This window comes from Polaromonas sp. P3_B1 (genome assembly GCF_056402935.1).
Genome location: NZ_JBFUGK010000004.1, coordinates 56,130 through 111,158, shown reverse-complemented (window position 1 = coordinate 111,158; position 55,029 = coordinate 56,130). Strand labels below are relative to the sequence as shown.

The 55,029-nt window shown below is 64.6% G+C and carries 56 protein-coding genes (2 of these 56 running past the window's edge); 23 read left to right on the top strand and 33 right to left on the bottom strand.

Annotated features, from left to right (window positions below; all coding sequences use genetic code 11):
* On the bottom strand, positions 1–1,277 hold the 5' portion of the coding sequence (locus AC1DXS_RS03845) for a UvrD-helicase domain-containing protein (protein ID WP_477736254.1). The gene continues 1,156 nt to the left of window position 1, outside the view; 1,277 of the gene's 2,433 nt are visible here — the first part of the coding sequence; the start codon lies at positions 1,275–1,277; its stop codon lies off the left edge, out of view.
* A gap of 21 nt (positions 1,278–1,298) precedes the next feature.
* Between AC1DXS_RS03845 and AC1DXS_RS03840 the strand changes: the two genes are divergently transcribed.
* The 3 genes from AC1DXS_RS03840 to AC1DXS_RS03830 all read left to right on the top strand — a co-directional run bounded on the left by AC1DXS_RS03840 (position 1,299) and on the right by AC1DXS_RS03830 (position 6,359).
* Positions 1,299–2,024 (top strand): hypothetical protein, encoded by a 726-nt coding sequence (locus AC1DXS_RS03840; protein WP_477736253.1) that lies wholly within the window; start codon positions 1,299–1,301, stop codon positions 2,022–2,024.
* Positions 2,025–2,100: 76 nt separating this feature from the next.
* Positions 2,101–5,100, top strand: coding sequence for a VIT domain-containing protein (locus AC1DXS_RS03835; protein WP_477736252.1), 3,000 nt, complete (start codon positions 2,101–2,103; stop codon positions 5,098–5,100).
* Between the two features lie 281 nt (positions 5,101–5,381).
* On the top strand, positions 5,382–6,359 hold the full coding sequence (locus AC1DXS_RS03830; RefSeq protein WP_477736251.1) for a GMP reductase: 978 nt from the start codon (positions 5,382–5,384) through the stop codon (positions 6,357–6,359).
* 118 nt (positions 6,360–6,477) lie between these two features.
* On the opposite strand, the gene AC1DXS_RS03825 is transcribed toward AC1DXS_RS03830, so the two are convergent.
* Positions 6,478–7,371 carry an alpha/beta hydrolase gene (locus tag AC1DXS_RS03825; RefSeq protein ID WP_477736250.1) on the bottom strand — a complete coding sequence of 298 codons (894 nt, stop codon included), beginning with the start codon at positions 7,369–7,371 and terminating at the stop codon, positions 6,478–6,480.
* A 135-nt stretch (positions 7,372–7,506) separates the two neighbouring features.
* On the opposite strand from AC1DXS_RS03825, the gene AC1DXS_RS03820 reads away from it, so the two are divergent.
* The 4 genes from AC1DXS_RS03820 to AC1DXS_RS03805 all read left to right on the top strand — a co-directional run bounded on the left by AC1DXS_RS03820 (position 7,507) and on the right by AC1DXS_RS03805 (position 11,543).
* Entirely contained in the window at positions 7,507–8,193 is a 687-nt protein-coding gene (locus tag AC1DXS_RS03820; protein ID WP_477736249.1) for a GntR family transcriptional regulator, read from the top strand.
* Between the two features lie 32 nt (positions 8,194–8,225).
* A complete protein-coding gene (locus AC1DXS_RS03815; RefSeq protein ID WP_477736248.1) occupies positions 8,226–9,107 on the top strand; it encodes a phytanoyl-CoA dioxygenase family protein in 882 nt (293 codons plus the stop codon).
* 87 nt (positions 9,108–9,194) lie between these two features.
* Positions 9,195–10,553: an NAD(P)H-dependent oxidoreductase gene (locus tag AC1DXS_RS03810; protein WP_477736247.1), complete on the top strand. Its 1,359-nt coding sequence runs from the start codon at positions 9,195–9,197 to the stop codon at positions 10,551–10,553.
* Between the two features lie 93 nt (positions 10,554–10,646).
* The gene (locus AC1DXS_RS03805; RefSeq protein WP_477736246.1) at positions 10,647–11,543 is read left to right on the top strand and encodes an NAD(P)-dependent oxidoreductase; all 897 of its coding nucleotides are present in this window, start codon (positions 10,647–10,649) and stop codon (positions 11,541–11,543) included.
* A gap of 5 nt (positions 11,544–11,548) precedes the next feature.
* Here the strand turns inward: AC1DXS_RS03805 and AC1DXS_RS03800 are convergent, their stop codons facing one another.
* From AC1DXS_RS03800 to orn, 4 genes are all read right to left on the bottom strand, one after another.
* Positions 11,549–12,460, bottom strand: coding sequence for a proline dehydrogenase family protein (locus tag AC1DXS_RS03800; RefSeq protein WP_477736245.1), 912 nt, complete (start codon positions 12,458–12,460; stop codon positions 11,549–11,551).
* Between the two features lie 381 nt (positions 12,461–12,841).
* Positions 12,842–14,728, bottom strand: coding sequence for a DEAD/DEAH box helicase (locus tag AC1DXS_RS03795; RefSeq protein WP_477736244.1), 1,887 nt, complete (start codon positions 14,726–14,728; stop codon positions 12,842–12,844).
* 15 nt (positions 14,729–14,743) lie between these two features.
* On the bottom strand, positions 14,744–14,908 hold the full coding sequence (locus AC1DXS_RS03790) for a hypothetical protein (protein WP_477736243.1): 165 nt from the start codon (positions 14,906–14,908) through the stop codon (positions 14,744–14,746).
* A gap of 175 nt (positions 14,909–15,083) precedes the next feature.
* Positions 15,084–15,647, bottom strand: coding sequence for an oligoribonuclease (orn, locus tag AC1DXS_RS03785; RefSeq protein ID WP_477736242.1), 564 nt, complete (start codon positions 15,645–15,647; stop codon positions 15,084–15,086).
* A gap of 35 nt (positions 15,648–15,682) precedes the next feature.
* Between orn and AC1DXS_RS03780 the strand changes: the two genes are divergently transcribed.
* The 3 genes from AC1DXS_RS03780 to rsgA are packed head-to-tail and all read left to right on the top strand — an operon-like array spanning position 15,683 to position 18,245.
* Positions 15,683–16,972, top strand: coding sequence for a M48 family metallopeptidase (locus AC1DXS_RS03780; RefSeq protein ID WP_477736241.1), 1,290 nt, complete (start codon positions 15,683–15,685; stop codon positions 16,970–16,972).
* Positions 16,969–17,289, top strand: coding sequence for a 4a-hydroxytetrahydrobiopterin dehydratase (locus tag AC1DXS_RS03775; RefSeq protein WP_477736240.1), 321 nt, complete (start codon positions 16,969–16,971; stop codon positions 17,287–17,289). The genes AC1DXS_RS03780 and AC1DXS_RS03775 overlap by 4 nt, the downstream gene beginning before the upstream one ends.
* Entirely contained in the window at positions 17,286–18,245 is a 960-nt protein-coding gene (rsgA, locus tag AC1DXS_RS03770; RefSeq protein ID WP_477736239.1) for a ribosome small subunit-dependent GTPase A, read from the top strand. Before AC1DXS_RS03775 ends, rsgA begins: the two co-directional genes overlap by 4 nt.
* Positions 18,246–18,250: 5 nt before the next feature.
* Here rsgA and AC1DXS_RS03765 read toward each other — a convergent pair whose 3' ends face one another.
* The 6 genes from AC1DXS_RS03765 to rpsP all read right to left on the bottom strand — a co-directional run bounded on the left by AC1DXS_RS03765 (position 18,251) and on the right by rpsP (position 22,600).
* A complete protein-coding gene (locus tag AC1DXS_RS03765) occupies positions 18,251–19,279 on the bottom strand; it encodes a CobD/CbiB family protein (protein ID WP_477736238.1) in 1,029 nt (342 codons plus the stop codon).
* Positions 19,280–19,518: 239 nt separating this feature from the next.
* Positions 19,519–20,226 (bottom strand): CoA pyrophosphatase, encoded by a 708-nt coding sequence (locus AC1DXS_RS03760; RefSeq protein ID WP_477736237.1) that lies wholly within the window; start codon positions 20,224–20,226, stop codon positions 19,519–19,521.
* Between the two features lie 127 nt (positions 20,227–20,353).
* Complete coding sequence (gene rplS / locus AC1DXS_RS03755; protein WP_007865865.1) at positions 20,354–20,710, bottom strand: 50S ribosomal protein L19; 357 nt, start codon at positions 20,708–20,710, stop codon at positions 20,354–20,356.
* Between the two features lie 142 nt (positions 20,711–20,852).
* Entirely contained in the window at positions 20,853–21,632 is a 780-nt protein-coding gene (trmD, locus tag AC1DXS_RS03750) for a tRNA (guanosine(37)-N1)-methyltransferase TrmD (RefSeq protein WP_477736236.1), read from the bottom strand.
* An 84-nt stretch (positions 21,633–21,716) separates the two neighbouring features.
* Positions 21,717–22,325, bottom strand: a complete 609-nt coding sequence (gene rimM, locus AC1DXS_RS03745; RefSeq protein WP_477736235.1) for a ribosome maturation factor RimM — start codon at positions 22,323–22,325, stop codon at positions 21,717–21,719.
* Between the two features lie 14 nt (positions 22,326–22,339).
* Positions 22,340–22,600, bottom strand: a complete 261-nt coding sequence (gene rpsP, locus AC1DXS_RS03740) for a 30S ribosomal protein S16 (RefSeq protein ID WP_477736234.1) — start codon at positions 22,598–22,600, stop codon at positions 22,340–22,342.
* 187 nt (positions 22,601–22,787) lie between these two features.
* Here rpsP and AC1DXS_RS03735 point away from each other — a divergent pair, with 187 nt between their 5' ends.
* Entirely contained in the window at positions 22,788–23,324 is a 537-nt protein-coding gene (locus tag AC1DXS_RS03735; RefSeq protein ID WP_477736233.1) for an N-acetyltransferase family protein, read from the top strand.
* 7 nt (positions 23,325–23,331) lie between these two features.
* Entirely contained in the window at positions 23,332–23,808 is a 477-nt protein-coding gene (locus AC1DXS_RS03730) for a hypothetical protein (RefSeq protein WP_477736232.1), read from the top strand.
* Positions 23,809–23,943: 135 nt separating this feature from the next.
* On the opposite strand, the gene AC1DXS_RS03725 is transcribed toward AC1DXS_RS03730, so the two are convergent.
* The 13 genes from AC1DXS_RS03725 to AC1DXS_RS03665 form a co-directional block, all read right to left on the bottom strand.
* Entirely contained in the window at positions 23,944–24,981 is a 1,038-nt protein-coding gene (locus AC1DXS_RS03725) for an inorganic phosphate transporter (protein WP_477736231.1), read from the bottom strand.
* A gap of 17 nt (positions 24,982–24,998) precedes the next feature.
* Positions 24,999–25,646 (bottom strand): DUF47 domain-containing protein, encoded by a 648-nt coding sequence (locus tag AC1DXS_RS03720; protein ID WP_413327724.1) that lies wholly within the window; start codon positions 25,644–25,646, stop codon positions 24,999–25,001.
* A 155-nt stretch (positions 25,647–25,801) separates the two neighbouring features.
* Positions 25,802–26,164 (bottom strand): DMT family protein, encoded by a 363-nt coding sequence (locus tag AC1DXS_RS03715; RefSeq protein ID WP_457279960.1) that lies wholly within the window; start codon positions 26,162–26,164, stop codon positions 25,802–25,804.
* 21 nt (positions 26,165–26,185) lie between these two features.
* Positions 26,186–27,148, bottom strand: a complete 963-nt coding sequence (locus tag AC1DXS_RS03710; protein WP_477736230.1) for an AEC family transporter — start codon at positions 27,146–27,148, stop codon at positions 26,186–26,188.
* Between the two features lie 49 nt (positions 27,149–27,197).
* Complete coding sequence (locus AC1DXS_RS03705; protein ID WP_477736229.1) at positions 27,198–29,294, bottom strand: TonB-dependent receptor; 2,097 nt, start codon at positions 29,292–29,294, stop codon at positions 27,198–27,200.
* A gap of 81 nt (positions 29,295–29,375) precedes the next feature.
* Positions 29,376–29,801 (bottom strand): hypothetical protein, encoded by a 426-nt coding sequence (locus tag AC1DXS_RS03700; protein ID WP_477736228.1) that lies wholly within the window; start codon positions 29,799–29,801, stop codon positions 29,376–29,378.
* Positions 29,782–30,351 carry a DUF3299 domain-containing protein gene (locus tag AC1DXS_RS03695; protein ID WP_477736227.1) on the bottom strand — a complete coding sequence of 190 codons (570 nt, stop codon included), beginning with the start codon at positions 30,349–30,351 and terminating at the stop codon, positions 29,782–29,784. Before AC1DXS_RS03695 ends, AC1DXS_RS03700 begins: the two co-directional genes overlap by 20 nt.
* A gap of 47 nt (positions 30,352–30,398) precedes the next feature.
* Positions 30,399–30,683, bottom strand: coding sequence for a hypothetical protein (locus tag AC1DXS_RS03690; protein WP_477736226.1), 285 nt, complete (start codon positions 30,681–30,683; stop codon positions 30,399–30,401).
* Between the two features lie 6 nt (positions 30,684–30,689).
* On the bottom strand, positions 30,690–31,892 hold the full coding sequence (locus AC1DXS_RS03685) for an ABC transporter permease (protein ID WP_477736225.1): 1,203 nt from the start codon (positions 31,890–31,892) through the stop codon (positions 30,690–30,692).
* Positions 31,889–32,545: an ABC transporter ATP-binding protein gene (locus tag AC1DXS_RS03680; RefSeq protein WP_477736224.1), complete on the bottom strand. Its 657-nt coding sequence runs from the start codon at positions 32,543–32,545 to the stop codon at positions 31,889–31,891. Before AC1DXS_RS03680 ends, AC1DXS_RS03685 begins: the two co-directional genes overlap by 4 nt.
* Positions 32,542–33,057 carry a Fur family transcriptional regulator gene (locus AC1DXS_RS03675; protein WP_477736223.1) on the bottom strand — a complete coding sequence of 172 codons (516 nt, stop codon included), beginning with the start codon at positions 33,055–33,057 and terminating at the stop codon, positions 32,542–32,544. Before AC1DXS_RS03675 ends, AC1DXS_RS03680 begins: the two co-directional genes overlap by 4 nt.
* Positions 33,058–33,184: 127 nt before the next feature.
* The gene (locus tag AC1DXS_RS03670; protein WP_413327735.1) at positions 33,185–33,454 is read right to left on the bottom strand and encodes a hypothetical protein; all 270 of its coding nucleotides are present in this window, start codon (positions 33,452–33,454) and stop codon (positions 33,185–33,187) included.
* A gap of 85 nt (positions 33,455–33,539) precedes the next feature.
* The gene (locus AC1DXS_RS03665) at positions 33,540–34,721 is read right to left on the bottom strand and encodes an FAD-dependent monooxygenase (RefSeq protein ID WP_477736222.1); all 1,182 of its coding nucleotides are present in this window, start codon (positions 34,719–34,721) and stop codon (positions 33,540–33,542) included.
* Between the two features lie 99 nt (positions 34,722–34,820).
* Between AC1DXS_RS03665 and AC1DXS_RS03660 the strand changes: the two genes are divergently transcribed.
* Positions 34,821–35,411 (top strand): TetR/AcrR family transcriptional regulator, encoded by a 591-nt coding sequence (locus AC1DXS_RS03660; protein WP_477736221.1) that lies wholly within the window; start codon positions 34,821–34,823, stop codon positions 35,409–35,411.
* Positions 35,412–35,460: 49 nt separating this feature from the next.
* On the opposite strand, the gene AC1DXS_RS03655 is transcribed toward AC1DXS_RS03660, so the two are convergent.
* Positions 35,461–35,844 carry a hypothetical protein gene (locus AC1DXS_RS03655; RefSeq protein ID WP_477736220.1) on the bottom strand — a complete coding sequence of 128 codons (384 nt, stop codon included), beginning with the start codon at positions 35,842–35,844 and terminating at the stop codon, positions 35,461–35,463.
* A 191-nt stretch (positions 35,845–36,035) separates the two neighbouring features.
* Between AC1DXS_RS03655 and AC1DXS_RS03650 the strand changes: the two genes are divergently transcribed.
* Positions 36,036–37,007 carry a M14 family metallopeptidase gene (locus AC1DXS_RS03650; protein ID WP_477736219.1) on the top strand — a complete coding sequence of 324 codons (972 nt, stop codon included), beginning with the start codon at positions 36,036–36,038 and terminating at the stop codon, positions 37,005–37,007.
* 41 nt (positions 37,008–37,048) lie between these two features.
* On the opposite strand, the gene msrA is transcribed toward AC1DXS_RS03650, so the two are convergent.
* The 3 genes from msrA to AC1DXS_RS03635 form a co-directional block, all read right to left on the bottom strand.
* Positions 37,049–37,591, bottom strand: a complete 543-nt coding sequence (gene msrA, locus AC1DXS_RS03645; protein ID WP_007865929.1) for a peptide-methionine (S)-S-oxide reductase MsrA — start codon at positions 37,589–37,591, stop codon at positions 37,049–37,051.
* Positions 37,592–37,699: 108 nt separating this feature from the next.
* Entirely contained in the window at positions 37,700–37,981 is a 282-nt protein-coding gene (locus tag AC1DXS_RS03640; protein WP_477736218.1) for a hypothetical protein, read from the bottom strand.
* Positions 37,982–38,100: 119 nt separating this feature from the next.
* Complete coding sequence (locus AC1DXS_RS03635; protein ID WP_477736217.1) at positions 38,101–38,994, bottom strand: LysR family transcriptional regulator; 894 nt, start codon at positions 38,992–38,994, stop codon at positions 38,101–38,103.
* Positions 38,995–39,136: 142 nt separating this feature from the next.
* Between AC1DXS_RS03635 and AC1DXS_RS03630 the strand changes: the two genes are divergently transcribed.
* On the top strand, positions 39,137–40,333 hold the full coding sequence (locus AC1DXS_RS03630; protein WP_477736216.1) for an acyl-CoA dehydrogenase: 1,197 nt from the start codon (positions 39,137–39,139) through the stop codon (positions 40,331–40,333).
* A gap of 24 nt (positions 40,334–40,357) precedes the next feature.
* Entirely contained in the window at positions 40,358–41,137 is a 780-nt protein-coding gene (locus tag AC1DXS_RS03625) for a YdcF family protein (RefSeq protein ID WP_477736215.1), read from the top strand.
* Positions 41,138–41,215: 78 nt separating this feature from the next.
* Here AC1DXS_RS03625 and AC1DXS_RS03620 read toward each other — a convergent pair whose 3' ends face one another.
* Positions 41,216–42,013 carry a hypothetical protein gene (locus tag AC1DXS_RS03620; RefSeq protein ID WP_477736214.1) on the bottom strand — a complete coding sequence of 266 codons (798 nt, stop codon included), beginning with the start codon at positions 42,011–42,013 and terminating at the stop codon, positions 41,216–41,218.
* 395 nt (positions 42,014–42,408) lie between these two features.
* On the opposite strand from AC1DXS_RS03620, the gene AC1DXS_RS03615 reads away from it, so the two are divergent.
* From AC1DXS_RS03615 to AC1DXS_RS03585, 7 genes are all read left to right on the top strand, one after another.
* A complete protein-coding gene (locus tag AC1DXS_RS03615) occupies positions 42,409–43,107 on the top strand; it encodes a TetR/AcrR family transcriptional regulator (protein WP_477736213.1) in 699 nt (232 codons plus the stop codon).
* A complete protein-coding gene (locus AC1DXS_RS03610; protein WP_477736212.1) occupies positions 43,104–44,309 on the top strand; it encodes an efflux RND transporter periplasmic adaptor subunit in 1,206 nt (401 codons plus the stop codon). Before AC1DXS_RS03615 ends, AC1DXS_RS03610 begins: the two co-directional genes overlap by 4 nt.
* A 12-nt stretch (positions 44,310–44,321) precedes the next feature.
* On the top strand, positions 44,322–47,609 hold the full coding sequence (locus tag AC1DXS_RS03605; protein ID WP_477736211.1) for an efflux RND transporter permease subunit: 3,288 nt from the start codon (positions 44,322–44,324) through the stop codon (positions 47,607–47,609).
* A 74-nt stretch (positions 47,610–47,683) separates the two neighbouring features.
* Positions 47,684–48,373 carry a protein-L-isoaspartate O-methyltransferase family protein gene (locus AC1DXS_RS03600; RefSeq protein ID WP_477736210.1) on the top strand — a complete coding sequence of 230 codons (690 nt, stop codon included), beginning with the start codon at positions 47,684–47,686 and terminating at the stop codon, positions 48,371–48,373.
* Between the two features lie 19 nt (positions 48,374–48,392).
* Positions 48,393–48,749: a rhodanese-like domain-containing protein gene (locus tag AC1DXS_RS03595; RefSeq protein ID WP_477736209.1), complete on the top strand. Its 357-nt coding sequence runs from the start codon at positions 48,393–48,395 to the stop codon at positions 48,747–48,749.
* Positions 48,750–48,792: 43 nt separating this feature from the next.
* Entirely contained in the window at positions 48,793–50,151 is a 1,359-nt protein-coding gene (locus tag AC1DXS_RS03590) for a TolC family outer membrane protein (RefSeq protein ID WP_477736208.1), read from the top strand.
* 31 nt (positions 50,152–50,182) lie between these two features.
* Positions 50,183–51,223, top strand: coding sequence for a cupin-like domain-containing protein (locus AC1DXS_RS03585; RefSeq protein WP_477736207.1), 1,041 nt, complete (start codon positions 50,183–50,185; stop codon positions 51,221–51,223).
* A 242-nt stretch (positions 51,224–51,465) separates the two neighbouring features.
* Here the strand turns inward: AC1DXS_RS03585 and AC1DXS_RS03580 are convergent, their stop codons facing one another.
* From AC1DXS_RS03580 to AC1DXS_RS03570, 3 genes are all read right to left on the bottom strand, one after another.
* Positions 51,466–52,803, bottom strand: coding sequence for a 3-deoxy-D-manno-octulosonic acid transferase (locus AC1DXS_RS03580; protein ID WP_477736206.1), 1,338 nt, complete (start codon positions 52,801–52,803; stop codon positions 51,466–51,468).
* A complete protein-coding gene (gene waaC / locus AC1DXS_RS03575) occupies positions 52,800–53,807 on the bottom strand; it encodes a lipopolysaccharide heptosyltransferase I (protein WP_477736205.1) in 1,008 nt (335 codons plus the stop codon). The genes AC1DXS_RS03580 and waaC overlap by 4 nt, the downstream gene beginning before the upstream one ends.
* A gap of 84 nt (positions 53,808–53,891) precedes the next feature.
* Positions 53,892–55,029, bottom strand: the 3' portion of a protein-coding gene (locus tag AC1DXS_RS03570; protein WP_477736204.1) for a phosphomannomutase/phosphoglucomutase. Its footprint extends 248 nt past the window's final position; the window shows 1,138 of its 1,386 coding nt (coding positions 249–1,386); its start codon lies off the right edge, out of view — the gene reads right to left on this strand; its stop codon occupies positions 53,892–53,894.

The window sequence follows — 55,029 nt, the reverse complement described above, 5'->3', positions numbered from 1 at the left end:
ACGCGCATAAAGCTGGTGTCGTCGCGCGGGTTCTCCAGCAGGCGCAGGTAAGCGAGCGCATGCTTGATTTCGGCGCGCTCGAAAAAGCGCAGGCCGCCGTAAACGCGGTAGGGCACGCCGGCATTAAAAAGCGCGGTTTCCATCACCCGGCTTTGCGCATTGCTGCGGTAGAGCAGCGCGATCTCCTTGCGCTCCACGCCGTCGCGCACCAATTGCTTGACCTCGTCGACAAACCACTGCGCCTCTGCGAAATCGGTGGCCGACTCGTAAACGCGCACTGGCTCGCCGGGGCCGGCCTCGGTGCGCAGGTTTTTGCCCAGGCGCTTGCTGTTGTGGCTGATCAGCTCGTTGGCCGAGTCGAGGATGTTGCCGAAGCTGCGGTAGTTGCGCTCCAGCTTGATCTGGTGCCGGACCTCGAACTCGCGCACAAAGTCGGCCATGTTGCCGACGCGCGCGCCGCGAAAGGCGTAAATGCTCTGGTCGTCGTCGCCCACCGCGATCACCGAGCCGCCGGGCATGGCCTCGCCGCCCTGGCTCGCATCCGGCCCCTGCCCCGCCAGCATCTTGATCCAGGCGTACTGCAGCTTGTTGGTATCCTGAAACTCGTCGATCAGGATGTGGCGAAAACGCCGCTGGTAATGCTCGCGCACGGGCGCGTTGTCGCGCAGCAGCTCGTAGCTACGCAGCATCAGCTCGCCGAAATCGACCACGCCTTCGCGCTGGCACTGCTCTTCATACAGCGCATAGATCTCGACCTTTTTGCGGCCTTCTTCGTCGCGCACCTGCACGTCCTTGGCGCGCAGGCCGTCTTCCTTGTTGCCGGCGATGAACCACATCAGTTCCTTGGGCGGAAAGCGCTCGTCGTCGACGTTGAACTGCTTGCACAGGCGCTTGATGGCCGAGAGCTGGTCCTGCGTGTCCAGGATCTGGAAGCTCTGCGGCAGGTTGGCCAGCTTGTAGTGGGCGCGCAAAAAGCGGTTGCACAGCCCGTGGAAGGTGCCTATCCACATGCCGCGCACATTGACCGGCAGCATGGCCGACAGGCGCGCCAGCATCTCCTTGGCGGCCTTGTTGGTGAAGGTGACGGCCAGGATGCCACCGGGAGAGACCTGCCCGGTCTGCAACAACCAGGCGATGCGCGTCGTCAAAACCCGGGTCTTGCCGGAGCCCGCCCCCGCGAGAATCAGGGCATGCGTGGGAGGCAAGGTGACCGCGGCCAGTTGCTCCGGGTTAAGATTTTGTAAGAGTGGGGAGGTTGGCGCGACTTCTGAGAACATCCCTCATTGTAGAAAGCCCCGATGAAACCATTTGCTCCCCGCCCTTCGGCCCTGCCCTTCACAGCGTTAATCACCCTCCTGGCGGCGCTGGCGGCCGGGCAGGCGCGGGCCCAGTCTTTCTGCGCCAGCGACGGGCAGTCCAAGCCCACGCAACTCCTGGAGCGCTTTATCAACGCCAATTGCGACAGCTGCTGGGCCGACCCGGCCGCGCCCAAGGCCGGCGCCGGCCAGCTCGCGCTGGACTGGGTGCTGCCCGGCGACAAGGGCGACGACGCACCGTTGTCGGCCGTGGCCGCCCGCGAGACACTGGACCGGCTGGCTGCACTGCGCCAAAGCCCGCCTGCGCAAACCCTGGCCAGCACCCTGCCGGTGCGCGGGCTGCAGGGCGCCACCCTGCGCGTGGCCCACGGCCTGCCGCTCAGCGGCTACCTGGGCACCTCGATTGAACTCAAACCCATCCCGGCCGCCGCCAAAGGCCGGCAGTGGACGGCCTGGCTGGCCCTGGTCGAAACCCTGCCGGCGGGCACAGAAGGCTCGACGGTGGAGCGCAACCTGGTCAGGAATGTGATCCAGGTCCCCTGGGACGGCCGCAAGCTGCCGGCCAAGGGCGCACCGAACCGTTTCTTCGACGCGCGCTCCATGAGCATCGCGCAAGGTGCCAATCCCGAACGCATGCGGGTGCTGGGCTGGGTGGAGGACGACAAGGGCCGGGTGCTGGCTGCGGCCCAGTCCCGTTGCGCCTCTTAAAAAAATTCTCGACGCTTAACCCCTTTCTGCTGCGAGCCCCGTTTCAGGGTGCATCGCCAACAACAAGGGGATTTCAATGCCACTCGGCTACACCGCGCGCAGCGCCATCCGTTTCCTTCAGGCTTTGGTTGCGGCCTGCCTCAGCCTCCAGGCGCTGGCCACAAGCCCRCCACCGCCGCCTCCTCCCAGCGTCAAATTCATGCCGCCGCCCGACTGGCGGCCGCCGGCCATTGCCGTCAACCAGAACATCGGCCAGCCCATACGACTGCGGGCAGCCACCGTGGAAGTCGACCTGTTCGGCGACCAGGCCCGCACCAGCGTCGAGCTGCGCCTCTTCAACCCCAACCCACGCATCCTCGAGGGTGAGCTGCAGTTCCCGCTGCAGGAAGGCCAGGTGGTCACCGGCTTCGCGCTGGACGTCAACGGCCGGCTGCGCGATGCGGTGCCCGTACCCAAGGCCAAGGGCCAGGAAATCTTTGAAGACATACGCCGCCGGCGCGTGGACCCAGGGCTGCTGGAAGCCGCGGCCGGCAACCAGTACAAGCTGCGCGTCTACCCGATCCCGGCCATGGGGGAAAGGCGCGTTGTCATTACTTTCAACGAAACCCTGCCGCGCCAACGCGATGCCGGCGTGCTCAGGGTGCCGCTGATGTTCGCATCGACCGTGGGGCAGTTGCAGCTCAGGGTGCGCGCCCACGGCGCCGCTCGCGAGGACGTGCAAGTGCTGCAGGCGCCCGCCGGCACGGAACTGGATATGAGCACCACCGGCACGGAAGTGTCCCTGCAAAAGAGCCAGTGGCAAGCACCCCAGGGCCCGGCCGGCTGGCTGCAGCTCGCGCTGCGCCGCACGGGCAAGCCCCAGATCATGGTGGGCGAGACCGGCGGCAAGACTTTTTTTGCCGGGCAACTCGACCTGCGTGATGAACCCGTGAGGCGGCCCGCCCCGTCGCACATCGCGCTAGTGTGGGACGCCTCGGCCTCGGCCGCGACGCAAGCCCGCGTGTTGCCGGTGCTGGAGGCCTACTTCCGCAAGCTCGGCAAACCCGTGAAGCTCAGCCTGCTGGTGGTGCGCAACAAGGCGGAGGCCATGCGCAGCTTCACCGTGGCGCCGGGCCGCTTTGAGGAACTGGCCGAGGTGCTGCGCGCGGAGCCTTTCGACGGCTCCAGCAATTTCGACGATCTGCCGATTCCCGCCGACGCGGACACCACCCTGATGGTGACCGACGGCCTGATGACAGACGGCAAAAAACTCATCCGCTACACCCATACGGCGCCTGTGATGGTGATCAACGGCGCGGCCTCCGCCGACATGGCACGGCTCGCCCGGCTGGCCGACCGCACCGGCGGCGCGCTGGTGGATGCCGCGCTGCTGTCCCCCGAAGACGGCGCGCAGGCCATGCTGATGCAGGGCTGGCGCATCGAGAAGCTGTCCAGCCTGTCGGCGCGGCAGCTCGTCACGCCGACGGCACGCGTGAGCCAGGGCCGCATCTCGGTGGCCGGCGAGCTGCTGGACAGCCAGGCGCGCATCGACATCACGCTCGCGCACCCGGACGGCCGCAGACGCACGCTTGCGCTGCAGGTGAACGCCAAGCCGGTCAGCGGCCACTGGCCCGGCCAGCAATGGGCCCAGTGGCGCAGCGCCGAGCTGGCAGAAAACGCCGGACTGCACAGCGCTGAACTGCAACGCATCGCAGCCACACACGGCATCGTGGGACCCAACAGCTCGCTGATCGTGCTGGAGCTGGCCTCCGACTATGCGCGCTACAGCCTGCCCGCCCCGCCAGAGCTCGCCGATGAGGTGGCGCGGCTGGGCCAGCAGCAACTCGCGCAGGCGGCGCAGACACGACAGGCCTACATCGAAACCATGGTGCGGCAGTTTGACGAAAGGCAAAGCTGGTGGGGCAGAGACTTTCCAAAAAACACCCCCAAGCGGGCCGAGCCCAAGGCCGAGATGCTGATCAGCCAGGGCGGCCTCGGCAGCCTGGCCGGTGCGGCGCGCTCACGCGAGCAGGCCCGGCCTGCGCCTGCACCGGCCCTCTCTGTCGCGCCCGCTGCGCCTGCTGCTGCGGCTCCCTCAGCCGCGCCCGCCATGGCCGCCGAGGCTCGTGCCGACACCGCCGACAAGCGCAGCGCCAAACAGGCCGCCACCGCGCCTGCCGCCACCATCGCGCTGCAGGCCTGGGCACCCGACGCGCCCTATATGAAGCGCCTGCAAAATGCCGGCAAGGACGAGCTGTACCGCGTCTACCTGGACGAGCGCGCCGCCTACCTCAGCAGCAGTTCCTTCTACATGGATGCGGCCGGCGTGTTCTTCGACCGCGGCCTGCCGGAGCTGGGGCTGCGCGTGCTCTCCAATCTGGCCGAGATGAACCTGGAAAACCGCCAGCTGCTGCGCCTTTACGCCTACCGCCTGGTGCAGGCGCGCCGCAATGACCTGGCCGTGCCCGTGTTCGAACGCATCAGCGAACTGGCGCCCAACGAGCCGCAATCGTGGCGCGACCTGGGCCTTGCGCTGGCCGAGAGCGGCCAGCCGCAGCGCGCCGTCAACGCCTTGTGGGAAGTGGTGTCGCAGCCCTGGAACGGCCGCTTCGCCGGCATCAACATGATCGCGCTGGCTGAACTCAACGCCATTGCCGCCCAGGCCAGCGCCAGCGGCCAGCCCGCGCTGGACCTCAGCCGTGTGGACACTCGCCTGCGCCGCAACCTGCCACTGGCCTTGCGTGTGGTGATGGCCTGGGATACCGACGACACCGACATCGACATGTGGGTGAGCGACCCCAACGGCGAGCGGGCCAGCTATGCCAACCGCCTCACTTACCAGGGCGGCGCCATGAGCCCCGACGCCACGGGCGGCTATGGCCCCGAGGAGTTCTCGCTCAAGACGGCCAAGCCCGGCAAGTACGGCGTGGAAGCCCAGTTTTTCGGCCATCGCCAGCAGGTGCTGTCTGCAGGCACCACGGTGATGGTGCGCGTGACCACCGGCTTCGGCACGCCGCAGGCGCGCGACGAATGGACCACCTTGCGGCTCACGCGCGGCCAGGAGACGGTTCGCGTCGCCGAGGTTGAGCTGCGCTGAAGGGTCTCCCCCTCTTGATACCGGATTATCAAGATGCCACTGTGCATATAAAGGCTATAACGCTATGCGGAGTGCTTCCTGCATGAGAGGCGCATAGAATCAATCACCGGGCCCAAGCAATTGCGCCCGGTTTTAGCTTCAGCATGACAAGCCCTGCGGGCAATTGTCAGCTTCCGCTGAAACTCTCTTGCGAGAGTTTTTTGTTGCCGTCCCGGCAGCATAAGCCGGTCCAGTCCAAGCGCCTTCTGTTCTTCAACAGTTTTCTAAGGAGCTTGGGAATCATGGAAATCTTCGACTACGACAACATCCTGCTGCTGCCGCGCAAATGCCGCGTGGAAAGCCGCTCCGAATGCGACGCCAGCGCGACGCTGGGCGGGCGCAGCTTCCGCATCCCGGTGGTGCCGGCGAACATGAAGACGGTGGTCAATGAAGACATCTGCGCCTGGATGGCGAAGAACGGCTACTTCTACGTCATGCACCGCTTTGACCTGGATAACGTCCAGTTCGTCAAGGACATGCAAGCCCGCGGCGCCTATGCGTCCATCTCGCTGGGTGTGAAGAAACCCGACTATGACACGGTGGACCGCCTGGCGGCCGAGGGCCTGGTGCCCGAGTACATCACCATAGACATCGCGCACGGCCATGCCGACACGGTGCAGAAGATGATCGCCTACCTCAAGCAGCAGCTGCCGGCCTCCTTTGTGATCGCCGGCAACGTCGGTACGCCCGAAGCCGTCATTGACCTCGAAAACTGGGGCGCCGACGCGACCAAGGTCGGCATAGGCCCGGGCAAGGTCTGCATCACCAAGATGAAAACCGGCTTCGGCACCGGCGGCTGGCAGCTCTCGGCGCTCAAGTGGTGCGCGCGCGTGGCCACCAAGCCCATCATTGCCGACGGCGGCATACGCGAGCACGGCGACATTGCGAAGTCGATCCGCTTTGGTGCGACCATGGTGATGATCGGCTCCATGCTCGCGGGCCTGGAAGAAAGCCCGGGCAAGACCGTCGAGGTCGACGGCAAGCTGTTCAAGGAGTACTACGGCAGCGCCTCGGACTTCAACAAGGGCGAGTACAAGCACGTCGAGGGCAAACGCATACTGGAGCCGGTCAAGGGCACGCTGGCCGACACGCTGCGCGAAATGGAAGAAGACATCCAGAGCTCCATCAGCTATGCCGGCGGCACCAGGCTGCTGGACATCCGCAAGGTCAACTACGTCACGCTGGGCGGCGATAACGCAGGCGAGCACCTACTGATGTAATTCCATTTCTACTTCAAAGCGATAGGTCGTTGCGCCGCCTTGCCGTGCTGTAGCACTGTCTGCGGCGGCGCGCCTACTCTCGCATTGAATTAGAAATGGAATAAGCGCCCCAATCGGTCTATTTTCGAGTCGAAGAAAGTCCCAACAAATCCAGCGCGAGGCCGTGCAGCCGGTGATCCGTCTCAGCCAATGCATCCAGCGCGCTGAAGTGGTTGCGGCGCAAATGCGATTCGCACACCGGCACGATGCGCTCGCCCCAGGCCTGCTGGATCAGCAGGTTCTGGCGCAGGAACTCGGCGCTTTCGTCAGCCCCCGCCACGCTGTAGAGCGTGCCGCGGCGCGGCGCCGGCAGCAGCGCCGGGCTGGCCTTGGCGACCTGCTCGGGCGTGAGCTTGAGCGAGTCTTTCACGAAGGGCGCGTGGCGCATGGGCTCCAGGTCGTACAGGCCTGAAATCGACAGCGCATTTTTCACCAGGTCCGCCGGCAGATCATCGGCATAAGCCTTCCAGTCGCACAGCAGCAGCATGGCCGCCAGGTGGCCGCCGGCGGAGTGCCCGGCCACCGTGATGCGGTTGGGGTCGCCGCCGTAGCGGGCGATGTGGCGCCAGGTCCAGGCCAGGGCCTTGACCATCTGCATGGTGATCTCGGGAATCGTCACCGCGGGGCACAGGGCGTAGTTGGGCACCACGACACAGGCGCCGGCCTCGGTGAAGGGCGGCACGATGAAGGAGTGGTCGGACTTGTCCAGGGCCCGCCAGTAGCCGCCGTGGATGAACACCAGCACCGGCGCGCCCTTACCCGCCTTGACGCCTTGCGTGCCGAAGCCGGCGGCCGGAAACACATCCAGCATTTCGCCCGCATGGTTGCCGTAGGGCACGTCGACCTGGCAGGGCAGGCGTTTGCGCACGGCTTGCGAATCGGCGGCCCAGCGCGCGAAGTAGGCCGGGTGCTCGGGCACCAGCGCGCGGTTGTTGTACATGCGGTCCAGCCAGGCGGGATCGAAGGGGTTCATTGTTGTTCTCCTGAAAAATGGCAAAGCAGTCAGTGGCCGCCATCTTGGCACAGCCCGGCCAGCCTATCGCCACACCTGGGTAAACCCTGCTACATCAGCCTCCATGTCAATGTATTCTGTATACAGAGTACAAATATGACTTCTCAACTGATCAAAATCGAATCCACCCCCGACCTGGTCGACCAGGTCTACCGCAACCTGCTGGACGCCATCAGCGAAGGCTCGCTGGCGCCGGGCGCGCGCATCACGCAGGAAGAGATCGCCGCGCAGCTCGCGGTTTCACGCCAGCCGGTGCTGCAGGCCTTGCGCCTGCTGAAAAAAGGCGGCTTTGTGCTGGACGCGCCCGGCCGCGGCGTGCTGGTCGCGCCGCTGGACGTGGCCTGGCTGGTGCAGATTTACCAGGTGCGCAGCGCACTCGATGCGCTGGCCGCCCGCCTGGCCGCGCAGGCACATGCCCGGCTGGACCCGCAGCTGGTCAGCCAGGGCCGGCAAGCCGCACGCGGCAGCGACGTCAAGGCCATGATGGCGGCCGATGCGCGCTTTCATGCGGCAATTTATGAAGCCTCGGGCAACCCGCTGATCGCCCAGAGCGCGCAACTGCACTGGCACCACATACGCCGCGCCATGGGCGCCGTGCTGCAGGTGTCGACCATGCGCGAATCGATCTGGGACGAGCACGAGGCCATCGCCCAAGCCATTGCCGCCGGCAACGCCGACAAGGCCGAGGCGCTGATACGCGAGCACGGCGAGGAAGCCGGCCACAACCTGGCAAGGCTGCTGTCCAGCGCCTTGGCCCAGCCCGCCGCGTCCACCGCCCCCTGAAGCACCCGAACAACTACTGAAGGAGACACGCGATGAGACTGAGCCCTGAACAACTCGCCCAATTCGACCGCGAGGGCTACCTGTTTTTCCCCGGCCTGTTCACGCCGGAAGAAACCCGCGTGCTCAACGACGCGGTACCCGAGCTTTACGAGCGGCGCGAAGGCTACAACGTCCGCGAAAAAGGCAAGGACGCGGTGCGCACCAACTTCGCGGCTCATATGTACAGCGAGCCCTTTGCTCGCCTGGCGCGGCACCCTCGCATGGTGGGGCCGGTGGAAGACCTGCTGGGCGAGCAGCTCTACATGCACCAGTTCAAGATCAACGGCAAGATGGCCTTTGAAGGCGACGTCTGGCAGTGGCACCAGGACTACGGCACCTGGCTTAACGACGACATGATGCCGACCGAGCGCGCGATGAACGTGGCCATCTTCCTGGACGAGGTGACCGAGCACAACGGCCCGCTGATGTTCATCCCTGGCAGCCACAAGAAGGGCGTGGTCGATGCGAAGCACGACCTGACCACCACCAGCTACCCACTGTGGACGGTGGACAACGAGCTGATACGCCAGCTGGTGCAGCGCGCCGGCGGCAAGCAAGGCGGCATCGTCAGCCCCAAGGGCCCGGCCGGCTCCATGATTTTGTTCCACTCCTGCCTGGTGCATGCGTCAGGCAGCAACCTCTCGCCCTTCAACCGGGTCAGCGTCTACCTGAGCCTGTGCGCGGTGAGCAACCATATCCGCCGCCACAAGCGCCCCGAATACATCGCACACCGCGACTTCACGCCCATCAGTTGCCTGCCCGACGACTGCCTGCTCAAGGACTACCCGGTGGACCTGCCCTGGAAGGACGGCGTGCCGGCCTCGGCGCTGCAAACCTCGATGGAAGAAATCGCGCCCGAGCGCAAGGCAGCTTAAGGCTCTCCCCGTTTGCCCTGACGCTGTCGAAGGGCTTTCTCAACACGCGGGCAGGCTTCGACAAGCTCAGCCCGAACGGATATTGCAATGAACCTGTTTACCAAACTCCAGCAGCGCGCCGCCGACAACAAGCCGGTGCGCATAGGCCTGATAGGCGCGGGCAAGTTCGGCTCCATGTACCTCGCGCAGATCCCGCGCACGCCGGGCGTGCACCTGGTGGCGATTGCCGACCTGTCACCCAACGCTGCGCGTACCAACCTCGCCCGCGTGGGCTGGAAACCCGAGATGGCCCAGGCCGCCTCGGCGCAGGCGGCAATCCAGGCCGGCACGACCTGGGTCACCGACGACTGGCAGGCGGTGGTCACGCACCCGCAGATCGACATCATTGTGGAATGCACGGGCAACCCGATCGCGGCGGTGGAGCATTGCCTGCAGGCTTTTGCGCATGGCAAGCATGTGGTCAACGTCACGGTGGAGGCTGACGCCTTTTGCGGCCCGCTACTGGCGCGCAAGGCGCTTGATGCCGGCGTGGTGTATTCGCTGGCCTTCGGCGACCAGCCGGCACTGATCTGCGACCTGGTGGACTGGGCGCGCACCTGCGGCTTCCCGGTGGTGGCGGCGGGCCGCGGCCACAAATGGCTGCCGCATTTTTGCGAATCCACGCCCGAAACGGTGTGGGGCAACTACGGCCTCACGCCCGAGCAGGCCGCGCGCGGCGGGCTGAACCCCAAGATGTTCAACAGTTTTCTGGACGGCTCCAAGCCTTCCATAGAATCCACCGCCGTGGCCAATGCCACGGGCCTCACCGTGCCCAGCAACGGCCTGCTCTACCCGCCGGCCAGCGTGGAAGACATTCCCTACGTGACACGACCTGTTCAAGAGGGCGGTGTACTGGAGCGCAAGGGCATGGTGGAGGTGATCTCTTCGCTGGAGGCCAACGGCCGCAAGATTCCCTACGACATCCGCATGGGCGTCTGGGTCACCGTCGAGGCCGAGACCGACTACATCAAGAACTGCTTTGAGGAATACAACGCGCACACTGACCCGAGCGGGCGCTACTTCACGCTGTACAAGCGCTGGCACCTGATAGGCCTGGAGGTCGGTGTCTCGGTCGCCAGCGTCGCGTTGCGCGGCGAACCGACCGGCGTGGCGACCTGCTGGAACGCCGACGTGGTAGCCACGGCCAAGCGAGACCTGCAACCCGGCGACATGCTGGATGGCGAAGGCGGCTACACCGTCTGGGGCAAGCTGCTACCGGCCGATACCTCCCTGAAAATGGGCGGCCTGCCCCTGGGCCTGGCGCACCAGGTCAAGGTGGTGCGCGCGGTCAAAARGGGCCAGAGCCTGAGCTGGAGCGACGTGGCCATGGATACCTCCACCCCGGCCTACGCCGTGCGCCGCGAAATGGAAGCCATGTTCGCGCCGGCCCTGAAAAAAGCCGCGTAAAAATACATTCGGAAACGCTGCCTAGAAAGCTCGCTGACAGCCTTCTCGCGCGGCGCGGCCTCATGATGGCTGAAAGCCATTTTGAGGACACGAATGACCACCGCCAGCGACACGCCCCCTCCCCGCATTGCCTTTCTGGGGATGGGCACCATGGGGCTACGCATGGCTGTTCGGCTTTGCGAAGCCGGCCATGCGCCGCAGGTGTGGAACCGCACGCCGGCCAAGGCGGGCCCGCTGGCTGCGACGGGTGCGGTGGTGCATGCGCGCGCAGCAGCCGCCGTGGCGGAGGCCGACATCGTGATCAGCATGCTGGAAAGCGGCCCGGTGGTTGAAGAGGTGCTGTTCGCGCAGGGCGTGGCCGCCGCGATGAAGCCGGGCGCGCTCTTTCTGGACATGGCCTCCATCCAGCCGCGCGAGGCCCGCGACCACGCGGCGCGCCTCGGCGCCCTGGGAATTTCACATCTCGACGCTCCCGTATCGGGCGGCCCCGGCGGCGCGGAAACCGGTACGCTGGCCATCATGGCCGGCGGCAAGGCGGAAGATTTCGCAAAAGCCCTGCCGGTGCTCAATCACTTCGGCCGTGCGACACACGTAGGCCCGCACGGCAGCGGCCAACTCACCAAACTGGCCAACCAGATGATTGTGGGCATCTCCATAGGCGCGGTAGCCGAAGCGCTGCTTTTCACCTCGCGCGGCGGGGCCGACATGGCGAAAGTCAAGGAGGCCATCACCGGCGGTTTTGCCGACAGCCGCGTGCTGCAGCTGCACGGCCAGCGCATGCTGGAGCGTGACTTCGCGCCGCGCGCGCGCATGGACATCCAGCTCAAGGACATGCGCAACGCGCTGGCGACCGCGCAGGAGATCGGCTTTGAGGCGCCGATCACCGCACTGTTTGAGCGGCTGTATGCCGATGGCGTGGAAAACGGCCTGACCGAGCTGGACCAGTCGGCACTGTTTGTCGAGCTGGCCAGCCGCAACGGCATGAGCTGACCCCGTCAGCGGGACAACAGCGCGCGCAGCAGGTAGCCGGCGATGCGGGGATTTTCCTTGATCCTTCGCATGCTGTAGGCGTACCAGTCCCTGCCGTAAGGCACGTAAATGCGGACGGCGTAGCCTTCGGCGAGCAGGTGGTCGCGCAGGCCTTCCTGCACGCCGAGCAGCATCTGGAATTCAAACGCCGTGCGGGCCATCTGCCGGTGCTGCGCCAATGCGATCACCTGGTCGACGAGCTCCTCGTCGTGGGTCGCGACACCGACAAAAGTGCCGCTGTCGAAACAAGACGCGACATGCCGCAGGAAGTGCGGATTGATCGCGCGCCGGTCCTGCCAGGCTCCTTCAACGAGATGCTCGCGATCCTCGGCATAAATTCCTTTGCAGATGCGCAGGTTTTCACCAGCGCCGAGCAGCGAAGCGATGTCCTCGCCGGTGCGCTTGAGATAGGCCTGCAGCACGAGGCCAAGATTGCCGTATCCGCGAGCTTTCAGTCGCAGCAGCAGGTCGATCTCACGCTGGGTGCAACTCGCATCCTCCATATCCATGCGCACAAAGCTTGAGTGAGCCTTGGCGGCATCGAGCAAGCACTCCAGATTGCGCTCGCAGTGCGCTTCATCGAGCAGCAGGCCGAGTGCGGTCGGTTTGACCGAGATATTTGCGCGCAATCCGTCGCGCGCGATCGCTTCCAGCACTTTGAGGTATTCGCGGGTCGTGTGGTCAGCTTGAGACAGCGATTCGGTGGTTTCGCCAAGGACATCGACCGTTGCAGAAAAGCCGGCAGCGTTGAGCGCGGCGACACGCCGGCTTGCATCGGCCACAGTGTCGCCGGCGATATAACGGCGCGAGACCTTGCGGACCAGCGCGCGCGGCGCCAGCGAGATGGACCAGGTCATCAAGGTATTGAACAGGGACATGACAGTCTCCAAAGAAAAAGAAATGAAGTGAACAACCGCAGGCACGACGTGCATCGTCGTGAGTCAAAGGGCGGTCGTGATCAGGCGCGTCCGCCGGGAGCTATCCGGCGGTCGCGGGCAGTGCTTCTGCCATGCGTCAGGGCGAAAGCCTTGACGCGCGGCGCAAGCAAGCTTTCAGTTCTTTGAAAGAGGGGGCCAGGCGGCTGCGTACATGTCGATGTTTTTTTGGAGTGGTGCCGGACTGCCGGTACCACCGACGCATCATAGCGTCCGGGCTGCGATGCGCTGCCGGTCGATAGGCAACGCAGCCAAGAAAAAGCCGCTGCGGACTGGTTGTCTGCAGCGGCTTTTGCTGTATGCCGTATCGGCGATGGCCGAGATTTAGTCGCGCGCAGGCTTGGAGAACTTGCCGGCCTTCTTGGCGGCATCGCGGGGCACAAAGACCTTGCCGGCCGGCTTGGCAAAACCAGGCTTGCGGTTGGCAAAGTCGGGGCGCGGTGCGAAACCTTCGTTGCGCGCACCGAAATTGCGGTCATCGCGCTGGGCGAAGCCGGCGTTGTGGCCGCCGCCGAAGCCGCGGTCGTCCTGGCGGCGCGGGCCACGGTCGTTGAAGCCGGAACGGTCTGCGTAGTTGCCTTGCGGCGCCGGAGGACGACCCTGGAAGGAGCCGCGGTCGTCGCGCTCTGGGCGATTGTTGCCAAAGCCGGCAAAGCCGCCATTGCTAAAGCCACCCGCCGGTTTACGGCCGGCATAGCCGCCGCGATCACCGCCACCGCCGAAGCCGCGGCCGCCGCGGTCACCGCCGAAGTTGCCACGCGGGCGCTCGGAGGTGGGAGCGAAACGCTGCTGCGGCTCCAGGCCGGCGATCACGCTGGGCTTGAGGTTCTGCTGCATGTAGTGCTCGATGTCCTGGATCTTGCGGCGATCACGGAACTCGGCGATGGTGACGGCCTTACCTTCGCGGCCAGCACGGCCGGTGCGGCCGATGCGGTGCACATAGTCTTCAGCCTTCATGGGCAGGCCGTAGTTGATCACGTGGGTGATGGTGGGCACGTCCAGGCCGCGGGCGGCCACGTCGGTCGCCACCAGCACCTGCACGCGGCCGTCGCGGAAAGCCATCAGGCGGCGGTTGCGCAGGCCCTGGCTCAGCGCGCCGTGCAGCGCCACGGCGCTGAAGCCTTCCTGGACCAGGTCGTTGGCCAGGCCGTCGCATTCAACCTGGGTGCTCGCAAACACGATGGCCTGGTTGATGGTGGTGTCGCGCAGCAGGTGGTCCAGCAGCTTGCGCTTGTGGGTCATGTTGTCGGCCCACAATAGCGATTGCGTGATGGAGGTGTGCTTTTCGTGCGGCGAATCGATCTCGACGCGCTGCGGCGTGCGCATGACGCGCGTGGCCAGCTGCATGATGCGCGGCGCAAATGTGGCGCTGAACATCATGGTCTGCTTGCGTTCTATCGTGAGCTGGTTGACTTCCGTCAAGTCGTCGGCAAAGCCGAGGTCCAGCATGCGGTCGGCTTCGTCGACGACGAGGAACTGCACCTGGTCCAGCTTGATCTGCATGCTGCGCTGCAGGTCGAGCAGGCGGCCGGGCGTGGCGACCACGAGGTTGGCGTTCTGCAGCTTGGCGATTTGCAACTGGTAAGGGATGCCGCCAACGACGTTGGCGATACGCAGGCCGCGGCAATGGCGCACCAGGTCGATCGCGTCGGCGCAGACCTGCTGGGCCAGCTCGCGCGTGGGGCACAGGATCAGCGCGCCGGGCGTGGCGGCCTTGAAGTTGCGGGGGCTGGTCGGGTCCTTGCGCTTGGGCTTTTTCAGGGGCGCTTCGCCGCGGGCGACAGCTTCAGCGCTCAGGCGTTCGAACTCGGCGCGCTCAAAGCGCTCGGCTTCTTCCTGCTGCTTGAGCAGGGTGTGCAGCACGGGCAGCAGGAAAGCGGCGGTCTTGCCGCTGCCGGTCTGGCTGGAAACCAGCAGGTCGGTGAACTTGGCGGCCTTGGGATCGGCATCCAGGGCCTGCATGGCCTTGGGGATGGTCGCCATCTGCACAGCGGTGGGCTTGGTAAAGCCCATGTCGGCGACGGCCTGCAGCAGTTCCTTGGCCAGGCCAAGCGCTACAAAGCCATTGGGTTCGGCCACGACGGCGTCGAGCGAAGTGGAGGCCTCAGGCGCATCGGAAAAATCCGGAACAGCGTTGAAAGCGGTGTCGTTGTTGTCGTTGGCAATGGCTTCAGGCAAAAAGTCGCCACGAGCCTCAAAAGAGTCAGTCATGTGTTTTCTCACTAATCACCTGTTCGCAGCGCTTTTGGCGAGGGAACAGGAAACTTCACCTTCCGCGATGCGGAAGGATTCGTTCATGGTTAATAAAACATCAACCATCAAACGAATATGCAGCCCGGGCGGCAAACTTGACGCTGTGCCCGAAGCGGTGACTCCGTTGTTGGAGTCCAAAAGTGTGAGGTAGATGTACAAATGCAGCGCACCCTGTGCAACTGCAAGCCCACGATTATAGCGTGCTTTACGGGTTTCTACCAGTCCCCTGCCTGATTAAAGGCTATCGGGCTGCAGGCGCTCTCATTTCAGGAGCGGTTTGCGCTTACCCAGCTTGACGAAACCAGTCAAAGAATCACTTCAGGAAGTGTTCCCGGTAGTGTTCCAGTTCGTCGATGGATTCGTGCACATCGGCCAGCGCCGTATGGCTTTGGCGCTTCTTGAAGGCACTGTAGACCTCGGGCCGCCAGCGCTTGGCCAGCTCCTTGAAGGTGCTGACATCCACGTTGCGGTAGTGCAAAAAGGCTTCCAGCTTGGGCATGTACTTGACCAGGAAACGCCTGTCCTGGCTGATGGTGTTGCCGCAGAGCGGCGAACTGCCCTTGGGTACGTACTGGGCCAGGAAGGCCAGTATCTGCGTTTCGGCGTCCGCCTCGGTCACAGTGCTGGCCTTGACCTTGTCGATCAGGCCGCTGCGGCCGTGGGTGCCTTTGTTCCAGGCGTCCATCTGATCCAGCAATTCGTCGCTCTGGTGGATCGCCAGGACCGGGCCCTCGATACGGGGCGTGAGCTGCGGGCCGGTCACGATCACGGCGATTTCGATGAGGCGTTCTTTTTCCGGGTCCAAGCCGGTCATTTCGCAGTCCAGCCAGACGAGGTTCTGGTCTGATTTTTTGAGTGTGGTTTCAATTTCGGGCATGCCGCGATTCTCGCTGATCGCCTAAACTGCCCGCTATGACCGACTATTCGCTTGTTTTCACCGGGGTGTTCTCGGCTTTGCTGGTGCTGGGCTTGCTGACCAGGTTCTATCTGGCGTCGCGGCAGATCCGCCATGTAGCGCGCCACCGCGACGCCGTGCCGGAGGCCTTTGCGGACACCATCTCGCTTGAAGCCCACCAGAAAGCCGCCGACTACACCATCGCCAAGGCGCGCTTCGGCATGCTGGAAATGGCCTTCGCCGCCGCCGTGCTGCTGGGCTGGACCCTGCTGGGCGGCATCGACACGCTGAACCAGGCACTGGCCGGCTCCAGCCTCTCCGCCTGGGGTGCGCTGGCGCCGCAACTGGCTTTGCTGGCCGCCTTCGGCCTCATCAGCGGTGTGCTGGACTTGCCTTTCACGCTGTACAGCACCTTCCGCATCGAGGAGCAATTTGGTTTCAACAAAATGACCTTCAAGCTCTGGCTGGCCGATCTCCTGAAATCCACACTGGTGGGGCTGGTCATAGGCCTGCCCATCGTGGCGCTGATCCTGTGGCTCATGGGCAGCGCGGGGCGCCTGTGGTGGCTCTGGGCCTGGGGCGCCTGGATGGGTTTTAACCTGCTGGTGCTGGTGCTCTACCCCACCGTGATCGCGCCGCTGTTCAACAAGTTCAAGCCGCTGGAAGATGAGGCGCTGAAGGCGCGCGTGACAGCCCTGATGCAACGTTGCGGCTTCGCGGCCAAAGGCCTGTTCGTCATGGACGGCAGCAAGCGCTCAGCCCATGCCAACGCCTACTTCACCGGCTTCGGCGCGGCCAAGCGTGTCGTGTTTTACGACACCCTGCTCAAGCAACTGAGCCCCGGCGAAGTCGATGCCGTGCTGGCGCACGAGCTGGGCCATTTCAAGCACAAACACATCATCAAGCGCATCGTCTCGATGTTCGCCATGAGCCTGGCCGGCTTCGCGCTGCTGGGCTGGCTGTCGTCGCAGGTCTGGTTCTATACCGGCCTCGGTGTGCGCCCGAATCTCAACGGCGCCAACGATGCGCTGGCCCTGCTGCTGTTCCTGCTGGTGGTGCCGCTTTTCAGCTTTTTCATCTCGCCGGTGTTCGCCCAGTTCTCGCGCAAGCATGAGTTCGAGGCAGATGCCTATGCAGTGGCCCAGACCGACGGCAAGGACTTGCAGAGCGCGCTGCTCAAGCTCTACAAAGACAACGCCAGTACGCTGACGCCCGATCCTGTGTTCGTGAAGTTCTATTACTCGCACCCCCCAGCCTCCGAGCGGCTGGGCCGCATGACCCCTTCCCTTGAAAGCGCCGCGACATGAGCAACCCCATTCATCAGAACCGCCGTGCCCTGAGCGCGACTGAAATCGTCACGCAACTGAGCAAGCTCAATGGCGAACAAGCCCTGGGCTGGCGCCTGATCGACGGTTCTCTGGAAAAGACCTACACCTTCCAGAATTACTACGAAACCATCGCCTTCGTGAACGCGCTCGCCTTCATCGCCAATGCCGAGGATCACCATCCCGACCTCGCGGTGAGCTACGGAAAATGCACGGTGCGCTTCAACACGCACGATGTCGACGGCGTCTCCATCAGCGATTTTTTCTGCGCGTCCAAGGCAGACGCCCTGTTCGTTTGAGCAAACCGCAACGCCCCGCCGCGGCCCCCGTGGCGGGAACGCAGCCAGGCCTTGTGGTGGCTGGCTTCGGCCGCCATGTGCTGGTGGAAACCGAGACCGGCGAGCGCCTGATCTGCCACCCGCGCGGCAAAAAAAGCCAGGCTGTGGTCGGCGACCGCATCCGCTGGCTGCCTTCTGAAGATGAGGGCACCATCGAAAAAATCGAGGAGCGCCGCAACCTGTTTTACCGGCAGGACGAGATGCGCACCAAGTCCTTCGCGGCCAACCTGGACCTGGTGCTGATCCTGATCGCCGCCGAGCCTGAATTCTCTGAAAGCCAGCTGACACGCGCCTTGATCGCCGCCGAAGCCGAAGGCATCGCGCCTGTCATTGCGCTGAACAAAAGCGACCTGGGCGAGCCTTTCACGCGCGCCTGGGCGAAGCTGGCGCCCTACCGAACCATGGGCTACCGCATGCTCTCGCTGGCGATCAAGCCGAAACTGGAAGGACCCGCGAGCGAAGGACAGACCACGGAATTGCTGGAACTGCTGCGCGGAAAAAAGACCCTGGTGCTGGGCCCCTCCGGCGCCGGCAAAAGCAGCCTCACCAACCTGCTGGTGCCGCAGGCCAAAGTGTTGACCGCCGAGATCTCCCAGGCGCTCAACTCGGGCAAGCACACGACGACCAGCACCACGCTTTACTGGATCGACGAGGCGAAAACCTCCGCGCTGATCGACTCTCCGGGCTTTCAGGAATTTGGCCTCAACCATATCGAGCCCATGCAACTGGCCACGCTGATGCCCGACCTCAAGGCCCATGCCCAGGACTGCAAGTTCTACAACTGCACTCACCTGCATGAGCCGGGTTGTGGCGTGATCACGGAAGTCAACGCGACAGACCACCCGAGCAGTATCAGTGCCAGCCGCTACCGCTTGTACGGCGAGCTGTTCGCCGAGCTGTCACAGAGCCGCTACTGACCGGTTCAGCCCAGCAGGCGTGCCAGCGTCAGCAGCGCCAGCAACACCATCCAGAGCACCACGGAGCGCCACACCAGCCCCACGATGCTGCGCAGGTGCGCGATTTCGGGTTCGCGGCCCGGTGTGGCCTCGGTGGCGATGCTGTCTTCCGAGTCCAGCCCGCCGGCCTGGAAACCCTGGGAGGTATTCGGCGAAAACGTGGCCTTGAGCGCCTCGCCGCCCAGGCGCACATTCACCGCGCCGGAGGTGGCGGCCAGGATGATGCCGTCGTTGCGGTTCTCGGCGGCGGCCGGCGCATTGGCCGCAAAGCGCTGCGTGTAATTGCGCCAGGCGTCGATGGCATCCTCAAAGCTGCCGACCACCGCAAAGCCCAGCGAGGTGACGCGCGCAGGCACAAAATCAATCACGCCCCAGGCACGGCTGGCCGCGAGCTGCAGCGCCATGCTGGCGCCCTCGCCCGCTGCCGCCGCCGTTTTGCGCTTGTAGGCCCAATAACGAGAAACGAATTCGCTCATGCGGTAGAGCACCGCCCCGGCGGGGCCCAGGCCCAGCGCGGCCAGCACCGAAAACCAGGCCAGCACGCCGAACACATGGCGGTGCGCCGCCAGCACCGAATACTCAATGACGTGGCGCACGATTTCGCTGCGCGGCAGTTCGCTGGCGTCCACCTGGCGCCATTGCGCAAGCAGCTCGCGCGCCGTGGCTTCGTCGCCGTCATCCAGCGCATCGCGTATGTCGGTGAAGTAATGGCTGAACTGGCGAAAGCCCAAGGTGACGTAGAGGATGGCCACGTTCCAGGCGAAAGCCAATACGATATTGATGTTCCAGAGCAGCCAGTGGATCAGCATGGTGACCAGCGCCGGCCCAAGGACGGCAACCGTCCAGGCGATCCAGCCATGGTGGGGTCTGCCGGCGTCCAGGCTTCGGTTGGTCCAGCGCGCCCATCCGCGAAAGCCTGCATGAACCCAATTACCGCGGGCCAGTGGTCGGGCCTGTTCGATGATGAGGGCAAACAAAACGGCGAGAAAGCTCATTCTCGAATGATAACTGGCCCCCACGGTCGCGCACTGCGTGTCGCTCCCTGCCCCCCGAGGGGGCCGCCCGCCTGTGGCCCGGCAAAGCCGGATCCACGGCTCATGCCGGGTTGAAGATTCAGGGCGTATGCAGCGAGGGTATTTCACCAGCGGGGGCCGCGGGTCCGGCTTTGCCGGCCCCAGGCGCCGCCCCCTTCGAGGGGGGAACAGGCTACACGCAGTGAGCCTGGACGGGGGTGTTACGCAGCTAGGAATCGATAGAGATTGCGCAGCATGCCGGCGGTGGCGCCCCAGATGAAGCGTTCCCTGGCTTCGCTGGTGTCGCCTTCGCCCGAGATGTCGGAGTACGGCATGGACAGCCACTGCCGCAGGACACCGTCGAATTCGACTTCGTGGCGGCGGTGGTGGGCGGGGTTCATCAGGTAGCCCAAAGGCACTTCGAACACGTCGGCGACTTCGCCGGGATTGGGTTGCAGCGCGAAGCCGGGTTTCACCAGAGCCACCACGGGTGTGATGATGAAGGCGGTCCCCGTGACGTAGGTGGGCAGGGTTCCCAGCACCTCCACGTGGCCGCGCGGCAGGCCGATTTCTTCGTGGGCTTCACGCAGGGCGGTGTCGACGGCATCGCGGTCGGTGTCGTCGGTGCGGCCGCCCGGCAAGGCCACCTGGCCGGAATGCGTGGAGAGGTTGGTGGTGCGCTCGGTCAGCAGCAAAGTCACTTCATCGCGCATGACCAGGGGCACCAGCACGGCCGCCAGCGCCGGCGTGCGGTCGGTGAATTTTTTCTCGACGCTGTGCTCGGGGGTCCAGACCGGCGGATGCCGGAAGCGCTCACGCAGGGCCTGCGGCGACAACCGATCCAGCGGCACACCCGCGAGGTGGTCGTCAATGCCCAGCACCGGAATGCTGCGCGGGTCAAACTTGGGCAGCGGCTTGAAGGAGTTCATGGGCGCGTGGGCTTGAGCGGGCTGTGTGGTGGCAAAGGCTGCGGACACAAAAAAAGCCGCTCGGTGAGCGGCTTTTCCAAGGGGCTGTTCGGGCTGCCCTGCATTCCGGTAACACCGGAGCGGCAGATCAGGCGCCCAGCTTTTCCTTGATACGTGCGGATTTGCCGCTGCGGCTGCGCAGGTAGTACAGCTTGGCGCGACGCACATCACCGCGGCGCTTGACTTCAATCTTGGCGATCAGCGGGCTGTACACCTGGAAGGTGCGCTCGACGCCTTCGCCATTGGAGATCTTGCGAACGATGAAGCTGGAGTTCAGGCCGCGATTGCGCTTGGCAATCACCACGCCTTCAAAAGCCTGCACGCGCTTGCGGGTGCCTTCAACCACGTTCACGCTGACAATGACGGTGTCGCCAGGGGCGTATGCGGGGATGGTCTTGTTGAGGCGGGAAATTTCTTCCTGCTCGAGGGTCTGGATCAGATTCATGATTTTTCCATCTAACTTTTTCGTTCATGCACGCGCTACGCTAAAGACCGCAAATCCATGGATTCACCCGAAGATGATTCAGATGGTTGCAGTGGCCGCCAGAGGATCGAAAAGCCTTTGATTATAGCAAGCCGGGGCTTTCTCAAGCATCCTTGTCCGGGTTTTCGACCAAATCGGCCAGAAAAGCCTCGTCGCTTTCGCTTAAATAGCCACTCTCCCGCGCTTTTTGCACCAACTCGGGGCGTTCATGCTGGGTCAACGCCAAGCGCCGCTCGCGCCGCCAGCGTTCGATGTGGGCGTGGTTTCCTGACATCAGGGTGGTGGGTACGGGCTGGCCGCGCCAGTTTTCGGGCCGGGTGTAGTGCGGGCAGTCCAGCAGCCCGTCAAGCGCCGGGTTAAAGCTGTCGAACTGGTGGCTGCCCTCGTCGTTAAGCACGCCGGGCTGCAGGCGCGCCACCGCGTCGAGCAAGGCCATGGCGGCAATTTCACCGCCGGACAATACAAAGTCGCCAAGGCTGATTTGCAGGTCCACATGGGCATTGATGAAGCGCTGGTCCAGCCCCTCATAACGACCGCAGACCAGCACCGCACCGGCGCTGGCCGACCAGCTTTCGACGCCGGCATGGTCCAAGGCTTTACCTACCGGCGAAAACAGCACCGTAGGCACCTTGGGCGCGCCAGCGGCGGCCTGGTCGGCGTGTACGGCAGCCAGGCACAGGGCGAGCGGCTCGGCCATCATCACCATGCCGGGGCCGCCGCCAAAAGGCCGGTCGTCCACCCGGCGGTAATTGCCGTCGGCAAAATCGCGGGGGTTCCAGAGCTTGACCTCCACCAGCCCCGATTCATAGGCGCGGCGCGTGACGCCGCTGGCCAGGAAAGGCGCAAAAAGCTCGGGGAACAGGGTGATCAGGTCAAAGCGCATGGGAAGGCTATTTTGCGCGAGCCGGGCGCCGAGGGGAAATAGACCTGGAAAGGCCCCGAAATAGACCTCGGAAAGCGGCAGGACTCAGTAGTCGGGCTGCCAGTCCACAGTGATGCATTTGCCGGCGATATCGACGGTGTCGACATAGACCGAGACAAAGGGAATCATGCGTTCGGCGGTGCCGCTGCTGCCATCTTCCTGCTGGACGGGGTACTCGACGCACAGCACGGAATGCGGGCCGGTGGCCATCAGGTCGCGGACCAGGCCCAGGTCAACGCCTTCGCGATTGACTACCTTCAGGCCTATCAGGTCGACCCAGTAGTACTCGTCTTTGGACGCGGCGGGAAAGCTGCTGCGCGGCAAAAAGATGCGGGCGCCACGCAAGGACTCGGCGGCATTGCGGTCATCCAGGCCGACAAACTTGGCGACGATGGAATCGGAATGGACTTTGGCCTCGTCGACACTGAGCGTGACGGTGCCGGAGAACACGGTGAAACCCGGTCGGAATTTGGCGTCAGGTGCCTGCAGAAACCAGGATTTGGCCGCGAAAAGCGCCTCTGGATCGGTGCTGTGCGGCAGGATTTTCACCCAGCCCTTGACGCCCCAGGCATCCAGGATGCGCCCGACTTCGATGGCGTCGGCCGGAAGGCTTGAGGGTGTCAAGCCTGCCGACGGCTGAAGGCCGGGCTGCATCAAACTTCTAAAACTCAGGCCGTCTTGACGGCAGCCGTAGCACCCTGCTTGACCAGGCGCTCAACGGTCGGCGACGGCTGTGCGCCGACGCTGATCCAGTGGGTCAGGCGGTCTTGCGCAATGCGCAGGCCCTCTTCGCCACCTTTGGCGATCGGGTTGTAAAAACCGATGCGCTCGATGAAACGGCCGTCGCGGCGAACGCGTTTGTCAGCCACAACAATATTGAAAAAAGGACGGTGCTTGGAACCGCCGCGTGCAAGTCGAATGACGACCATGATTTATCCTTCGGGTGGTGGGGCTTACCGGTAAAGTAGTTACCCCAATGTTCTGCAGCGCTTGAGACACACGACATGGCCACCCGGCCAGCGAATTGCTGCAAAGCCTGAGATTATAGCCTGCCGGACGGTTTTACCGGAAATTCGCCTTTCTCCCCCTACCCCTCCCTCGCCAAGCGCCCTCTCCATGCCCCTCATACGACCCAGCCGCGACGAAGACATTCCCGCCATCACCGCCATTTACGCCCACCACGTGTTGCACGGCACGGGAACCTTTGAAACCGAGCCGCCCAGCGCGGCCGACATGGCGGCCCGCCGGGCCGACGTGCTGTCCAAGGGCCTGCCCTACCTGGTCGCCGAGCAGGACGGCAGGATCGCCGGCTTCGCCTATGGCAACTGGTTCAAGCCGCGCCCGGCCTACCGTTTTTCGGTGGAAGATTCGATCTACCTGGCACCCGAGCAGCACCGCAAGGGCCTGGGCCGCGTGCTGTTGGCCGAATTGCTGGCGCGATTTGAAGTTGCGGGCATACGCAAGGCCATGGCCGTGATCGGCGACTCGGCCAATGCCGGCTCGGTGGGCGTGCACCGCTCGCTCGGCTTCACCGAGGTCGGCACCGTCCGTTCCTGCGGCTGGAAATTCGGCGCCTGGCGCGACATCGTCATCATGGAAAAAGTCCTGGGCGCGGGCGACACGCAGCCGCCGCCCGAGCCGCCCGCCGCATAATCGCCGCATGCAAACCGCCACAGCGTCCTCCCCCAAAGCCCCGAAAAACAAAACACTCGCCGCCTGGCTGGCCTTCATAGGCGGCCAGCTCGGGGTGCACCGCCTTTACCTGTTCGGCCTGGGCGACGTCTGGGCCTGGCTGCACCCTATCGCTGCCGCGCTGGGCTGGTGGGGTGTGGAACGTGTTCGGCAGTACGGCCAGGACGACCACCTGGCCTGGGTGCTGATTCCCCTTCTGGGCTTCACCCTGGCTGGGACAGCGCTGACCGCGATTTACTACGGCCTGATGTCCACAGAAAAATGGAACGCGCTGCACAACGCAGCCGCGCCGGAAACCAAAGCCGGCAACACCAACTGGCTGACCATAGGCGCGGTGGTATTCGCCCTGCTGTTCGGCACGATTTCACTGATGTCCAGCATCGTCTTCAGCTTCCAGCGTTACTTCGAGTACCAGGTCGAAGAAGCGAAGAAAATCAGCCAGTAGAGCCCCTCGTGTAATACGGTTGGGAGTTCAGTAAGCACAACCAGCGGGGGCCGCGGGACTGGCTTTGCCAGACCGCAGGCGCCGCCCCCTTGAGGGGGGAACAGGCTACACGCAGTGAGCCTGGACGGGGGTGCTTCAAAAAACCTGGAGACTGACCCAGTAGGCGACCGCCGCCACGAATGCCGAGGCCGGAATCGTGAAAATCCAGGCCCAGACGATGTTGCCGGCCACGCCCCAGCGCACGGCCGAGGCGCGCTGCGTGGAGCCCACGCCGACGATGGCACCGGTGATGGTGTGGGTGGTGGAAACCGGAATGCCCAGCGCGGTTGCCAGGAACAGCGTCAGCGCGCCGCCGGTTTCGGCGCAAAAGCCGCCCACGGGCTTGAGCTTGGTGATTTTCTGGCCCATGGTTTTCACGATGCGCCAGCCGCCGAACATGGTGCCGAAGCCGATGGCGATGTAACAGACGATGACCACCCAGATCGGCAGGTGCTCGGTGGTCGCCATCATCCAGACCGGCAGGCCCTGCACATTGCTGGTGGTCGCGGCGATCAGCAGCAGCCAGATGATGCCGGCCGTTTTCTGCGCGTCGTTGCCGCCATGCCCCAGACTGTAAGCTCCGGCGGACACCAGCTGAAGCCGGCGAAACCACCGGTCTGCCTTCGACGGTGTCGTCCTGCGGCACACCCAGGCCACCGCCACCATCATCAGCGAGCCCAGCAAAAAGCCCAGCAGGGGCGACACGAAAATAAAGGCCACCACTTTGAACACGCCTGAGGCGATCAGCGCGCTGGCGCCGGCCTTGGCGATCACCGCCCCGACGATGCCGCCAATCAGCGCATGCGAGGAACTGCTGGGAATGCCGTAAAACCAGGTGACGATGTTCCAGGTGATGGCCCCCATCAGCGCGCCAAACACCACATGGGTGTCGACCACCCCGGGCGCCACGATACCCTTGCCTATGGTCGCCGCCACGCTCAGGTGGAAGATGAAATAAGCGAGAAAGTTGAAGAAGGCGGCGAACAGCACCGCCTGCCCCGGCTTGAGCACGCCCGTCGACACCACCGTGGCGATCGAATTGGCCGCGTCATGAAAGCCGTTCATGAAGTCGAAGGCGATGGCCAGGAAGACCAGCAGGAACACCACCCACAGGGCGGCCTGTACGGTTTGCATGATTCAGGCGCCCGCGTTCAGGAGTTCTCGAGGACGATGCCCTCGATCAGGTTGGCCACATCCTCGCACTTGTCGGTGATGGTTTCCAGCAGTTCGTACACTGCCTTGAGCTTGATGACCTCGCGCACGTCCGGCTCCTCGCGGAACAGCCGGCTCATGGCCGAGCGCATCACGCGGTCGGCGTCGGACTCGAGCTTGTCGATTTCCTCGCAGGTCTTGAGCGCGGCTTCGGCCGTCGCGGCGTCGCTGACTTTTTCGATCAGCGCCACGGCGTCCTGCAGGCGTTCGCAGCATTTGACGCTGAGGTCGGTCAGCCGCACGATGTCTTCCGTCATGTGGCGCACGTCGTACAGCGCCATGGTTTCGGCCGAATCCTGGATCAGGTCGGCGACGTCGTCCATGGTGTTGATGAGCTTGTGGATCTGCTCGCGGTCTATCGGCGTGATGAAGGTCTTGTGCAGCGCGCGGTTGACTTCATGCGTGATGCGGTCGGCAGCGCGCTCGGCGTGGTCGACTTCGCGGTTGAAGGCTTCGCGCTTTTCCACGTCGCTGTAGTTGGCGACCAGCTTGGAAAAAGCATGCGCCGCTTCCACGATGCGTTCGGCATGCTGGTTGAACATCTCGAAAAAATTGCCTTCGCGCGGCAGCAATTTGCCAAACAGCATGTCGATTCCTCAGGAAGTAAGTCAAAAATATGACGAAAGTGTAACGCCCCCACGTTCGTTCACTGCGTGTAACTCTCTGCCCCCCGAGGGGGCCGCCCGCCTGTGGCCCGGCAAAGCCGGTTCCACGGCTCATGCTGGGTTGAAGAACTGTGTGATCAGGCGGAGCGGAAGATGAAGTAGACCGCGCCCACCATGCACAGCGCCGCCCACAGGTAGTCGAGCTTGAGCGGCTCGTTCAGGTAGAACACCGCGAAGGGCACAAACACGCTGAGGGTGATGACCTCCTGCATGATCTTGAGCTGGCCGACGCTGAACTGGGTGAAGCCTATGCGGTTGCCGGGCACCTGCAGCAGGTATTCAAACAGGGCGATGCCCCAGCTGATCAGTGCTGCGATGTACCAGGGCGAAGTCGCGAGGTTCTTCAGGTGGCCGTACCAGGCGAAGGTCATGAAGACGTTGGACAGCAGCAGCAGGCCTATGGTCTGCGCCGACACGGGCAAGGACTGGAGGAATTGCATCAAAGGACTCCGGGACAGGCGTCAGCCGAAATGGCCGACCAAAATCAACACCACGGTCAGCGTGACCAGGGCCAACGCGGTGGACACCACCACGCTGGCGGTGATCAGCTCTTCGGCGACCTTGTAGCGCTGGGAAAACAAAAACACGTTGGCGCCAATCGGCAGGGCCGAAGCCACCACCATCACCGACATGGGCACGCCGCTCACGCCCAGCAGCCGGCACAGGCCGAACACCAGCAGCGGGTGCAACAGGTTCTTCACCCCGGCCAAGGCCAGCGCCTGGCGCCAGTGCTCCCCCACACGCGTGTTGGCCAGGGTGACACCCACCAGCACCAGCGCCAGCGGGCCGAAGGCGCCGGCCATGAGTTCCAGCGGTTTGTCGACGACGGCGGGAATCGTGAAACCAGTCTGCGCGAACAGCAGGCCGGCGATGATGGGCAGCGGCACCGGATGCAGCAGCGCGTTTTTCACGGCCATCATCACGGTGGCCACGGGGTGGCGCGGCGCGCTGGTCATCTCGTCGCTGGTGCCCAGCTTCTGTTCATGGGCCACCGCGAGCTCCAGCACCACCGTGGCGCTGGTCAGCAGCACCAGCGAGTGCACTGAGACCAGCGTGAACAGCGTGACCAGCCCCTCGGGCCCGTACATCAGGCCAATCAGCGCGATGCCGATCATCACGGTGTTGGAGAAGGTGTTGGCCAGCGCCAGCACGGCCGCACGGCGGTTAAAACCCTGTACCAGCAAGGTGCCGCCGAAGAGCACGATGACCGCCAGAAAGTAAGCCAGCACCGGCTTGAAATCAAGCTGCTCGACGCGCACCCGGCTCATGGTGCGAAACAGCAGCGCCGGCGTGAGCAGCAGAAAGATCAGGTTGGACAGGTCCTTGATGGCATCCGCCCTGATCCACTGCGCCCGGCCGGCGAAAAAACCCGCGGCAATCAACAGCACAACCGGGAACAGGGACTCAAAGACCAGCGGGTTCATTGGCGCAATCTTAGCTTGCCGTCCCTGGCCCTCTGCTCCCGGCTGTCGCTTAAAACGCCAGCTGCATGCCTACCTTCAGGCTGCGCCCCGGCAGCGGCGCCTTCGGGAACGCCGTGGTCGTCAGCACCGACGCTGCGCTGTAGGCCAGCTGGTTGGTCAGGTTGTCAACCTTGGCATACCAGAGGATGTTGCTGGCGCCAGCCTTCATGCGGTAGGTGGCGGCCAGGTTCCACAGCGTGTAAGCCGCTGTCGCGCGCTGGCCGTCGGCCACGCGGTTTTGCGCCATCGAATGGTCAAAACCTATGCTGCTGCCCCAAGGCCCGCTGGCCCAGACCAGGCTGGCGCCCACACGCGCCGGCGCGATGCGCGGCAGTGGCTGGCCGTTGCTGAGGTTGGTGGCGCGCACCACATCGCCGCGCAGGGCCAGGTCCACGCTGGAGGCACCTTCGAGCAGGCGGATGTTGCCACTGGCTTCCAGGCCGACAAAACGCGCGCGAACGCCGGTGTAGGCGAACTCCGGAAGAATGCTGTTGTCGGGGTTTGTATCGTCCACGCCGTCGCCGTCCAGGTCGGCCGGGTTGAGCGCGCCGTCTTCCTGTCCAAAAGTGTTGCCTGTGGCCAGCAGGCCAATGTAGTTCTTGAAGCGGTGCACATAGGCATTGGCGCTGAAGCTGTTGGCGCCCGACTTCCAGTTGGCGCCCACGTCCAGGCTGGTGGACTTTTCCTTGCCCAGCGTGGGGTCGCCGGTTTCCCAGGCTTTGGTCGCCACGTGCGGGCCCTGGGCGAAGAGTTCGTAGTCCTTGGGCGCGCGTTCGGTGTACGCCAGGTTGCTGGTGAGCTGCCATCCTGGCGCCGCATTCCACAAGGCGCCGAGCGCATAGCTGTGCGGCGTGAAGTCGCGCGTCGAAGGCGCAAAGCGCGCCACCAGCGGATTGCCCAACGACTCCACCTTGACCGACTCCAGCCGCCCGCCAAAACTCAGCTTGCCCCAGCTGGTGGCGTATTCCTCATACGCAAACAAAGCGTTCTGCGAGGTCTTGCTGTAAGGCGCGAAGGCCTCGGCGCCGTCGGCCGAGAAGCGATTGTTCTCGGACTGAAAGCCGACCAGGCCCTCCAGGTTTCCGATGCGTGCATGGCGCGCCTCCAGCCGGAAATCGCTGCCCTTGTTCTTGAACACGGTACCGGGATCGGGGCCCTCGAACTCGGTGTGCTGGTAATCGGTATGGCTCAACTGGCCCCTGACGCTCTTGATAAAACCGCCCAGGTCGCGCACCTCGCCTTCCAGCGCCACGCGGTTGGATTTCATATCAATCGTCACGTCGTCTTCGGCCACGGTGCCGTAATTGTTGCGGTAGGTGCTGACCGACGCGCCCAGGTAGCCATGGTCAAAAAACAGCGAGCCGCCAGCCGCGCCGCCATGCACCTTGCTGTCCGAGTTGCAGATGCGGTTGGTGAAGGTGTTGATGCCGCCCTTGCCGCAGGCCAGGTCGGTGGGCACTTTCACGTCGCCGGTCTCGCGGTTGAAAACATCCACATGCAAGGCATAACGGTTGTTGCCGCCTTCAAGCAGCACACCGCTGCTTTTTTCGCGGTTGCCGCTGGCCAGGCCCAGGTCGACCTTGCYGCCCACGCCGCCTTTTTCATCGAACAGGGGCTCGCGCGGGATGCGGTTGTCGATCACATTGACCACGCCGCCCACAGCGCTGCCGCCGTAGAGCAAAGCACCGGGGCCTCGCAGTACCTCGACGCGTTCAATGCTGATCGGGTCGCTGGTGACGGCATGGTCGTAGCTCAGGCTGGAGGCGTCCAGCGTCGCGCCACCGTTGCCCAGGATACGGATGCGGTCGCCGTCCAGGCCGCGGATGATGGGCCGGCTGGCGTTAGGCCCGAAGTAGGTGCTGCTCACGCCGGGCACGCCGTCCAGCGTTTCGCCCAGCGTGGTTTTGCTGCGCAGCAGCAGCCCGGTGCCCGAATACTGCGCGGCCGGCGCGATCAGGTCTGTGGCGCCCAGCGGATTGCCGGTGACGGTGACTTCCTTCAGGCTGGAGGCGGGCATGGATGCCGGCGCGGCGGTCTGGGCACTCGCCAGACCGCAGGAAAGCGTTGCCGCAGCGCAGAGCGCGCGGCTGATAAAAGGTGGTTTCATGGTGACTCGCTGAATCGGGAAAAATCAAAAAGGCATGGCTGCGCCTGGCCTGGCGGCCGGAGCGAAGCAAACGAGGGAGATTCAGCGAGTGGGAGGCGGGCCGCGCGCGTCAAACAGCGCCGCCCAGCGGGCGAGCGCTTCGCCGCGGGAGATATCAAAAGCCAGGCTGGAAAGCACCAGCGGCAAATTCAGCATGGGCAGCGTAGGCGCCGCCTGGCCGTGGCTGGCCTGGTCAAACAGGCGGCAGTCCGAATCGCCGTCATGCGAAGCAAACAGCGAGGCCAGCCAGCCGCCCTCATCCTGCTCTTCGGCATGCGCCAGCGCGGCGTGCTCAGGGTGGTGGCTGTCCTGGTGCGCATGTACATGCGCATGCAGATGCGCCTGCGGGCCATGCACCACGCCGTGCATCAGCCCCAGCAATTGCGCGAGTAAAAGCGAGGCGACCAGCAACCAGACCAGGGCCCCGGCGAAACCTGAACTCCGGCGTTTATTTGACGCTGCTGGCATCCGTAATGCGGTAGTAAAGGCCGTAGGCGTCGTCATTGAGGACGAGGAAACGCCCTTCCACCACCACCGGCTCCATGCTGTACTTCACCGGCGTCTTGGTCTTGACCTCGACCATGCTCTCGGGCCCGCCCGGCAGGCAAAAAGCGCAGGTCAGCGGCACCGAGGACAGCAGGAAATGTTTCTGTTTTTCGCCCGGATCCAGCGGCATCATGAAACCCTGGATGCGCTGGGTTTTCTGGTTCAGCGCCATCTGGTCCAGGGTGAAGACCGGCAGGATGCGGTTCTTCTCGTTTTTGGTTTTCACCGCCGTCAGCACCGACCAGGGCACCACGTCGCCGCGGGCCGCCAACGGCGGGAACGGGCTGTTGGCGCCATGCACGCCCGCGCCCTGGCCCACCGGCAGGTCAAAACCCGGCGCTGCGGCAGCCGGCTTGGCACCACCCGCCACCGGCGAAGACAGGGTCTGCGCCTGCAGGCTTGCGACGGTGAAGGACAGGCTGCAGGCCAACGCGAAGGCGCGGCCCAGGCAATTGCGAAGAATGGGGTTCATGCGGGCTCCTGGAGACAGGCACGGTTCCAGAGCGGCTGATTCGCCGCTCAGTGGACGTGCTTCATGCCGCAGTATTTCCCGACAGCCAGCCCTTTGCAAGCGGCTTGCAGTTCTTTTTCGCAAACCTCGTCTTTTTTGCCCGACTCCAGGCACTTGGCCGCGGCTTCGTGGGCGGCGGCCATGGCGCGGTGGCGCTGGATGTCTTCCTTGGTTTCCTTATCGCTGTGCTGCGCGTAGGCCAGCGAAAAGCTGGCGCTCAGGGCCAGCGCGGCCACACCGCTCAGGACGGGCGAGAGTTTGAGGAATTGCTGGACGGAATGAAGGCTTGGCATAAAAAATTACCTTGATTGGAGAAGTTCAAACACATTGACCCGGTAGGCCTCCCAGGCGGGCAGCAGCGCGGACGCCAGCGCCACCCCCAGGGCCAATACCGGCACACTCACCAGTTCGACCGGCCACGACATCGCACCGATCAACACGGACTTTTCAAGCTGCAGCGTCCAGGCCAGCAAGGCCGTCAGGCCCTGGCCCGCCAGCACGCCCAGCACGGTGGCCAGCAAGGCCAGCCACAAGGCCTCGCAGAGCAGCAGGCCCGCCACCTTGCCCGGCGGCGCGCCCAGCATGCGCAGCAGCGCCAGGTCGGCCCGGCGCTCGCGCACCGCGCCCCACAGTGCGATGAATACACTCAGGCCGGCGGTGAGCAGCAGCACGCCGGCCAACGCGCGCAGCACGTCCGTGCCCACACCCACCATGCTGAGCAGGCGCGTGATCTCCAGCGCCGGCGCGGCGGCCTGCATCTCGGTGCTGCTGTTGATGTAGCGCGGGAAGGTCACCGCCGCCAGCGGCGTTTTGTATTGGATCAGCGCCAGCGTGATTTCGCGGTCTTCCTCCAGCACCTTGCGGTCGTCGTCATCCAGCGCGGTGTCGGTCTCATGCACCTGCCAGACCGACTCGGTGGCCGTCAGCACCAGGCGGTCCAGCACCGTGCGGCTGGGCGCCAGCACGCCGGACACCACATAGGGGCTCAGCTTGTGCTCCTCGCCCCCGCCGCCCAGCCCGTGCGTGCCGGTGAAGCTGTCGCCCACTTTCAGGCCGGTCTGCTGCGCGACCTGCGCGCCTATCACCGCCTGCATGGGCTTGGCCCACAGCGTGCCCTGGACCAACTGCGCGTCGTAGTGGCTGATGTAGTCGGGTGTGGTGCCCACAATGCGAAAGCCGCGAAAGCTGTCGCCCAGGCTGATGGGAATGATCTTGGCGACCTGCGGATGCTTTTCGAGCTCCTTTACCGCGGCCAGCGGCACATTGCCGGTCGGCACGTCGAGGTGGAACACCCCCGAAAGAATCAGCTGCATGGGGCTGCCCTTGGCGCCCACCACCACGTCGATGCCGGCCAGGTCGCGGTCAAAAGCCTGGTTGATCTGGTGGCCGACCAGTAGCAGGAAAGTGATGGACGCCAGCCCCAGCGTGAGCAGCAGCAGGTTGAGCGCCGCGGCCAGCGGACGCGACCACAGGTAGCGCCAGGCGAAAACAATGGTCTTCATGGCTGGCGACGCCCCAGTTGCAAGGCCTTGAGGCCCTTTTCGTCTTTGAAAAATTCGGCCACGCGGGCATCGTGCGTGGCAATCACCAGCGTCGCGCCCTGCCGCCGCGCCGTGGCCCGCAGCAAGTCCAGCGACGCCGCGGCGGCCTCGTCGTCCAGGCTGGCCGTAGGTTCGTCGGCCAGGATCACCTGCGGCTTGAGCAGCACCGCGCGCGCCAGCGCCACGCGCTGCGCCTGGCCGCCCGACAGTTGCGCCGGCTTGCGCTGGGCCAGCGCCTGCACATCCAACGCGGCCAGTGCTTCTGCGATGCGGCCCTCGTCGGCCGGCCGGCCTGCGGCCCACTGCGCCATGGCCAGGTTGGCGTGCACGGTGAGCGCGGCGCTCAAATGCAGTTTTTGCGGCAGAAAGCCTATGGTGGCTGCCCGCCAGGCATCACCCGCGACCTTGCCCAGCGCCTTCATGGCCTGCCCCGCCACGGTGATCTCACCTTGATCGGGCGCCAGCAAACCGGCGGCCAGCGCCAGCCAGGTCGACTTGCCCGAACCCGATGCGCCGCGCAGCAGCAGCACACCGCCCTGGGCCACTTCCACGTCCTCAAAACGCAGTTCGGGGCCGCCCGCGTAGCGGTAAACAAGCTGATGCGTGCTGATCATGAAGAGGCAGCGCCCGGTGCGGTGCTCGCGCAGTCGGCGCACACGCCGCGCACAGCGAAATCCATGCTCATGCCCTGGTAGCCCAGGGCCTTGAGCGCTTCCAGCGCGGTCTGCGCGGCGCGCTCCAGGTCTTTGGCGCTGGCCTTGAGCGCGCCCGAAGAGGTGCCGGCCAGCGCTCCCGCCAGCGGGCTGTCGCGGTGGCAGCTCTGGCATTCAAAATGCGGGATCGCATGCACGCTGCTGGGCATGGCCTGGTAGCGCCGCACGCGTTTGGCATCCACCCGGCACAGCAGCAGCCCCACCTGCGTGAGCCGGTCTATCAGGCGGTACAGCGTGACGCGGTCCAGGGCCTCCTCGGCATCGCCGGCCAGCGCAGCCTGCAGTTGGGCGTGGGTGTAGCTGGTGTCGGGGTGCGCCAGCAGCCAGCCCAGCACCAGGCGCGCCGCCGCAGTGCGGCGCAGGCCGTGGGCGGAAAGCAGGGTGTCTATGGGATCGGCCGGACGGTCAGTCATGGGAAATGGGGGCTGGGGCGCAGTTTTTGAAGTGCTGCGGTTTTTGGCTAACGCAATCGAGTTGCATTATTACCGCAATTGCCCCCCGTTTCCGCTCCGGCTTTGTAAAGCTGCCAAATTTCGGACTTCAGTCCTGGTAGGGCTCGTGGCTTCTGGGCGCCAGGGGCAATTGCTCGTCCAGCGACTGGCGGTAGCGCAGGCAGCCCTGCAAAAACTGCGGCCAGTCGGGCACCACGGGCAGCGGATCCGACTTCTCCGGCAGCAGCGACCACAGCGCGGGATGGTGCCAGCACAGCTCGTGCCGTGTGCTGTCGCGATGCTCGCGAATGCCTTGGCGCAAGCGCTTCACTTCAGCGATCAGCTGTTCACGCGACAAGCTTTCAAGGTCCGCGTCCATGATGCCTCCGTAACATGACATGTTGAGGGTGAACGAACACCCTCATCATAGGCACCGCCGAAAGTGCCTGCATGCATGAAGCGTGTCAGCGGTAGATCAAACCCGACAGCTGCCATGCCAGGCGCCTGCGCACCTGCGGCAGACACGACAGCACCGACATCGCCAGGTTGCGCAGGGCACGCAGCCCGGGCCGGACCGTGGCCAGCCGCGTCAGGCGGTCAGCCAGGGCGACGATCTGGCGAGCCACGGGCCGGCGCTCCGCGGCGTAGGCATCGAGTGAGGTCTCACTGCCGGCCAATGCCTGCTCCAGTGCGCCCGCGAGGCTTATTGCGTCGAGAATCCCCGCATTCATGCCCTGGCCTCCGGCCGGGCTGTGCACATGGGCAGCGTCGCCTGCCAGCAGGATACGTCCGGCGCGGTAGCTTTCGGCCACGCGATGATGCACGCGGAAACGGGAACCCCATACCACCTCCTGCACCAAGGCGCGTTCACGCTGCGGCCCGCGTGCATCCAGAAGCCCTTGCACATAAGCGGCGTCGGGTTGCTCCGGGGCGTCGCTGACGGTGGCGACCACGCGATGCACACCGTCCGGCAGCGGGGCCAGCACCACCATGCCGGCAGGCGAGAAGTACAAGATCACCTCATCGGTCGGAAGCCCGCCGCTCAGGCGCACATCGGCCAGCACAAACGATTCACCGTAGCTGCCGCCCTTGAATGCGATGCCGGCGCTCTCGCGCACAGCGCTGTGCATGCCGTCGGCCCCCACGACAAAGCGCGCACGCATGCGGCTGCCGTCGTCCAGCGTGGCCGTCGCACCTGACGCGTCTTGCACAAGCGCGGCCAATGTGCGCGGCCGCAGTACCCGCCCACCCAGCTCCACCAGGCGCTGTAGCAACACGCTCTCCGTGACAGCCTGCGAGACCATCAGCGTGTACGGGTACTGCGTGGGCAACTGGCTGAAACCAATCGGCACAAGTACCCGGTCACGGTCGCGGATGGTGAATTGCCTAGCCTGTATACCGCGAGCGACCAGGCGCTGCGTGACGCCCAATGGCTCCAGCACTTCCAGCGTGCGGGCATGCACGACCGCCGCGCGGGAGGTGTTGGCGCCTTCAGCCTGGCGGTCGATAACGCAGGCGCGCACGCCGAGTGCCAGCAGCGAAGTCGCCAGCGTAAGACCCGTGGGGCCGGCTCCAACGATCAGGACGTCGGTGTCGAAGCCCGTGGACGAAGCGGGGAAATTGAGATTGATCGAGGGAAAAGTCATGATTACTCCAAAAAGTCAACAAGTGTTGGTCAACAACCGTTGGCAATCATAATTAATACCTCGAAAAAAGTCAACAAGTGTTGGCCTATACTTGTTGGCATGACTGAAACAGCCCCCATTCCACCCCCTCCCCGCCGCTCCGACGCCACCAAGTCCGCCATCCTGGCGGCCGCGCGCGAGCAGTTTGCCGCCAGCGGTTACCAGGCCGCGACAATCCGTTCCATTGCAACGGCGGCCGAGATCGACCCCGCCATGGTCATGCGCTATTTCGGCAACAAGGAGAAGTTGTTTGCAGCAGCAGCCGAGTTCGATTTGCGCCTGCCCGACCTGAGCGATATGCCGCGCAAAGACGTGGGTGTCGCGCTGGTGGAGCATTTCCTGAACCGCTGGGAAGACGACGAAACACTGATGGCCCTGCTGCGTACTGCCGTCACCAACGAGGCGGCTGCCGCGCGCCTGCAGGAAATCTTTGCCACGCAGATGGCCCCCTTGATTGCCAAGCTCAGCGGCGAGCCGCGCGCGGCAGCCGCCACGCGCGCAGGGCTGATCGCCTCGCAGATTCTGGGGCTGGCCTTGTGCCGCTATGTCCTCAAGTTGCCGCCGGTGGTCGGACTAAAGCGCGCAGACATCGTGCGCCGTGTGGGCGCCACCATCCAGGCCTACCTGTACGACAAGTGGGACAACAACTGAATCCCGTTGACTGCCACCGGTCGCCCACACGGCGGAAAGGAAAAATCCCTCAGGTTTCAGGACGTGTATCCGGCCATGCAACAGGCCGTTTCGGCGCTGGCTTTCCGTTGCCGCTGACCGTGGCCAGCCCGCCAAACAGCAGGATCAGCGCCAGCCAGCCCAGCATCACATCCCAGAAGTGCTTGACCAGGAAATAAGGCGCCAGCAAGGTGGTGAACCAGTAGCTGAGCGGCCCAAAGCGCTCGCTGACCGCGCCACCACCGCCGTAGCCGCAGCGTATGGCCGGGGTGTCAAAGCCGGCCGATGAGCAGCCCACCCATGACAAAACTTTGGCCGAGGTGAACATGCTCAGCACGGGTGTGCCGAAAGCAATGGCAAAAAGCACAAGGCCGATGAGCAGCGCCAGGAAAAGGGTTTTGCAGGCAGCGTGCATACGGAATTCTTGCTGAGGTGCTTTCTGGATTTTGTTGAGCCGCGTCGCGGTCTTGACCACGATTGGGGCTAATGTATACCGTGAATCAGCGGCAGCAATCCGGCCCTGCGCTATAACGTCATATGAACGCGGCATGGCCCGGCACCAGCCGGAAGATCCGCCCTCCTCATATTCATCCCACGGTAAACCCCATGTCCCCCAAACACCCCACCCACCTGCGCGCCCACACCTACCACGGCCTGGCTCCCGGCCCGCGGCTGCTGGTCACCGGCGCCGTGCACGGCAACGAAACCTGCGGCACGCGGGCCATCACGCAGTTGCTTGAAGAAATCGACGGCGGCGCGCTGGCCATAGAACGCGGCATCGTGACTTTTGTGCCGGTGACCAACCCGCTGGCCTACAGCCTCAAACAGCGCATGGGCGAGCGCAACCTCAACCGCAACATGGCGCCCAGCGCGATCCCGCAGGATTTCGAGGACCGCATCGCCAATGTGCTGTGCCCGCTGCTGGACGCGCACGACGTGCTGCTGGACCTGCACTCCTTCCACACCGGCGGCGCGCCTTTTGTCATGATCGGCCCGCAGAACAACCACGGTCCGCTGGAGCCCTTTTCCCATGCAGCCGAGGAAATGCAGCTGGCGCTGCACACCGGGCCGCACCGCATCGTCGAAGGCTGGCTGGAGACCTATGCGCGCGGCGTCAAGCGGCGCACGGCGGCGGCCGAAGCAGGCGAAGCCAGCCGCGCCCAAAGCCTGGTGACCGACCCGAACTACGGCGTGGGCACGACCGAGTACATGCGCTCGCGCGGCGGCTACGGAGTGACGCTGGAATGCGGCCAGCATGAAGACCCGCAGGCAGTGCTGGTGGCGCGCTACGCGATTTTGCAGACCCTGGGTTTGCTGGGCCTGGTGGCGCAGCCTGCCGCGCCGGTTCCCATGGAGCGCGAAATCCTGCGCCTGGTCGATGTCATGGACCGCGAGCATGAGGGCGACAGCTTCACCCGCGAGTGGCGCAGCTTTGATGCGGTGAAGGCCGGCGAAGCGATAGGCACGCGGCACGGCGGCGAAGCCGTCACCGCGCCGGCCGACGGTTTTGTGGTGTTTCCGAATCCGCGCGGCGAGGTCGGCCAGGAGTGGTTTTACTTCGCGCAGCGGCGCGTGTAAGAACCCTGAACAACCTTATCCGCAGATAGACAGCGCCAGCTTCAGTCCTTCACGCGCGAGGCAAAGGTCTTGCGGAATTTCTCGACCTTGGGGCCGACCACAAAAGCGCAATAACCCTGGTTGGGGTTGTTCTCGAAATAGTCCTGATGGTAGGCCTCGGCCGGCCAGTAGTTTTCCACCGGCAGCACCTCAGTGACGATGGGCTTGCCGAAAAGCTTGTCCTGGCTGGCCTGGCGTATGAAGTCGTCTATGACGTCCTTCTGCTCGGGCGTCGAGTAATAAATGCCGCTGCGGTACTGCGTGCCGGCGTCATTGCCCTGGCGATTCAGGCTGGTCGGGTCGTGGATCACAAAAAAGATCTCGAGGATTTCCTTGAGCGTGATCTCCGCCGGGTCATACGTCAGCTTGACCACCTCGTTGCTGCCGGTGCGGCCGGTGCAGACTTCCTCATAGCTGGGCCGCGCGGCCTGGCCGTTGCTGTAGCCTGACTCAACGTCGGTGACGCCGCGCACCTTGACGTAGACCGCTTCCGTGCACCAGAAGCAGCCCCCGCCCAGGGTGATGGTTTGAAGGGATGAGGACATGGCTATCTCCGCTGAAAACCGTTGGTCGTGAAAGGAGCGGAAATCTTACGCCGCGGGCCGCGCGCATGCCGTGGCCGGCGCGCTTGCCCTTGCCCGGCAGGGGCTCAATCAATTGCGGCGGCGCGCGCCCTTGCTGCGGTGCATGGGGCCGATGGCGCGGCGCATCAGCCGCAGCAGCACCAGCGCCGTGACGGCACCGGCGACGGCCAGGCCCAGCGAGCCCATGCTGAACACCGTGTCGTTGGTCTTGCCGTGGCTGAGGATGGCGGCCACGAAGTCGCCGCCTATGTAGGCACCGAACACGCCGACACCCAGGTTTTCGAGGATAAGGATTTTTTCGCGGGTGCCCGCGAGCAAGCAGGCGGCGCCGCCGAAGAGGGCACCCACCACACACCAGATATACGGGTTGATGCCGTTCTCCTGAAGACTATGAACTGCCCCATGGTGGCAGTTTTGGGCCCCCAGCGGTGGACATACTTTCCGCAAGGTCTTTCGTCGGGGCCGGCTCTTCAGCCCTTCGCCGCCGGCGCCATCGCGCGCACCGCCTTGACAAAAGCCGCCAGCGCCTGGTGGTCGCGCGCGGTCTTCCAGAGGCAGTGCGTGTCGTAAGGCGTGGTGGCCGCATCCAGCGGCACAAAGGCCGCGCCAGCCATGGCCGACTGCCGCAGCGCGGCCGGCACCAGGGCCACGCCCATGCCCTGCGACACCAGCGAGACCACGCTGAGCCAATGCCGCAGTTCGTAGCGCATCTCGGGGTAAAAGCCGGCTTCGGTGCAGATCGCCAGGATGCGCTCGTGGTAATCGGGCGAGACCGCACGTGACACCACCGCAAAGGGCTGGCCCTGCAGGGCTGAAAGCGACAGCGAGCGCTTGCGCGCCAGCGCATGGCCCGCCGGCAGGCAGGCGACAAAGGCCTGGCTGGACACCAGGATTTGCGACAGCTCGGGCGGCACGCGCGTGGTGTGCACAAAGCCCAGGTCCAGCCGGTCCTGTGCCAGTTCAACCAGCTGCTCGCTGGAGCTGAGCTCTTTCAGCGTGAGTCGCAGCAAGGGGTGCTCAGCCTGGAAACGCTCCAGGATGGCGGGCAGGCCGCTGTAAAGCATGGTGCCCGAAAAGCCTATGGCCAGGCTGCCCGCCATGCCCTGCCCCACGTCGCGCGCATGGCCGGCGGCCTGCGCGGCCTGGTCCAGCAGGGCGCGCGCCGCCGGCACAAAAGCCTGGCCCGCGGCCGTCAGGGTGACCTGCTTGCTGCTGCGCGTGAACAGCTTCGCGCCTATGGAGGCCTCCAGCTGCTGGATGTTCAGCGACAGCGGCGGCTGCGAGATCGACAGGCGCCGCGCGGCGCGGCCGAAGTGCAGCTCTTCGGCCAGGACCAAAAAATAGCGGATGTGGCGGAATTCCATGAATATGTTTTTTATATCGTTGAATCGCTATTTGATATTAGACAACTATTCATGCTTGTCAAACAATCATGACTACCCGGCCGGCACGACACGCCGCGCCCTACACTGCAAGCAGGCTTTTTCCTTTCCGGAGACACAAACCATGAAAACCACCTTCAACTGGCAAGACCCGTTTTTCTTCATGGACCAGCTGAGCGACGACGAGCGTGCCATCGCCGACGCGGCCCACGCGTTCTGCCAGGAAAAGCTGCAGCCGCGCGTGCTGATGGCGGCGCGCCATGAAAAGTTCGACCGCGAGATCATGAACGAAGCCGGTGCCATGGGCTTTCTGGGCTCCACGATTGAAGGCTATGGCTGCGCCGGCCTCAACTATGTGAGCTACGGCCTGGTGGCACGCGAAGTCGAGCGCGTGGACAGCGGCTACCGCAGCGCCATCAGCGTGCAAAGCTCGCTGGTCATGCACCCCATCAACGCCTACGGCAGCGAAGCGCAGAAGCAGAAATACCTGCCCAAGCTGGCCACCGGCGAATGGGTGGGCTGCTTCGGCCTGACCGAGCCCAATCACGGCTCCGATCCGGCCAGCATGCTGACGCGGGCCAAGCCAGTGGACGGAGGCTTCATCCTCAAGGGCGCCAAGATGTGGATCACCAACAGCCCCATCGCCGACGTCTTCATCGTCTGGGCCAAGCTGCAGGATCCCGACGGCAAGGTCGGCGGCCAGGAAAGCATTCGCGGCTTTGTGCTGGAAAAAGGCATGAAGGGCCTCAGCGCCCCCAAGATCGAGGGCAAGATGAGCTTGCGCGCGTCGATCACCGGCGAGATCGTGATGGACGACGTGTTCGTGCCCGAAGCCAACCTGTTGCCCAATGTGAGCGGCCTCAAAGGTCCCTTCGGCTGCCTCAACAAGGCGCGCTACGGCATCGCCTGGGGCGCCCTGGGTGCGGCAGAAGACTGCTGGTTTCGCGCGCGCCAGTACACCCTGGACCGCCAGCAATTCGGCCGCCCGCTGGCGCAAAACCAGCTGATCCAGAAAAAGCTGGCCGACATGCAGACCGAAATCACGCTGGGCCTGCAGGCCTGCCTGCGCGTGGGCCGGCTGATGGACGAAGACAAGGCCGTGCCTGAAATGATTTCGCTGATCAAACGCAACAGCTGCGGCAAGTCGCTGGACATCGCCCGCATGGCGCGCGACATGCACGGCGGCAACGGCATCCACGACGAATACCACGTGATCCGCCACATGATCAACCTGGAAACCGTCAACACCTATGAGGGCACGCACGATGTGCACGCCCTGATCCTGGGCCGCGCGCAGACCGGCCTTCAGGCCTTCTATTAAGTAGCGCCGCTTTCCCGCCCGGCGATGGAGTTAGGCGCACTCAAGCCCGTGCTGGCGGCCCTCGCGCTGCCACCGGTCTCCTTGCTGCTGCTGGCATTGCTGGGACTGGTGCTGGCCTGGCGCAACAGGAGGAAGAGTGGGCTCACGCTGGCCACCGTTTCCGTGCTGCTGCTGGCGCTGCTCAGTTGCCACGGCAGCGCCGTCTGGCTGGCTCGCACCGTGCTGCCGCAATTCGCTCCACTCGACGTGGCCGATTTAAAGGCCCGGAAGGTTCAGGCCATCGTCATCCTGGGCGGCGATGTGCTGCCCGCGGCGCCGGAGTACGGCCGCAGCCAGCCGAGCGCGGCCACCGCCGCGCGGCTGCGCTACGGCGCCTGGCTGGCCCGGCAGTCCGGCCTGCCGCTGGCCTTTACCGGCGGAATGGGTTGGGCCGCCCACAGCACACAAACCGAACCGGAAGCCGAAGTCGCCGCCCGGGCGCTGCAACAGGACTACGGCCTGGCCCTGCGCTGGAGCGAATCGCAGTCGCGCGACACAGCAGGCAACGCACGCCTGATGGCGCCGCTGCTGCGGCAAGCCGGCGTGCAGCGCATCGCGCTGGTCACCCACGCCTGGCACATGCCGCGCGCCGTCCTGGCCTTCGAACAAGCCGGCCTGGCCGTCACACCCGCCCCCATGGGCTATGTGCTGCCGGCCCAAAGCGAGTTGCTGGAATGGCTGCCCTCGGCGCAGGGCCTGCAGGCTTCGCGCCAGGTGTTGCGCGAGGGGTTGGCGCTCTTGGTGGGACGGTTGCGGCCGGCGTGAAAACCTGTCGAAGCGCCGTCACGCTTTAACGCGCACTCACCAGAAAGGCGCAACCGGCTTCTTGACCGCCAGCTTGAGCTAAACCCGCAAAGCGGCCTCGAGAATAGGTCTTATATCCCGGCTTCGAATGGCTTCAAATCCCGCTTCTTCTATGGCTCTGCGGCGACTTTCATTGTTGACGAGATCGTCGCACTCCTCAACAAGCCTGGACGGAGCCGCCACACATATCCCGGCACGAATATCGTCCTCAATGAAAGTCTCCGGCTCAATATCAGCCACGACCGCTTTGCGGTTGGCGAACAGATAAGAAACCCGGACGATCTCGAAAATCTTGGAGGCATAAAGGTTGATGTTCACAATCAGTTTTGAGCGCGAAATCAACTCATCCCTTTCTTTTCCATACAGGCCGCACACAAAAACCGTCTTGAGCCCGAATTGGCACAGATGAAAGAATGCATCCAGCCGATCAGGTCCCGGGGTCCCGTACATCAGCACGTCAATGTCCTGAACAGGCGCTTTCGGAATCCGCGTGAGAGGCTCCGCATAACCCACCGGCACCACCCGGCAGTCCGCGTTTAATTTCCTCCAGGCCTGCGCGTTTGCTTCGCTGTAATCCCAGACCTTGCAATTCGTTGCCGCGTAAACGAGCGCCGGTTTTAGCTGAGTCGCAGCCCGAATCTGCTCGAAGTTATAAATAATTGTCGAGGGCGGCAGCTTCTCCACCACATCCATCGCAAGCATTTGAGCGCCAAAGACAATGTTCGTCGCCGACTGAGAAAATGTGTTTTCCCCGAATTCAACCGTGTGCCCCAATTCACGCAAACCCCAGATGACGGACTCAATGACTTCCTTGTAGCCATTTAATCCGTGTCCCATACCCTCGGTCCGTGTTATGTGAGTGACGTGGTAGTTCAATTGAATCCCAAAGAGTATTAAGTACGGGTGTGAAAATCGCGGACCGATCTTCATGCGATGCGGCTGACATTACCATGGCCAGCGCGGTGCCGATTGCGTCTGTCGCCTTGGCGCCGGACGCCCTCATGAGACGTGATCAAATCCAATGCAGCGGCACATCTTAACGGTGATGTAATTTCCTTTAAGGGATGATGGATGAGGGAGTACCGGTGTCCCCGGTCCCGGCGTCATCGCGCTCCTCGAGGTACGGCTTTCTTGCCCATTCGCATTTGCACCCATCGCGTGAACGGGCCCTCCACTGTGGGTTGACGGTCGGAAAGTAAGCAGATATATTACTAACCAGTCAGTCAGTAACTATGTCGCTTTCCAAACTCTTCAGCCCCAACACCGCGGTCGCCGCCAAGCGCGAGCGCCGCAAAGAAGCCCGCCCGGGCGAACTCCTGGACGCCGCGCTCGACCTTTTTGTGGAAAAAGGCTTTGCCGCGACCCGCGCCGAGGAAGTCGCCGCCCGCGCCGGGGTGTCCAAGGGCACTTTGTTCCTTTACTTCCAGAGCAAGGAAGAACTCTTCAAGGCCGTGGTGCGTGAAAACATCTCGGGCCGCTTCACCGAGTGGCGCGCCGAATTGGAAAGTTTTGAAGGCAGCAGCCCCGAATTGCTGGCCTATTGCATGAACGTCTGGTGGGAACGCGTGGGCATGACGCGCGCCTCGGGCCTGACCAAGCTGATGATGAGCGAGGCCAAGAACTTTCCCGAGCTCGCGGCTTTCTATCACCAGGAAGTCATCATGCCGGGCCACGGCCTGATCCGCAGCATCCTGCAGCGCGGCATGGACCGCGGCGAGTTCCGCACCATGGACCTGGACTACGCCGTCTATGTCGTGATCGCGCCCATGATCTTCCTGATTCTTTCCAGGCACTCCGGCGGCGTGTGCTTGAACAGCGAGAAAGATCTGGACCCCCAAAAATTCATCGCCCACCAGGTGGAAACCATCCTGAACGGCATTTCCGCACCCGCCGCCATCGCAGCCCGCGCCGGCAAGAAGGCTGCCGCATGAAGCGCTGGGCCAAGTGGGCAATCGCCGCTGTCGTCGTGCTGCTCATCGCGGGCGGCGTGCTGCGCGCGCTGGCCGCGCGCAAGGCCCAGCAGCAGGCGCTGGCCGCCAGCAGCGCGGTCAAGGACATGGGTCTGGTGGAGCTGGCCGCCACCGACGTGGTCAAGGCCCAGGTGCGCGAAGTCGTGCAGGGCTTGCCCGTCTCGGGCTCGCTCAAGGCCGTCAACTCCGCCGTCATCAAAGCCAGGGTTGCGGGCGAACTGCAGGGCCTGTCGGTGCGCGAGGGCGACGTGGTCAAGGCCGGGCAGGTGATCGCCCGCATAGACGCCGCCGAATACCAGTCGCGCGTGCGCCAGGCCCGCGAACAGGCCGAATCCGCCAAGGCCCAGGTCGACGTGGTGCAGCGCCAGTACGACAACAACAAGGCGCTGGTCGACCAGGGCTTTATTTCCAAGACCGCGCTGGACACCTCGCTGGCCAACCTCAACGCCGCCCAATCGACCTACAAGGCCGCGCTGGCCGCGACCGATGTCGCCGCCAAATCGCTGGACGACACGGTGCTCAAGGCGCCGATTTCCGGCCAGGTGTCGCAGCGCCTGGCGCAGCCCGGCGAACGGGTTGGAATAGACAGCAAGATCGTCGAAATCGTGGACCTGAGCCGGCTCGAACTCGAAGCCACGCTGAGCGCGACCGACTCCATGGACGTGCGCGTGGGCCAGAGCGCCCAGTTGCAGATTGAAGGCAGCCGCCAGCCCGTGGCCGCCGTGGTCGCGCGCATCAACCCCAGCGCACAGGCCGGCAGCCGCAGCGTGTTGGCCTACCTGAACATCGACAACCCCGGCGTTTCCGCTGCTGCCGGCGAAAACGGCGCCCCGCCACTGCGCCAAGGCCTGTTCGCCCAGGGCACGTTGGGCACATCGCGCGCCTCRCTGCTGTCGCTGCCCGTCAGCGCCGTGCGCACCGACAAGCCGGCGCCTTATGTGCAGCTCGTTGACAAGGGCGTGGTCGTGCACAAGCCTGTCGAGCTGGGCGCGCGCGGCGCCGCCGGCGGCGGCGACAGCGTGGTGGCCGTCAAAGGCCTGGAAGAAGGCGCGCTCGTCGTTCGCGGCGAAATCGGCGCGCTGCGCGAAGGCACCAAGGTGCGCTTCACGCAGTTGCCTTCCGCGCAGCCCGCCGCCAGCACGCCCGCCAAACCGGCGCCCTGAGGCTTCACGCGCATGTGGTTCACGCAGGTCAGCCTCAAGAATCCCGTGTTCGCCACCATGGTCATGCTGGCCATCGTGGTGCTGGGGCTGTTCTCCTACCAGCGCATGCAGGTCGACCAGTTTCCCAACATCGACTTCCCGGTGGTGGTGATCACCGCCGAATACCCCGGCGCCTCGCCTGAAATCGTTGAAAGCGAAGTCACCAAGAAGATTGAGGAAGGCGTCAACTCCATCGCCGGCATCAATGCGCTGACCTCGCGCAGCTACGAAGGCCAGTCCGTGGTGATCATGGAGTTCCAGCTCTATATCGACGGGCGCCGCGCCGCCGAGGACGTGCGCGAGAAAATCGCGGCCATCCGCCCCAGCTTCCGCGACGAGGTGAAAGAGCCGCGCGTGCTGCGCTTTGACCCCGCCAGCCGGGCCATCTGGTCCGTTGCAGTCCTTCCGCAATCCGGCAAGGGCAAGGCCATGGATGCCGTGGAGCTGACCAACTGGGCCGACCAGGTGCTGAAAAAACGCCTGGAGAACGTGCGCGGCGCGGGCTCGGTCACGCTGGTGGGCGGCACCAAACGCGAGATCAACGTCTACCTCAATCCGCAGGCCATGGAGTCGCTGGGCATCACGGCCGACCAGGTGGTCAATGCGGTGCGCAACGAAAACCAGGACCTGCCGGTGGGTGCCATCCGCTCGCTGCAGCAGGAGCGTGTGGTCAAGATAGACGCACGCATGAAGCGGCCCGAGGACTTCGGCAAGATCATCGTGGCGCGCAAGGGCGGGGCCGGCGGCACGGGCACGCCGGTCACCGTCGACCAGGTGGCCCGCATCGCCGACGGCGCGCAGGAGCTCGACAGCCTGGCGCTCTACAACGGCCAGCGCACCCTGTTGCTGACGGTGCAAAAAGCCCAGGACGAAAACACCATTGCCGTGGTCGACGGCCTGAACAAGGCCGTGGCCGAACTGCAGCCGCTGCTGCCGCCCGGTGCGCGGCTGGAACTCATCACCGACGGCTCGCGCCCGATACGTGTGGCGGTCGAGAACGTGCGCCGCACGCTGATCGAAGGCGCGCTGCTCACGGTGCTCATCGTCTTCCTGTTCCTCAACTCCTGGCGCTCCACCGTGATCACCGGGCTGACGCTGCCGATCTCCATCATCGGCACCTTCTTGTTCATGAATTTGTTCGGCTTCACGATCAACATGATCACGCTGATGGCGCTGTCGCTGTGCGTGGGCCTCTTGATCGACGACGCCATCGTGGTGCGCGAGAACATCGTACGCCACGTGCAGATGGGCAAGGACCCGTACCGTGCCTCGATGGACGGCACGCAGGAAATCGGCCTGGCCGTGCTGGCCACCACGTTCTCCATCGTCGCCGTGTTCCTGCCCATCGGTTTTATGGGCGGCATCATCGGCAAGTTCTTCCACGAGTTCGGCGTGACCATCGTGGCGGCGGTGCTGATCTCCATGTTCGTGAGCTTCACGCTGGACCCCATGCTCTCCAGCGTCTGGCACGACCCGGCCATTAAACATACCGTTCGGGCTGAGCCTGTCGAAGCCGGGCAGCACTTCGACAAGCTCAGTGCGAACGGAATATCTTTCTACGACAAGACCATAGGCCGCGTCACCGGCTGGTTCGACCGCGCCACCGAATCCCTGAGCAACAGCTACCAGGGCATCTTGCGCTGGTCGCTGGGCCATAAGCTGGCCACGCTGTTGCTGGCGGTGGTGATCTTTCTCACCAGCATCTTCATGGTGCCGCTGCTGGGCACCGAGTTCGTGCCCAAGGCCGACTTCTCGGAAACCACACTGAACTTCTACACGCCGGTGGGCTCTTCGCTGGAAAACACCGAGGCCAAGGCGCGACAGGTCGAGGCCATCGTGCGTGAGTTTCCCGAGGTGAAATACACGCTGGCCACGCTCAACACCGGCAACGCCCAGGGCAAGATGTACGCCAGCCTCTATGTGCGCCTGGTGGACCGCAAGGCGCGCACGCGCAGCGTCGACCAGATGTCGGGCGTGCTGCGTGAGCGGCTCAAACAGGTGCCCGGCATCACGGTGACCCACGTCGGCCTGCTCGATTCAGTGGGCGGCAACAAGCAGGTGGAGTTTTCCCTGCAGGGCACCGACCTCAAGGAGCTGGAGCGGCTCACACGCGCGGTCAGCGACAAAATCCGCGACATTCCCGGCCTGGTGGACCTGGACTCCAGCGTCAAGGCCGACAAACCGGTGATCGAGGTCGACGTGCGGCGCGACGCGGCTTCCGACCTGGGCCTGTCGGTGTCGCAGATCGCCGCCTCGCTACGCACCCTGGTGGCCGGACAGACGGTGGGCAACTGGCGCGCGCCCGACGACCAGACCTACGACGTCAACGTGCGCCTGGCGCCCGGCGCACGCACCGCTCCGCAGGACCTGGAACGCCTGCCCTTCATGAGCAGCACCATGGGCAGCAATGCCGACGGCTCCTCGCGCGTGGTGCGGCTCAACCAGGTGGCGACCGTGAAGGAAAGCACCGGGCCCAACCAGATCAACCGCCGCGACATGGCGCGCGAAGTCGCCATCAACGCCAACGTCTACAACCGCTCGGCCGGTGAAGTCTCCGGCGACATCAAGGCGGTGCTCGACAACTTCAACTTTCCGCCCGGTTACCGCTACCAGTTCAGCGGCTCGACCAAGAACATGGCCGAGTCCTTCGGTTACGCGGTGTCGGCGCTGGTGATGGCCATCCTCTTCATCTACATGATCCTGGCCAGCCAGTTCAAGAGCTTTCTGCAGCCCATGGCGCTGATGACCTCGCTGCCGCTGACCCTGATCGGGGTGGTGCTGGCGCTGCTGCTGTTCCGCTCCACGCTGTCGATGTTCTCCATCATCGGCGTGGTCATGCTGATGGGCCTGGTCACCAAGAACGCCATCCTGCTGGTCGATTTCGCCATCCGCATGCGCGCCGATCGGCTGGACGTGGACGGCCATCGCGTGCCCGGCATGGAGCGCGGCGAGGCCCTGCTGCATGCCGCCAAGGTCCGGCTGCGCCCCATCCTGATGACCACGCTGGCCATGATCTTCGGCATGGTGCCGCTGGCCTTCGCCCTGACCGAAGGCTCGGAGCAACGCGCCCCCATGGGCCAGGCGGTCATAGGCGGCGTGATCACCTCCTCGCTGCTGACCTTGGTGGTGGTGCCGGTGACCTATTGCTACCTGGACGACCTGGGCCAGTGGTTCAAGCGCAAATTCGGCCCCAAAACCCGGCACGCCGCCGCCCCTGAAACACCGCCCGGCGAACCCGCGCCTGTCATGGCCGGCCGCTAAAATCAAGGGTTTATCTCGTGACTCCCCCTTCCCTCTCCCCATCCCACCCCATTTCGCCCAACCACAGGTCCGCCATGAACTACGAACAAGCCCGCTTCAACATGATTGAACAGCAAATCCGCCCCTGGGAAGTGCTGGACAACCAGGTCCTTTCCCTGCTCGCCGTGGTCAAGCGTGAAGACTTCGTGCCCGCGGCCCACAAGGCCCTGGCCTTTGTCGACATGGAAATCCCGCTGCCGCCGCAGGCCAACCCCAGCCAGTGCATGCTGGCGCCCAAGGTCGAAGCCCGCATCCTGCAGGAGCTGGCCGTGCAGAAGCACGAAAAAGTGCTGGAAATCGGCGCCGGCTCCGGCTACATGGCCGCCCTGCTGGCGCACCGCGCCCAGCAGGTGATCACGCTCGAGATCGACCCCACGCTGGCGCAGACCGCTCGCGACAACCTGCAGCGCGCCGGCGTCTACAACGCCGAAGTGCGCACCGGCGACGGCGCCGCGAAAATCGCCAAGGCCGTGGCCGGCAGCGACCCGCTGAGCGGTCCTTTCGACGTCATCGTGCTGAGCGGCTCGGTCGCCGAGGTGCCGGCCCCGCTGCTGTCCTTGCTCAAGGTCGGCGGGCGCCTGAGCGCCATCGTGGGTTTTGAGCCCGTGATGCGCGCCACCCTGGTCACGCGCGTGGCCGAAGACGCCTGGCGCACCACCCAGGCCTGGGACACCGTGGCGCCTCGCCTGCTCAACTTCCCCGAGCCCTCGGCCTTCAGCTTCTGAAACCGGAAAGCCGCCACCCATGATTCCCCAACTCAACCCGGCCGATTTCAGCGCCTGGCGCGACAACGCCAGCGCTGGCGCGCCCGCCCTGCCCGTGGTGCTCGACGTGCGCGAGCCCTGGGAGCTGCAGACGGCCTCGGTCAAGGAAGACGGCTTCAGGCTGGTCCACATCCCGATGCGTGAAATACCCACGCGCCTGGCGGAGCTGCAGGAAGCCGGCGCCGGCCATCCCATCGCCTGCCTGTGCCATCACGGCATGCGCAGCCTGCAGGTGGCCAACTACCTGACGCAAAGCGGCTTCACCGAAGTCGTCAACCTGCAGGGCGGCATCAATGCCTGGTCGCAGCAGGTGGACCGCTCGGTGCCGCAGTACTGATCCCGTTTTTATTCGCCGACTCATCCATTTCTTCAGGACTCCTATGACCACGCCCAAGAAACCGCCGGCCCGCCCGGCGATATTGCCCCTGTCGATTGCGGCCGCCGTGGCAATGCTGGCCATGGCGCCGCTGGCACAAGCCCAGAGTCTCGTCGAGCTGTATGAATCGGCCCGCGCCTTCGACGCCTCCTACCAGTCGGCCAAGCTGCAGTACGACGCCAACCTCGCCAAGGCCGACCAGGCCAAGGCCGGTATCCTGCCCACGGCGGGCCTCTCGGCCGGCGTGTCGCGCACCTCGTTTGAAAACACGGCCCCGGTGATAGACCGCAGCTTCAACACGCAAAACGCCGCGCTCAACCTTTCGCAGCCGCTGTACCGCCCCGCCAACTGGGCCACTTACCAGCAGGCTTCCCGGCAGGTCGACCTGGCCAAGGCCCAGCTCGAAAGCGCCGACCAGGACCTCATCGTGCGCACCAGCCAGGCCTACTTCGACGTGCTGGCCGCACAGGACACCCTGACCTTTGTGCGCGCCCAGAAAGCCGCGGTGGCCGAACAGCTCGCCTCGGCCAAGCGCAACTTCGAGGTCGGCACCTCCACCATCACCGACACCCGCGAAGCACAGGCCCGCTACGACCTGGTGATCGCCCAGGAACTCGCCGCCGAGAACGACCTGCGCGTCAAGAAAATCGCGCTGGACACCCTGGTCGGCAAGACCGAAACCCAGCCCAAGCCCCTGAGCACCCCGGTCGGCCTGCCGACCGTCACGCCGGCCGACGTCAACACCTGGGTGGAGCAATCCGAGCTGGTGCACCCCAGCATCCGCCAGGCGCAAAGCAATGTCGAGATCGCCGAGCTGGAGGTGAACAAGGCCGAGGCCGGCCACAAGCCCACGCTGGACGCGCAGGCCAGCTACAACGTCACGCGCAACCCATCGGGCACGGCGACCACCATCCCGCCTTTTGCCTTCCGCACCAACACCACCACCGTCGGCGTGGTGCTCAACGTGCCGCTGTTCGCCGGCTTCGCCACGCAAAATCGCGTGCGCGAAACCCTGTCGCTGCGCGACAAGGCCAAAAGCGACCTCGAAGGCGCGCGGCGCAGCGTGGCCCAGGCCACACGCACCGCCTACTTCGGCGTGCAGTCGGGCCAGGGCCAGGTCAAGGCGCTGGAGGCGGCCGAGCTCTCCAGCCAGAGCGCGCTGGACGCCAACAAGCTGGGCTACCAGGTCGGCGTGCGCATCAACATCGACGTGCTCAACTCGCAAAGCCAGCTGTTCCAGACCAAGCGCGACCTGGCCAAGGCGCGCTACGACGTGCTGCTGGGCGACCTCAAACTGCGCCAGGCCAACGGCACGCTGACACCCGAAGACCTGCAGAAGATCAACGCGCTGCTGGCAAAATAAGCGCCGCAAACCCGCATACAAGGCCCAGGCCATGCCCTCGGCCCTACACGACAACAACATGCTGATGCCCGCCGACTCCGCGATCCCCCTGCCCATCGAAGCCGAGCGCGTGCACGGCGCGCCGGCGCACGTTCCCAAGGGCCCCAGCTTCGAGCTGATCCACGAAACCACCTGGGAAGAGCTCAAGCGCTCGGGCCGCCGGCAGCCGTTTGACAAGCCCGTGCTGGTCAAGGGGGGCATCCACCACTGGCCGGCCTGGAAAAAATGGTCGTTTGAATTCCTCGCCGATGTCTGCGCCGGCAAAGGCGCCGAGGTGCCGGTCAAGTTCACCGACGGCCTGGTCGAGCAAGGCGTGACCAAGGGCCGCCCCTTCCTGCCGGTCGCGCCCTACCTGCGCGAACTCGGCAAGGCCGCGCAACGCGCGCCCGATCCCATGGCCGGCCTGCTGCCCAAGCCGGTGCGCGACGGCTACAAACCCGGCGAGCGCTTTCACCTGAACTGGGCCCACATGCAGTCGTTCAAGCCGACGACCCTGTACCTGGCGCAGTGGGACATCCTTGAGAAATACCCCGAGCTGCGCCGCGACCTGCTCATCAAGAGCCTGTGGCCCGGCCGCATGACCTGGGAATACGTCTTCATGGGCCCGGCCAACACCGTGACCGGCCTGCACAATGACTTCCCGCACAACTGGTTTGTGCAGCTGCAGGGCGTCAAGGAATTCATCCTGTTCTCGCCCGACCAGCGCCAGCACATGTGCCCGGCCGCCAAGTACGACTGGGGCGCCACGCTCAGCGACATCAACGTCTCGCGCCTGCCCGAACAGGTCCGCGAGCTCGCGTCCTTCGAAAAAGCCCACGGCTACCATGCCCGCGTGGAAGCCGGCGATGCCCTGTTCATCCCCAAGCGAACCTGGCACTCGGTGGTCTCGGTGGAGCCCTCCATCAGCCTGGGCATGTTCGGCCTCACACCTTACGAAGTCGCCACCGGCGGCGCCTGGGCCACGCTGCGCGACTGGGCACATCACCTGGGGCTCTACGCCCACAATAACTGCACCTGCCATCAGAAACGTTAGCCCCCACGCTTTTCACTGCGTCTTCGACTTCGTGTAATGCGCGAGGCCTTGCAGGCCGCGGCTCGCGAGACGCTTCGCCTCTGTCGCCCGTCCAAGCCTGCGCAGGCAGGCTTGGAGCCGCGGGCTCCAGCCCCTCGGGGGCCGCTGCGCCTGCGGTCTGGCCCTTCGACAGGCTCAGGACAGGCCGAGGCCAGTCCCGCGGCTCATGCTGTGCTGGGTTGAAGAGCGCCGCGCTGCGGCTATCACCCGCTGACTGTCACAAAGCTCTCTAGCGCAGCTAAGGTCCTGGCTGTGGCGCCGCGATTGCGGTCGGCAAAAGCCAGGCCGGCGGCCACGGCCGCGGCATGCGCGTCGGGCCTGTCCATCCATTTGCGCGCGGTGCGCACGCCCTGCTCCATGTCGACCACGCGCTTCGCTGCGCCGGCTTCGACGGCCAGTTCGGCGGCTTCGGTGAAGTTAAAGGTGTGCGGGCCCATGACCACCGGGCAGCCGCAGGCTGCGGCTTCGATCAGGTTCTGGCCGCCCAGGGGCGCGAAGCTGCCGCCCAGCAGGGCGACGTCGCTCATCGCGTAATACATCGCCATCTCGCCCAGCGAATCACCGAGCCAGACGTCCGCCTGCAGCGCCTCATCGCTGAGGCCTGTCGCATCGTCAGCCCAGCCGGAACGGCGCGACACGCGCAGGCCGTGCTGCTGCACCAGGGCCTCCACTTCGTTGAAACGCTGCGGGTGGCGCGGCACCAGCAAAATCCTGAAACGGCTTGCGCTTTCGTGCGCGGGAACATCGGCGGTTGGTGCATGTTCCGACTGGGCCATGGCATTGAGCTGCTGCAGAAAAAGCTCTTCCTCACCCTCGCGCGAACTCGCGAACATCATCACCGGCAGCCCCAGCGCGCGGCGCCAGAACTTGCCTTTTTCCTGCTGGGCGTCGTCCAGCGAGGCATCGAACTTGAGGTTGCCGAACACGCCGCTGACCTGCGCGCCGGCCTGGCGAAAGCGGCGCGCATCATCTTCCGTTTGCGCGTACACCGCCGACAGCGCGGCATAGGCGGGGATCGACAGCGGCGACATCCGCAGCGCCTGCTTCAACGACTTTTCGGAGAGCCGGCCGTTGACCAGCGCCAGCGGCATGCCGCGCGCTTTGGCGGCGGCCACCAGGTTGGGCCAGACTTCGGTTTCCATCAACAGCCCGAGCCGCGGCTTGAAGTGTTCGAAAAAGCGAGCGACCGCACCCGGACTGTCCCAGGGCTGCCACACCTGCACATCGCCGGGCTGCAGCAGGGCCACGCCTTCGGCGCGCCCCGTGGCAGTGCCGTGCGTCAGCAAAATGCGCAGGCCGGGATGGCGCTCGCGCAAGGCCCTGAGCAGCACGCCTGCGGTGCGAGTTTCGCCCAGCGAGACAGCATGCACCCAAACCAGCCCGGAAGCAGTCTCTGCCGGCTGCGTGTAGCGCCCGAAGCGCTCTTCCACGGCTTCCAGGTAACCGGGCTCCTGCTTCGCGCGGCGCGCCAGCTTGCGGCGCAGCAGCGGCTGCACGCACCACATCAGCAACGAATAGAGTTTGAGGGCCAGCGCGCTCATGCGGCGGCTCCAGCCGCGCTGCAGGCCAGCCAGGCTTGCCAGATGGCTTCGACATCCGGTGCCGGCTGCGCAAATACGCTGATTTGCCGGCTGGAGGTTTCAGGCCCGGTGCGCCAGGCCGTGTCGAAGTTGTAGATCTGCACGTGCGGCAGATCCAGCGCAACGGCGATGTGGCTCACGCCGCTGTCCACGCCGATCACGCCTGCGCATTGCCCGAGTTCGTCGGTGAGCGCGTCCAGCGCCAGCGCGGGCGGCACCACGGCAGAATCCGCCGCCGTGCGGTTGAGCGCCTCGGCAATCGCCTGGCTGGTGGCCAACTCGGCGGCAGTGCCGTGCGGCAACAGCAGTTGATAGCCATCGGTGTTCAAACGCTGGCCCAGCGCGACCCAGTGGCTCAGCGGCCATTCCTTGTCGGCGCGCGAGGTGCCGTGGACAAACGCGATGCGGCCCTTGGGGAAGTGGTCATTGATCTTTGCGGGCGCTGCAGGCAATTTCAAACCAAAGTGCGTCGCAGCTGCATAGGTGTAGCCCAGCGCGCGCGCGGCGAGCTCACGCGAACGCAGCACGGCATGGATATGCGGCTCAACGGCAATCGCCACGTCGGCCACCCATCGCGTAGGGGCTTCATAACCGGAACCATCGGTCTGGTTGGCCAAGGCATAACGCCTGCCGCCGGGCGCCAGCCGCGCCAGCCGCGCCACCAGAGCGGACTTGGTCAATCCCTGCAAATCGATGACGGCGTCGTAGGCCTCCTGCCGCAGCCGCGCCTTGAAGGCCCGCCATTCCTGTCGCGTCACCACAGTCCAAAAGGACTTGCGCCAGCGCCGTATCTCGCAGGGGATCACGCGATGCAGCCCTTCGCTGCGTGCCAACAGGGAGGCGAAAGATTTTTCCACCACCCAGTCAATCTGCGCATCCGGGAAAGCGGCGCGTATGTCCTGCACCACGGGCAGGGTATGCACCACATCGCCCAGGGACGAGAGCTTGACCAGGAGAATTTTCATGAAGGCAGTGAAAACGCAAAACGCTGATTTTCACCGCAGAATGCCCTCGGGCCGGGGAAACCTCAAAAAAGGCGGTTTCAGCCCTTAATGTGCGGCCGCAGCCAGGCTGGCGTCGGGTTTGACGCCGCGCAGCAAGGCCAGCATATCGGCCTCAATACGCTCCATGGCCTGCTGGGTATGCCCCTCAAAACGCAGCACCAGCACCGGCGTGGTGTTGGACGCGCGTATCAGGCCAAAGCCGTCGGGCCAGTCCACACGTACGCCATCGATGGTCGAAATTTTGGCCGGTGCCGCAAACTTCGCGGACTTGATCAAGGCTTCCACCACGGCATGCGGCTCGCCTTCCTTGCAGGCCACATTGAGTTCGGGCGTGCTGAAGCTGGTGGGCAAGGCATTGAGCACGATGCCGGCATCCGGCACACGGCTCAGGATCTCGAGCAAACGGGCGCCGGCATAAGTGCCGTCGTCAAAGCCATACCAGCGTTCCTTGAAGAAGATATGGCCGCTCATCTCGCCGCCCAGCGGCGAATCGACTTCCTTCATGCGGGCCTTGATCAGCGAATGGCCGGTCTTGTACATCATGGGCACACCGCCGGCGGCCTCGATCTCGGGCGCCAGTCGCTGCGAGCATTTCACGTCGAACAAAATCGTGCCACCCGGCACACGCGACAGCACGTCGCGGGAGAACAGCATCATCTGGCGGTCGGGGTAAATATTCTGGCCGTCCTTGGTGACGATGCCCAGGCGGTCGCCGTCGCCGTCAAAGGCCAGGCCCAGTTCGGCATCGCCGCTTTGCAGGGCCTTGATCAGGTCCTTCAGGTTCTCGGGTTTGCTTGGGTCGGGATGGTGGTTGGGAAAGTTGCCATCCACTTCGCTGAAGAGCTCGGTGACCTCGCAGCCCAGGGCGCGAAAGATGGCGGGGGCCGAGGCGCCGGCAATGCCGTTGCCCGAATCTACAACAATTTTCATAGGGCGCTCCAGCTTGATGCCGGAGACGATGCGCTCGCGGTAAGCCGCACCCACGTCGACCTGGCGAATCGCGCCGGCCTGCTTGGGCAGCACCCACTCCTGGCCTTCTATGGTGCGGCGCAGCGCCTGGATTTCTTCGCCATAGATCGCGCGCCCGGCCAGCACCATCTTGAAGCCGTTGTAGTCCTTGGGGTTGTGGCTGCCCGTGACCTGTATGCCGGAGCCAGCCAGCGTGCTGGCGGCAAAGTACAGC

Excerpts from the sequence above, each read along its gene's own strand:
- AC1DXS_RS03700 (WP_477736228.1), bottom strand. The coding sequence starts at position 29,801 with ATGCCAGCAGCGTCAAATAAACGCCGGAGTTCAGGTTTCGCCGGGGCC.
- AC1DXS_RS03815 (WP_477736248.1), top strand. The coding sequence starts at position 8,226 with ATGAGACTGAGCCCTGAACAACTCGCCCAATTCGACCGCGAGGGCTAC.
- AC1DXS_RS03600 (WP_477736210.1), top strand. The coding sequence starts at position 47,684 with ATGAACTACGAACAAGCCCGCTTCAACATGATTGAACAGCAAATCCGC.
- AC1DXS_RS03655 (WP_477736220.1), bottom strand. The coding sequence starts at position 35,844 with ATGCACGCTGCCTGCAAAACCCTTTTCCTGGCGCTGCTCATCGGCCTT.
- AC1DXS_RS03805 (WP_477736246.1), top strand. The coding sequence starts at position 10,647 with ATGACCACCGCCAGCGACACGCCCCCTCCCCGCATTGCCTTTCTGGGG.
- AC1DXS_RS03775 (WP_477736240.1), top strand. The coding sequence starts at position 16,969 with ATGAGCAACCCCATTCATCAGAACCGCCGTGCCCTGAGCGCGACTGAA.
- AC1DXS_RS03730 (WP_477736232.1), top strand. The coding sequence starts at position 23,332 with ATGCAAACCGCCACAGCGTCCTCCCCCAAAGCCCCGAAAAACAAAACA.
- AC1DXS_RS03710 (WP_477736230.1), bottom strand. The coding sequence starts at position 27,148 with ATGAACCCGCTGGTCTTTGAGTCCCTGTTCCCGGTTGTGCTGTTGATT.
- rimM (WP_477736235.1), bottom strand. The coding sequence starts at position 22,325 with ATGCAGCCCGGCCTTCAGCCGTCGGCAGGCTTGACACCCTCAAGCCTT.
- AC1DXS_RS03760 (WP_477736237.1), bottom strand. The coding sequence starts at position 20,226 with ATGAACTCCTTCAAGCCGCTGCCCAAGTTTGACCCGCGCAGCATTCCG.
- AC1DXS_RS03735 (WP_477736233.1), top strand. The coding sequence starts at position 22,788 with ATGCCCCTCATACGACCCAGCCGCGACGAAGACATTCCCGCCATCACC.
- msrA (WP_007865929.1), bottom strand. The coding sequence starts at position 37,591 with ATGTCCTCATCCCTTCAAACCATCACCCTGGGCGGGGGCTGCTTCTGG.
- AC1DXS_RS03690 (WP_477736226.1), bottom strand. The coding sequence starts at position 30,683 with ATGCCAAGCCTTCATTCCGTCCAGCAATTCCTCAAACTCTCGCCCGTC.
- AC1DXS_RS03665 (WP_477736222.1), bottom strand. The coding sequence starts at position 34,721 with ATGACTTTTCCCTCGATCAATCTCAATTTCCCCGCTTCGTCCACGGGC.
- AC1DXS_RS03635 (WP_477736217.1), bottom strand. The coding sequence starts at position 38,994 with ATGGAATTCCGCCACATCCGCTATTTTTTGGTCCTGGCCGAAGAGCTG.
- AC1DXS_RS03840 (WP_477736253.1), top strand. The coding sequence starts at position 1,299 with ATGAAACCATTTGCTCCCCGCCCTTCGGCCCTGCCCTTCACAGCGTTA.
- AC1DXS_RS03795 (WP_477736244.1), bottom strand. The coding sequence starts at position 14,728 with ATGACTGACTCTTTTGAGGCTCGTGGCGACTTTTTGCCTGAAGCCATT.
- AC1DXS_RS03605 (WP_477736211.1), top strand. The coding sequence starts at position 44,322 with ATGTGGTTCACGCAGGTCAGCCTCAAGAATCCCGTGTTCGCCACCATG.
- AC1DXS_RS03720 (WP_413327724.1), bottom strand. The coding sequence starts at position 25,646 with ATGCTGTTTGGCAAATTGCTGCCGCGCGAAGGCAATTTTTTCGAGATG.
- AC1DXS_RS03580 (WP_477736206.1), bottom strand. The coding sequence starts at position 52,803 with ATGAGCGCGCTGGCCCTCAAACTCTATTCGTTGCTGATGTGGTGCGTG.
- AC1DXS_RS03725 (WP_477736231.1), bottom strand. The coding sequence starts at position 24,981 with ATGCAAACCGTACAGGCCGCCCTGTGGGTGGTGTTCCTGCTGGTCTTC.
- AC1DXS_RS03585 (WP_477736207.1), top strand. The coding sequence starts at position 50,183 with ATGCCCTCGGCCCTACACGACAACAACATGCTGATGCCCGCCGACTCC.
- AC1DXS_RS03800 (WP_477736245.1), bottom strand. The coding sequence starts at position 12,460 with ATGTCCCTGTTCAATACCTTGATGACCTGGTCCATCTCGCTGGCGCCG.
- AC1DXS_RS03615 (WP_477736213.1), top strand. The coding sequence starts at position 42,409 with ATGTCGCTTTCCAAACTCTTCAGCCCCAACACCGCGGTCGCCGCCAAG.
- AC1DXS_RS03620 (WP_477736214.1), bottom strand. The coding sequence starts at position 42,013 with ATGGGACACGGATTAAATGGCTACAAGGAAGTCATTGAGTCCGTCATC.
- AC1DXS_RS03595 (WP_477736209.1), top strand. The coding sequence starts at position 48,393 with ATGATTCCCCAACTCAACCCGGCCGATTTCAGCGCCTGGCGCGACAAC.
- AC1DXS_RS03780 (WP_477736241.1), top strand. The coding sequence starts at position 15,683 with ATGACCGACTATTCGCTTGTTTTCACCGGGGTGTTCTCGGCTTTGCTG.
- AC1DXS_RS03680 (WP_477736224.1), bottom strand. The coding sequence starts at position 32,545 with ATGATCAGCACGCATCAGCTTGTTTACCGCTACGCGGGCGGCCCCGAA.
- AC1DXS_RS03825 (WP_477736250.1), bottom strand. The coding sequence starts at position 7,371 with ATGAACCCCTTCGATCCCGCCTGGCTGGACCGCATGTACAACAACCGC.
- AC1DXS_RS03625 (WP_477736215.1), top strand. The coding sequence starts at position 40,358 with ATGGAGTTAGGCGCACTCAAGCCCGTGCTGGCGGCCCTCGCGCTGCCA.
- AC1DXS_RS03695 (WP_477736227.1), bottom strand. The coding sequence starts at position 30,351 with ATGAACCCCATTCTTCGCAATTGCCTGGGCCGCGCCTTCGCGTTGGCC.
- rplS (WP_007865865.1), bottom strand. The coding sequence starts at position 20,710 with ATGAATCTGATCCAGACCCTCGAGCAGGAAGAAATTTCCCGCCTCAAC.
- waaC (WP_477736205.1), bottom strand. The coding sequence starts at position 53,807 with ATGAAAATTCTCCTGGTCAAGCTCTCGTCCCTGGGCGATGTGGTGCAT.
- orn (WP_477736242.1), bottom strand. The coding sequence starts at position 15,647 with ATGCCCGAAATTGAAACCACACTCAAAAAATCAGACCAGAACCTCGTC.
- AC1DXS_RS03650 (WP_477736219.1), top strand. The coding sequence starts at position 36,036 with ATGTCCCCCAAACACCCCACCCACCTGCGCGCCCACACCTACCACGGC.
- AC1DXS_RS03685 (WP_477736225.1), bottom strand. The coding sequence starts at position 31,892 with ATGAAGACCATTGTTTTCGCCTGGCGCTACCTGTGGTCGCGTCCGCTG.
- AC1DXS_RS03590 (WP_477736208.1), top strand. The coding sequence starts at position 48,793 with ATGACCACGCCCAAGAAACCGCCGGCCCGCCCGGCGATATTGCCCCTG.
- AC1DXS_RS03630 (WP_477736216.1), top strand. The coding sequence starts at position 39,137 with ATGAAAACCACCTTCAACTGGCAAGACCCGTTTTTCTTCATGGACCAG.
- AC1DXS_RS03830 (WP_477736251.1), top strand. The coding sequence starts at position 5,382 with ATGGAAATCTTCGACTACGACAACATCCTGCTGCTGCCGCGCAAATGC.
- AC1DXS_RS03715 (WP_457279960.1), bottom strand. The coding sequence starts at position 26,164 with ATGCAATTCCTCCAGTCCTTGCCCGTGTCGGCGCAGACCATAGGCCTG.
- trmD (WP_477736236.1), bottom strand. The coding sequence starts at position 21,632 with ATGCGCTTTGACCTGATCACCCTGTTCCCCGAGCTTTTTGCGCCTTTC.
- AC1DXS_RS03765 (WP_477736238.1), bottom strand. The coding sequence starts at position 19,279 with ATGAGCTTTCTCGCCGTTTTGTTTGCCCTCATCATCGAACAGGCCCGA.
- AC1DXS_RS03670 (WP_413327735.1), bottom strand. The coding sequence starts at position 33,454 with ATGGACGCGGACCTTGAAAGCTTGTCGCGTGAACAGCTGATCGCTGAA.
- AC1DXS_RS03675 (WP_477736223.1), bottom strand. The coding sequence starts at position 33,057 with ATGACTGACCGTCCGGCCGATCCCATAGACACCCTGCTTTCCGCCCAC.
- AC1DXS_RS03820 (WP_477736249.1), top strand. The coding sequence starts at position 7,507 with ATGACTTCTCAACTGATCAAAATCGAATCCACCCCCGACCTGGTCGAC.
- rpsP (WP_477736234.1), bottom strand. The coding sequence starts at position 22,600 with ATGGTCGTCATTCGACTTGCACGCGGCGGTTCCAAGCACCGTCCTTTT.
- AC1DXS_RS03660 (WP_477736221.1), top strand. The coding sequence starts at position 34,821 with ATGACTGAAACAGCCCCCATTCCACCCCCTCCCCGCCGCTCCGACGCC.